The following is a 54,996-nucleotide window of genomic DNA, read 5'->3' on the forward strand; positions in this document are numbered from 1 at the left end:
ACCATGATCCGGGCGAAGACCCCGTTGTCACTCCAGCGCTTCCAACGGTTGTAGAGGGTCTTGGCGGGCCCGTATTCCTTCGGCGCATCACACCACCGCAACCCATTGCGGTTGATGAAGATTATGCTGCTGAGAACGCGGCGATCATCGACGCGGGGCTTGCCATGACTCTTGGGAAAGAACGGCTTCAGGCGTTCCATCTGGGCATCGCTCAGCCAGTAAAGATTGCTCATCGATCAGGTCTCCTTGCGGAGCCTGAATCATGCCAAACGCCTGAAATCAATGGGTCTGGAGCCTAGAAGATAGCGATTAACAGAACCGGGGGAAGTCTCGTGATGTGCGCAGGGCCGTGCTCGTTCGGGCAGGGGCAATTCCCATGCTGTTCACGAGTCCGATGGTGCCAAACCCGAAATCCGACCAGAAACGATCCAGCTCACAAGTCGCGACGACTTCGCCAGGTCGGCCCGGAACCGACGTGCGCCGGTCAGGTTCCCACCATCTTGCGTCAGGCTGCGCAAATGGGACCCGCAATGGGTTTGGCGGTTTGTGCGCAGGTCACCGCGCGACGGCGAAAGGGAGAGGGCGGCCGGGATGGGCGGTCCGGGTGAGGCAGAGTGTGCCGCGCGCCCGGGCGTCCCACACCGGCGCTCAGGAGAATCTCCATGCCCAACCATGTTACCAACCGGGTCACCGTCACTGGCCCATCGCCCGCGATTGCTGCCTTCCGGCGGGCGTTCTTCGTCGAGACCGTCGAGACCGACAAGGACGGCGGCGAAGATCGCGTCGCCGATTTCGACTTCACCCGCGTCATTCCCCGGCCGAAAGTCCTGGAAGAGACCAAAAGCAGCAGTGCCGTCATCACGGGACTGATCGTTCTGGGCCGACCTGAAATCCTGAAGGATGGCTTCGGAGGCGGCTCGCTGGAGCAGGAAGTGGCGCGCTACCTTGCCTGTCCCTGGGTGCAGGAGGCGGGTGTCACGGATTCCGAGGGCCTGAAATCCCTCCTCACCGAACGCGATCCATCCTGCGTCGCAAAGGCCGAGGTCGCGATCCGCGCATATGAGGAATGCGGCCATGCCTCCTGGTATTCCTGGGCGCTCTGCAACTGGGGGACCAAATGGAACTCATACTCCCTCGACTTCATCGAGGAAGGCGCCGAGGTGTTCGATTTCCGGTTCGACACCGCCTGGTCGCCGCCGGAGCCGGTCTTCGCGGCTCTTGCCGAACGCCCGGAATGCGCAGATCTGGAGATTGAGATCCGCAGGTTCGATGAAGGCTGGAACTTCGCCTACCGGGCGCGCATTGCCGATGGCTGTTTCTCCTCGGAAGATGTCGAGCCGACCCCGGAGATCTACGAGGAGGTTTATGGTGAAACCTGTCTCGATGTGGCCGATGAGGACGCGGACGATACGACCGGGCCAGCCATGATCTGAGGCCTGGTGATCCGCGCCGCGAGAGCGAGAGGGGGGTGGGGAGGGGCGAACCGGGAGGGCCGAGAGAGAGCGCCGCCCGGTTCGTCCCTTTCCTCTCTCTGGAGACATCCCCATGACCACGAACGATCCGAATGCCGGTGCGTCCGTCGCGCCGGTCAGCTTCGACTTCGCCGATTACCTGGCGCGACAGGCCGAGCATGAGCGCCGCGAAGCCGAGCTCCTCCCGGTCAACAAGGCGGCTCTGTTCGGCGCTCTTGCCGCAGCAGGCATCACATCAGTGGTCGTCACCTTCGATGGTTCGGGGGATTCCGGCCAGATCGAGGACATCACAGCCCAGCGTGGGGAAGAACTGGCCGACCTGCCGCCGGGCGTAATCACCATCGCCTCGGCGGCGTGGGGCGATCCCGGCATTGCCGCCAACACGATGTCGGTCGAACAGGCCATTGAGCAACTGGCCTATGACCTGCTGTCGATGAAGCATGGCGGCTGGGAGAACAACGACGGCGCCTATGGCGAATTCACCTTCGACGTGGCGACCCGCGTGATCACGCTCGAACACAACGAGCGCTACACGACCACCGAATTCTACAGCCACGAATTCTGAAGGAGGAGAGAATGGCACATCCTTACCACCACGCCCTGTCCTCGGTGAAGAAATGGGGCGGCACGGTCGACGATTTCATCAAGGTTCATGAATTCTTCGACGCCTCGAAACTCATTCTGGCGGACTTCCGGCACCGCGCGCTCAGGCACCATGCTGAAGGAATATTTGCGGCGGAGACAGTTTTCGGTCCGACGCTGACCCTTTCGTCGGGCCGGGTGATCCCGACCCGATGGGTCGGCGAACAGCATGTCCGAGAAGATCTGGGCATGATCCCTTCCTTCGCCGACTGGGCGCGGGCCATCCGGCCGGAGCCGTGGATGGGCCGCACCCAGCGCATCGAGCGCGATGTCGATCCGGCGCTGATCAACGCCGTCTCCCAAAGCGCATTGCCGCAGGGGGAGGATCGGACATGATGCTCTCGTTCATTTGCTGCTGCGGCCAGATCACGCATTCCGTGACGCGGCCCTCGACCTGCCCGGCCTGCGGCGATCTTCGCCCTGAACTCCTGCGGTCGCCTGAGGCCACCGCGACCTTTATCAGCGATCCGGGCCATGGCTGGCTGATCGTCTCGCGCGAGAGGTTCGCGGCCTACGGCCTGAAACCGGCGCAGATCACGCCCTATTCCTACCGCTCCCCCGACGCTTCCGAGGTGGCGCTGGAAGAGGACTGCGACGCCGAGGTGTTCCTCAAGGCTTTCGAGGCCCGGCATGGCATCGCGCCCTATATCGCCGAGCGTTTTGAGGATCCGTGCCCGATCCGCAACTGGCCGCAGTTCGGATCGCGGCGGCGCTGAACCAGCCGCCTGCGCGCCGGTTCGCGGCCCCGATGCCGTGACCTGCATTTCTTTCCCCCAGCAAAGGCCCGGTCTCGCACCGGGCCTTTCTCATTCCGACAGGAGCCACAGATGGCCGATTACTATGAACAGACCGTCGTCCAGCAGACCATCCCCGACGAGGACATGACGCCCCTCGAACGCTTGCTGCTTTCGCACATCTTCTCCTGCGAGCCGGATGGCGACGGCTGGTATTTCTACGCGGAGGAAAGCCCGTCGACGACGATCTTCCTGACGCGCAAGGAATTGGAAGATGCGCTCGCCACCTCCGCCGATCCCGAAAGCGCCGCACACGGCTGGGCGACCGAACAACTGGCCGACCTCGACGCAAACGACTGCGATGCGGAAATCGACTTCGATCTGAGCGACATATCCTGGGAGTTCTTCCTGCAGGATATCGTCAAACGCTCGAAGTCGTTGCGCTACATCAGCGTCGTCGCGGCCTTCACTTGCAGCCGGATGCGCACTGACGGCTTCGGTGGCGCAGCGACGCTCATCACCCGCGATGCGATCCTCGGCAAATCGAACAGCACCCTGATCGACGACTTCCTCGCGGAAGCCGGCCTCGACCGGCCCGACATGCCCGGCGCTGACGCAGCTCTCACCCCTTCGGACGGCGGAGCAGCTCCATGAGCTGGTACACCGTCAAGATCGGCTTCTGGCTGCGCGCCTATGAAACCCTGACCGTCGAAGCTGAGACCGATGCCCAGGCCATCATGGAGGCGAAGGTCGCGGCCCTGATTGCCATGCAATCGACGGCCCACCCCGAGCATATCGACCTGGACGAGAGGCGCGAGGGCATCGTCGCCTGGATCGACCGCATTACACCGGACGGCCGCGAAGCGGTCGCGGACGATGTCGCATTCGACGACGACCGTATTCATCCGCCGCCCTCCGCCTGATCGCGATGCATCTTCTTCCCCAAAGCCCGGCCTCGCGCCGGGCTTTTCCGTTTCCGAAAGGAGCCTGACATGGCCGATTACTTCACCCATTTCTCCTGCCTGCTCGATGTAGGCACCCCGGAAAACGCCGCCCGCGCGCTTGACCTCTACAATACCCTCTCCGAGGAAAACGCTGCCGAAGATCCCCCTTCGGAAGGGTTTCTTCTTTCGATCCAGCCCGAGCATGGCGGCACCCAGCTCTGGATCCGCGATGACGCCACCGGTGACCCCGAGCTTGTCATCCAGTTCGTCAAACGCTGCGCCGCCGCGTTCGGCCTGACCGGGCTATGGGGGGTTACAGTATGCCACGACCTGTTCACAAGCGGGGGTCAACGCCTTCGGCGGCGGCGCGCACGCCCTCGATCTCGCCACCGGCGAGACCGTGGACTGGCTCTACAGCGGCAGTTGGCTGGAGGTCGTTCTGGGCGGAGGCGACCCCTATGCCTGACGTCATCGAAACCACGATCTATCGGTTCGACGAACTCGCTGACGCGGCGAAGGGCTTCGCCCGCGACTGGTATCGCGGGCTGGGCCTTCACTACGATTGGTGGGATTCCGTCTATGAGGATTTCGGGTGCATCTGCGAGATCCTCGGTCTGCAACTCAAAGCCCAGCCGGTCCGCCTCATGGGCGGAGGCATCCGCCATGACCCCTGCATCTGGTTCTCAGGTTTCTGGAGCCAGGGCGATGGCGCGATGTTCGAGGCCTACCTCTCCTATCGCAGGCAGGCCCCGCGCAGGATCCGGGACTATGCGCCGATGGACGCCGAGCTTCACGGGATCGCCGATGCCCTGCAGGCGGTGCAGCGGCGGAACTTCTTCCAGCTTCGCGCCGAGACGACCCACCGCGACCGCTACTATCACGAACACTGCATGGAAATCCGCGTCACGCGGGACAGCCCGGTCTGGCAGGACATGACCTCGGATGCCGAGGACATCGTGATCGAAGCGCTGCGCGATCTCGCCCGCTGGCTCTATCGACAGCTTGAACGCGAGCATGAGTATCTGACCTCGAATGAGGCCGTGGACGAAGCGATCACCGCCAACGACTACACTTTCACCGAAACCGGCCGTCGCTTCGGCTAGATCCTGTCTGCGCGGCGGTTCGCCGGGGATCCTGCGCCGGCCCGTGACCGCGGCACCTTCAGTCGTCCGATCGCCGACGATGGTCGTCCTGGCGATCGCCACAGCCCGGGACCAGCCCAAACCTCCGAACCATCGCGGTGCGCCACGGCGAGCACGATTCCATCCTATCGCGAACAGGGCCGCCTCATGCGTTGCCAGTCTCTGCCGCCATCGCTGCGCGAAACACATCTCCTTTCGGCCGCCCAGCTAAGGGACTCGTTAGCCTTGGCCGTCAACCCACAAGGGGTTCCCCTCGATTCCTCGGTGACGGCGGCCGTCGGTCCCTTGTGCCTGGCGTTGCAGGAGATGGTTCCCGCGCAGGAGTTGGAGGATCGAACAATGACCAACGCAAGGCAGCCCTATCACCCGGATGATATTGTCGTCTGGCCGGACGGCGGATGGGCGACGCTGGGGGAGGTTCAGGCCGGCGAATACGGTTGGCGATCGGACGACTACGAGGTCGTTCGGCTGGAGGACATCGAACGGCTGAAGGTGCTGGGCCTCGCGGAAGACCTCGACCTTCCTTGACCGATCCGCGCGGCCGGCCGGACCCCCTCCCAGGCTTCGCGGGTGCGATCTGGCCGTTTCCCGCGCCGCCGCCCCGCAGAGCTAGAATGACAAGGCCACGATGATTGCGGCGGCGGAGCCCATAAGAGGCAGAGGCGGGCCGGGAGGGGCTTGAGCCGGAGCGGTCGAGAGAGAGAGCGCCGCGCGGTTCGTGCCTTTCCCGCTCTCCCGAGGGTTTTCCCATGTCCATACTTCCTGCATCTGCGGCCGCCGCGGTCGCCGTGGCGCTTCCCCATACCGCCGGTGTCAATGCCGGCACCGCGATCCTCTCGGCCGCCAATCTCCTCCTGCCACAGCTTGAACGCGGCCAGCGCATCGATGCCGCGTTGCTGCGCGGCGCGATGGAGGCTGCCTACGGTGCCTCGGACGCTTCCGGCGCCTGGGACTGGAAGGCGGCCTATGAGGCCTGCGAAGTGGTGACCGTTCTGTTCCTGCGCAAATACGGACCTGCGCTTTTCCGCAAAGCCGGAACTCCGGCTGCCCGGCTTTCCGCATTGTCGAAGATCGCCGGACTCCTACCGACGCAGACCCGGCGATCCGAGGACATGCAGGTGTTCCAGCAGTTCAGCACCCCCATCCCCCTCGGGCTGGCGGTGGTAGCTGCCGCCGGGATCACCGCCGCCGATCGCGTCCTGGAACCCTCGGCCGGCACCGGGCTCATCGCCATCCTGGCGGAAATCGCCGGTGGCTCGCTGGTTCTGAACGAACTCGCCGATCTGCGCGCCGATCTGCTCTCCTCCCTCTTTCCGGTCCTTGCCGTCACCCGGTTCGATGCTGCGCAGATCGACGATTATCTCGATCCGGCGCTCGTGCCGACGGTGGTGCTGATGAACCCGCCGTTCTCGGCGGTGGCGAATGTGCGGGGACGGATGGCAGATGCCACCCTACGCCATATCGCCTCGGCGCTGGCGCGCCTCGCGCCCGGCGGACGGCTGGCGGCGATCACCGGTGCGAATTTCTCACCCGAAAGCCCGGATTGGCGCGAGACGTTCATCCGGCTGCAAGACCGCGGTCGCGTCGTCTTCACGGCGGCCATCGACGGATCGGTCTATGCCCGGCACGGCACCACCTTCCCGACGCGGCTGACCGTCATCGACAAGCTGGCCGCCGAGGATCCGACTGCCTTCCCGGCCTCGCCGGGCATGGCGCCGGACGCGGCCACCCTTCTGGGATGGGTGGCAGAACGGGTTCCCGCGCGCCTGCCGGTCGATCCCGCCGTGGCAATTCCCGCGCTTGGCACCGCTCCGCGATTGGCGCGCGGCTATCTTGCCCGTGCCGCCCTCAGCGCACCCAGGCCCGCGAAGGCCAGGGAAATTACCGGCACCGATCTCGCCTACGAGACCTTCGACTGGCAGCCCGCCGAGGCGGCGCGGCTGACCGACGCCATCTACGAGCCTTACGGATTGCAGACGATCCGTATTCCCGGTGCGCAGGCGCATCCGACGCAACTGGTGCAATCCGCGGCCATGGCCTCGGTTGCACCACCGAAGCCCAGCTACCGGCCGCGCCTGCCGGAGCGCCTTGTCAGCGAAGGGCTTCTCTCCGATGCCCAACTCGAGACCGTGATCTTCGCCGGGGAAGCTCATGCCCAGCATCTCGCCGGGGCCTGGACTATGGATGAGAGTTGCGATCTCGTCACCGCTGCCCCCGACGATGCGAAGGGCGCGGTCCGTTTCCGGCAGGGCTACATGATCGGTGACGGAACCGGGGTCGGCAAGGGCCGGGAATCCGCGGCGATCATCCTCGACAACTGGTTGCAGGGCCAGCGCAAGGCCGTCTGGATCAGCAAATCCGACAAGCTCCTGGAGGACGCGCAGCGCGACTGGTCCGCGCTCGGCATGGAGCGCCTGCTGGTCACGCCGCTCAGCCGATTCGCCCAAGGCAAGCCGATCAGGCTCAGCGAAGGCATTCTTTTTACCACCTACGCTACGCTGCGGACCGACGACCGTGGCGAGCGGGTTTCCCGCGTCAAACAGATCGTCCAATGGTTGGGCAAGGACTTTGACGGGGTGATTGTTTTCGACGAGGCGCATGCGATGCAGAACGCTGGCGGCGGCAAGAGCGAAAGGGGCGATGTAGCGCCTTCGCAGCAGGGGCGCGCGGGCCTGCAGCTCCAGCATGCCCTGCCGAATGCGCGCGTGCTTTATGTCTCAGCGACCGGGGCCACCGTGGTCGAGAACCTGGCCTATGCCCAGCGTCTCGGCCTCTGGGGCGGCGAGAACTTCCCCTTTGCGACCCGCGCGGAATTCATCGAGGCCATCGACTCCGGCGGCGTCGCCGCGATGGAGGTGCTGGCCCGAGATCTGCGCGCGCTCGGCCTCTACACCGCGCGGTCGCTCTCGATGGAGGGTGTCGAATACGAGATGGTCGAGCATGACCTGACGCCCGAGCAGATCCGCATCTACGATGCCTATGCTGGGGCGTTTAGCGTCATCCACAACAATATCGAAGCGGCGATGCAGGCCGCGAACATCACCGGCTCGACCGGCACCCTGAACCGCCAGGCGAAGTCGGCCGCCCGCAGCGCCTTCGAGTCGACGAAGCAAAGGTTCTTCGGCCATCTCCTCACGTCGATGACCTGCCCGTCGCTGATCCGGTCGATCTCGCGCGTTATCGAAGACGGTCATGCGGCGGTGGTGCAGATCGTCTCCACTGGCGAGGCGCTGCTGGAACGGCGGCTGGCCGAGATCCCGACGGAGGAATGGAACGACCTCTCCATCGACCTCTCGCCCCGTGAGTATGTCTTATCCGGAGTTCCGGATAAGACATAATATGCTGCGCCCGCGTTATGCAGAGCGCGGCGCTTCATGTCTTTGATATGATGTTTCATTTCGGGATCTCCACTTGGCATAATCATGATGCCTCTGCTTTCAACCGCAGAAGGACACCCCGGCATGACCTCCCCCTCCAACTCTCACCCCGGCAGCGCGGCAGCCGCTGGGGCCGCAGTCAGCGGCCAAGCACTTGTTTCCGGTTATCTTGCGGATAATCCCAACTTGTCTGCTGGCGCGCTCAGCGCCGCCCGGCATTTCCTGAAGTGGGTCGCCGCCCGGCATATTGCGATCAGGGATCTTGATACTGCGGCGATCAGTCGTTTCGCACGACACCGCTGCCGGTGCGGCCGCTATAGCGCCGCGCAGTTGCGGGACCCCGCTTACATCATCGAGGTCCGGAGGTTTCTTCGCTATCTGGAAGATACCGGCCATGTGGCCATTCCAGACGAGGTTGCCCGGCTTGGCCCGCATTTGGCCGGCTTTTCCGCGTGGCTTGCTGGCCAAGGCTACGGCAAGGTCATCTACAACTCCCGCATGAGTCAGGCGCGGCATTTTGCGGAATGGGCTCTGCAGCGACGTATTCCGGCCAGCCATATCGATAACGATCTGATCGAGCAGTTTGCCCATCATAACTGCCAGTGCGGGATCAAGACCAAACGCGGCAAGCGGGTCGAGGGCACCGGCAATAAGGATCGCCGCCGTGGTGCCCGCGCCTTCGTGTCTTTCCTCAGAGAGGAGGGGGTAATCCCAGTGGCCGTGTCCACGGAACTACCGGCCGATCCACGCGTCGCCGATTTTGCCACTTGGCTGCGCCGGGACCGCGGCGCCACGTCCGAGACGATCAGGCGCTATCAGCAAGAGTTGGGCCGCTGGTTGATGAAGCTTGGATCGGAACCGCAGGGGATCACCGCTGCGGCCGTCCGCTCGATCGTTCTGGATCAAGGCGAGGACCGCTCCCGATCGTCAGTCCGCATGACGATAACAGTCTTGCGCACATTCTTGCGTTTCATGATCGGCGAGGGGTTGTGTGCTCCGTCGCTGCTTCTTGCGGTGCCGTCAGGGGTGCGACGCAGGCTTTCGACCGTCCCAAAGACGATCCCGGCTTCGACCATCGAAGAGATCGTCGCGTCCTGCGGCACAGGCACCGCGGTTGAGGTGCGGGACCGCGCCATCATCCTGCTTCTCGCGCGGATGGCCCTGCGGGCTGGCGATATCTGGCAACTCCATCTCCGCGACATCGACTGGCGCGCGAGCAGGTTGCGATTGCGCGGCAAAAGCCGACGTGGGGTGTTTATGCCTTTGCCGCAAGACGTCGGTGATGCGCTGCTCGCCTATATCGAGGACGCCCGCCCGGTGGTTGCATCCGATCGGGTCTTCTTGCGCGTCCAAGCCCCTTTCACCCCATTTGGCTCATCGGCCGAGATCGCCGGTATCGTCTCTCGAGTTCTTTCCCGCGGCGGCTTCGTCGGCCTGCCGACCGGCGCACATGTGTTTCGGCATTCGCTGGCTTCGACATGGCTGCGCGGTGGGGCGGAACTGGATCAGATTGGGGCCGCGCTGCGCCATGCTTCACGCGACACAACCGCAATCTACGCCAAGGTGGATGTCGATCTGCTGGGGGTCGTGGCCCAGCCTTGGCCGGGGTGCGCAGCATGATGCATCGCCATGTCGACCGCTACATCAACCTGCATCGCGCCCTCGGAAAGGGGTTTGCCAATCATGAGAAGTCCTTGCGCGAGTTCGCCGCCTTTGCCGCTGACCGGTCCGATCACCGCGTCACCGCGTCACTTATCCTCGCTTGGGCGGGCAGCGCTGCCACGCCCAATTCAGCGCAAAACCGATATGATCAGGCCCGCGCCTTTGCGATGTTTCTGCATGCAGAGGACGTGCAACATGAGGTTCCGGTGGCAGGATTGTTCGGCCGGTCAAGGCGCCGCCGACCTGCGCCCTACATCCTTTCGCACGACCAGATCAGTGGCATCCTGGCGGAGGCACTACTGGTTCCGGGCCTGTCCCCGATCAGCCCACAGACCTATCACACGCTGTTCGGGTTGCTGGCCTCTACAGGTCTTCGCATCTCGGAAGCTTTGTCCCTGCGTTGCGACGACCTGACGGAAGATGGCCTGATGATCCGAAAGGGCAAATTTGGCAAGAGCCGCCTCGTCCCGCTTCACGCCTCGACCCGTGCAGCGTTGGAGCGCTATCTTGATCGGCGGCGCATCGTCCGTGATGCCGGTCATGACCTTTTCGTGCTCGGGCACGGTCACGCACCGACGGCGACGAGGGCGCACGTGGTCTTCGTTCGGATCGTGCGCAAACTGGGGTATCGCCGTCCGACTGGCCCCGGCCCTCGGCTCCACGATTTGCGCCACACCTTCGCGGTTCGATCCCTCGAACGCTGCGGGTCTGATCCGCAGTCCGTCTTGCGGCACATGCGGACCCTGAGCACCTATCTCGGCCATGTCGATATCAACAATACCTATTGGTACCTCGAGGCCACGCCTGTCTTGTTGCAAATGATCGCGGCAAGGGCGGAAGAGATGTGGATCGGGGGTGCAGCATGACCCCGCTCGCGCCAGACCTGTCGGCTTTCCTGCAGAAGCATCTGCCTCATGAGCGTGGCGCCAGCCAACATACCATCGCCGCCTATGCCCACGCGTTCACCCTGCTGCTGCGGTTTGCGGCTGCGCACTATAAACGGCAGCCATCAGACCTTGCGATTGAGGATCTCGATGTCAGGCTGATCAGGGCCTTCCTCGAGCATATTGAAGAAGGACGCGCCAATACTGTTCGATCCCGTAATGCGAGACTGGCTGCGATCAAAGCGTTTTTCCGCTTCCTTGAGCCAAGGCGCCCAGCCTGCCTCGAACAAGCGATGATGGTCAGGGCGCTGCCCGTCAAACGCACAGATGTAAAACTGATCGACTACCTGACGAAGGACGAGGTGCGCGCCCTACTTGCAGCCCCAGACAACAGAACTTCTGCTGGGCAGCGCGATCGGGCGATGCTTCACCTGGCCTATGCCGCAGGTTTGCGAGCGTCTGAACTTCTCGCAGTTCGGATGGACGATTTCCCAAGGGGATCGTTCGCCAGCATCCGTGTGCTCGGGAAAGGCCGTCGGGAACGGGTGCTGCCGCTCTGGAAGGAGACGCAAACAGCCATTCGGGCTTGGCTAGCCGTTCGTCCCGACAACATCGGGCCGGAACTATTCCTGAATCGCGATGGCGGTCCGATGTCGCGTGATGGTTTTGCCTACCGGCTCCGTCAACATGTTGCTGCAGCAGAACGCGCTACCCCTTCGATTGCCGACAAGCACGTGACCCCGCATGTGCTGCGGCACAGTTGCGCCATGCACACGCTTCAGGCCACGGGCGATGTCCGCAAGGTCGCTCTTTGGCTGGGTCATGCCAGCCTCCAGACGACCGAGATGTATTTGCGCGCGGACCCGACTGAGAAGTTGGCCCTTCTTGATGCCCACCACGCCCCGCTGATCAAGCCGGGTAAGTTTCGGCCGCCCTCGGACAAACTCATGTCGATCCTCGCTGCCGCAACCGGCGCAAAGCCGCGATAGTGGATACTTCACCGTCCTGCGCTCCGCGCGCCAAATTCAACAGCAGCATCCCGCCCAAAGTGGGGCGCTGCTATTCCATCACATAGCCGAGGGCGCGGTATCCCGTTCGACGCTTTGCGGCCATTCTGGCGAGAACAGGGACGGCGCTGTCGACGTAATCCACGACCAGAACATCCTTCTTGCCGTCATGCTGTCGGTGCAGACGGCCAACATACTGCGCAAGTGTTCCCTTCCACGCGATCGGCATCGTCAGGAACAAGGTATCGAGCCGGGGGTCGTCAAAGCCCTCCCCAATGTAGCGTCCTGTCGCCAGGATCAACCGCTCCTCGTCATCGGGGACATTCAGCGCGGCGGCGGCAGACCTCCGGTCTTTCGCCGACATGCCACCCCGCAGCACGACCAGGTTCTTCGCAAAATTCGAGAACCGCTGCTGCAGGTAATCCAGATGATCTTTGCGTTCAGTCAAGACGATCGGGGAGCGCTTCGCCTCGAGCGATTTCAGCACGTCATCAAAGATCTGATCGTTCCGCCCAGCGTCGTCTGCCAGCGCCGCGTAGATCGCGGGCATCGACGGTCGTTCGGCCATCGCCAGCACTTCAGGCAGTTTGAACCGCGTGTGACGTTCACGCGCCCGATGACGAATGCCGCTCTCAGCAGCCTGTGATCTGGCATGCACCTGATGCCGAACGGGACCGCATTGCATGAAGATGATGGGATGATGCCCATCTTTTCGGGCGATGGTTGCCGACAAACCGGCGATATAGCGCGCCTTCGTTCTGCGCGCGACAAGTTCAAAACTCGCTGCTGACAGATGGTGGCACTCATCAACGATGAGCTGACCGTAATCTGCCACGATGTCGTCGACTTCGCCGTTCCTGACCAGGCTCTGGATCAGCGCCACGTCGACCACACCAGTCGGTTTCCGCTTTCCGCCGCCGATTGCACCAATCTGTTTGGGGTCGATCTGAAGGAACGTCTTCATCCGCTCAACCCACTGGTCGAGAAGTTCCCGACGATGGACCAGAACCAGCGTGTTTCGGGCGCGATGACCAATCAGGGCGGAAGCGACAACGGTTTTGCCAAAGGCTGTGGTCGCCGCGAGCACGCCAGTATCATGGGCTGCAAGCGCGTCGAAGGCGCGCTGTTGCTGCGGCCGAAGCTCGCCAAGGAATCTGACCGTGTCCGGCAGCGGGGCTCCCTCGCTCCGCTGGTCGTCCAGTTCTGCTTTCGCACCGTGTTCGCTCAGGACTTCAACAGCTTCATCAAAGCAGCCTCGAGGTAAGGCAATGTGGCGCGGATGCAGCTCGGCACAGGAGACCACGCGAGGTTTTCCGAATGTGGGCAGTCGCATAGCCTGTGCCCGATAGAACTCCGGGTTCTGGAACGCCGCGACGCGTACCAATTGGGCTATCATCGCAGAGGGCAGCCCTGTCCGGTCGATGTAGATCTGATCGGCGATGGTTACCTTGACGGCGCTCGGGATTACCAGATTCCCAGGTTTCGCCTTCGGGCGGCGCGACGGCGACATTTTCCACGGCTCGTCAGCATTTTCATCATCAACCGGCATCCGGACTGCCAGCACCTGACCAGATGCCTCTGCGGCTGCAACAATACTGGTTACCGCCTCCGCCGACATTCTTGGCAGCGTCGACAGAAATGCCCACTGGTCGTCGTACGGCTGGAGATCCGGATCGAGGAAGACGCTGTTGCCGGCCTTCCGCGCGCTGTGCTGCAGCGGCAGGGCGATCAGGTTTCCGAAGCCGCCGACGGGCATCGTATCTTGGTTCGGAAAGAGGCGGTCATAGGAAGCAAATCCGATCTCTGGCCGTTTCTCCATTGTTTCCGTGATCAGTGTCGATCCAAGCTGGCGAGCCGCCCGAGCCGACACAGGTTCGGCGAAGAATATCCAGACGTGGCCCCCATTGCCCGAGCGGGACCGTTCCAGTGCAGCAGGCACACCCTTCGTCCGGCAAGTTGCAAGCAGGGCACTGGCGTCTTCTGCCCAAGACGCCTTGTCAAAATCTGCTGCCAAGAACCAACAGGTATCATCCCGCAGCAAAGGATAAACGCCGGCCACGAAATCAGCCGAAGGGCCCTCGCCGCCCCGCAGGTGCCGTTCGATGACGCCGGCGTCGGGGGGTATGAACCGCTGATGCTTGCAGTCCCCGCATTTGACGGTCGGCTTTCCGCAGATGCCTTTCACCCATTCATTGAAGCAGGCAGGCGAATAGCCGGCGCGTCCTGTCTTGCGGTTTTCCCATCGCACCGGAAGCACGTCCGGGCGGCCAGCAAACAGGTTGCGGAACAGTTCGACCTTTTCGCCCGACGTCGACATGTTGGTGACGGGGGCATTTTCAAAGGATGGACGTTTGGCTTGCGCGGCTATTTCTGCGGTTTGTTGGGCCTCCAGCGCCGAAAGCTCCTGCAGAAGCTGACGTTGTTCCTTATCCAGCTCGGCCAGCCGTGCCCGAACTCGCGCCAATTGTGCCGCCGTGCTGCCCTTGTCGACCACCTGTGATTTCCGTCATTTTTCCACTCCATCCAACCATAGCGGCCAAAAGGTCACGCTGTAAGCGTGCCTCCGCGACCGTTGGCTGCCGCGCCGCCGGGGTGAGAGTTGGAGGGGGAGGTCATGTCGGGGTGTCCTTCTGCGGTTGAGAGCAGAGGCATCATGATTATGCCAAGCGGAGATCCCAAAATGAAACATCATATCAAAGACATGAAGCGCCGCGCTCTGCATAACGCGGGCGCAGCATATTATGTTCTCGACTATCTCGCCCATTCCTTCCCGGTGCAGCTCTACGAGCCGTTCTCCGACAGTGAGGGCAATCTGTCGTCGCGGCCAGTCTACCGGGACGGCCAGCCGGTTGAGAGCCGGGAAGCCGTCGCCCGCCGCGACGAGATGATCGCCCGTTTGGCCAGCCTGCCGCCGGTTCCCGCCGCGCTGGATCAGCTGATCCAGCATTTTGGCACGGAGCATGTTGCGGAGGTCACGGGACGGTCGCGGCGGATCGTTCGCAAATCCACCCCGGGCGGCATCGACCGGCTCGCCGTCGAGAACCGCCCGGCCTCGGCCAACCTCGGCGAGGCGCAGGCCTTCATGGATGACGGCAAGCGCGTGCTGGTGTTCAGCGACGCCGGCGGGACGGGCAGGTCGTATCACGCCGATCTCGCGGCCAGGAACACCCGGCTGCGTGTCCACTATCTGCTGGAACCCGGTTGGCGGGCGGATGCGGCAATCCAGGGGCTCGGCCGCACCCACCGGACGAACCAGAAGCAACCACCGCTGTTCCGGCCGGTCGCGACGAATGTGAAAGCGCAGAAGCGCTTTCTCAGCACCATCGCGCGCCGCCTGGACACGCTGGGCGCGATCACGCGCGGCCAGCGCCAGACCGGCGGGCAGGGCCTGTTTCGCCCCGAGGACAATCTTGAATCGCCCTATGCGCGTGACGCCCTGCGCCAGCTCTATCTCCTGCTGGTGCGCGGCAAGGTCGAAGGGTGCAGCCTGGAAAGGTTCGAGGCGGCAACCGGCCTGAAGCTGATGGACTCGAACGGCATCAAGGATCAGCTCCCCGGCATCACCACTTTCCTGAATCGGCTGCTGGCGCTCACGATCCAGCTTCAGGATGTGCTGTTCACCGCTTTCGAAGGGCTGCTGGCCGCTCGGGTCGAGGGCGCCATCGCGTCGGGCACATATGACATGGGGCTGGAGACGTTGCGCGCCGAGAGCTTCATCGTCACCGACCGGCAGGTCATCTATACCCATCCCGGCACCGGGGCGGAAACCCGGCTCCTGACCATCACCCGCCGGGAGCGCAACCGGCCGGTCTCTCTGGTCGAGGCCCTGGAGCAACTTGACGATCCGCGCGCGAAGCTGCTGATCAACGAGCGGTCCAACCGTGCCGCAGTGCAGATCCCGACCACCAGCATCATGCTCGACGATGGCGACATGGAACGGCGCGTGCGGCTGATCCGTCCCATGGAGGCATTCAACATGCCCGTCAGGGCGATGGGCGAGACCCATTGGGTTGAGGTCGACCGGGCAACATTCGAAGCCGCCTGGAATACAGAGCTTGCCGAGGTGCCGGAATTTGCCGACAGCACGCTGCATATGGTCACGGGCCTTCTGCTCCCGATCTGGAAGCGGCTGCCGAACGAGTCCACCCGCGTCTATCGGCTGCAAACCGATACGGGCGAGCGGATCATTGGCCGCCGCGTCTCGCCCGCCTGGGCCGCGAGTGCCTCCGCCAGCGGCGTCGCGACCAGCTTGACCCCGGATCAGGCGCATGCGGCGCTGATCGAGGGGAAGACGATCCTCGATCTCACCGAGGGCCTCCAGCTCCGCCGCGTCCGGGTCATGGGCGCATACCGCATCGAACTGTCCGGTTTTACGGACGCGATGCGCGAGCGCCTTACGGCCTGGGGCCTGTTCCACGAGATCATCTCGTGGAAACTCAGGATGTTCGTGCCCATCGATGCAGCGGGCATCGCGGTGCTGGACCGGGTGCTGGGCCGATACCCGGTCCAGCGCATCGGTGAGCGAGAGGCGGCATGATGGCGCGTCTCAATGCCACCGATCTGGCGCAGCGTCTCGGCCGACAGGCCGAGGCGGTGTGCCGCTTCTATCTGTCGAACGGTCGCAAGAATGGCAACTACTGGCAGGTGGGCGATGCCCGCAACACGCAGGGGCGCTCGATGTTCGTCCGCCTCGCCGACAGCCCCAAGGGGCCGGCCGGAAAATGGTCCGACCCGGCGACCGGGGAACATGGCGACCTGCTGGATGTGATCCGGGAATCCCTTGGGTTGATGGACTTCGTCGACATCGCCGAGGAAGCGCGCCGCTTTCTCAGCCTGCCGCAACTCGATCCCGCACCATCGGCGCCCGGTCGGAAGGCACCCCCGTCACCATCGGGCTCGGCCGAGGCGGCACGACGGCTCCTCGCAATGACGCGGCCGATTTCGGGCACAGTCGTGAAAACATATCTGCGCAATCGCGGCATTCAGGATTTGCGCGACACCGGCTGCCTGCGCTTCCACCCGAACTGCTACTATCGGCCCGAAGGCGATGGACCGACCGGGACATGGCCCGCCATGATCGCCGCCGTCACCGACCTCGGCGGCACGGTCACCGGCGCGCACCGCACCTGGCTCGCGCGCGACGGCTCGGACAAGGCGCCTGTCGAACTGCCGCGCAAGGCGATGGGAGACCTCCTCGGTCACGCCGTCCGGTTCGGCACGGCCGACGACATCATGGCAGCGGGGGAGGGCATCGAAACCATCCTCTCGCTGCGGCAGATCCTGCCCGTCATGCCGATGGCATCCGCGCTTTCCGCCGGACATCTCGCAGCCATCATGTTCCCCTACGGCTTGCGCAGGCTCTACATCGTCCGCGACGACGATCCGGCAGGCGACGGCGCGCGGGACAGATTGATCGACCGCGCAACCGAAGCCGGAATCGAGGCAATACCGCTTTCGCCCATGCTGGGGGATTTCAACGAAGATCTCGTCTCGCGCGGGATCGATGCGCTCAGGACGGGCCTCCGGGCGCAACTCGCCCACCGGGACATCACCCGCTTCCTGATCCCGACGCCATAGCCTGAAACGGGACGTGGCCGATGGTTCGCCATCGCCATGCGCGTCCGGATGCACCGGCCATCGCAAAGGACCGCGCCTCGGCCTTCGAGAGGGCGAGCGGCCCACAAACGCCCCGGCCAGGCAATGCCCGCCTCCGGCTAATTTCCGCCGGCGGGGCAGAGGCCCCGCCTTTGCATCGCGAAAGAAAAATTAGCCGGACCCGGCCATCAAGACCCTCGCGCGAGCGCGAGGGCTGCCAGACCGGAGCGCCCGTGGGCTGGTCGTCGCCACGAAGGCCGCGACGGTCGCGGTCCACCCGATGGAGCATCCCATGAACGCGCAAGACGATTTCGTCCCCGACCACAGTTCGTCCCCGACCGACCATATCGTCCGGGATCTGGAACTCTACGGCTATCGTCCCGCCGAGGGCGAAGCCGACCCGAGGCCCGTCCCCGAAGACCGCATCATCCAGGGCGCAGTCGCCGACATCTTCGACGCCCTCATCTCCACCATGGCCGACACCAGCCTCGATTTCGACCTCGACGAGTTGCTCTGGTCGACCGTCAACATGTTCCACCGCGCCGTCGAGCGGATCGAGCGCAAGCTCGACGACAATGAGCAAGCGCAGAAACGCCTCCAGCGGGAACAGGACGGCTCCGAGGTGAAATCCGTCCAGCTCGAAAGCCTCATCGACCTCGGCCAGGCCCTGCTCGATCGCCGCGACAGCATGGAAGTCTTCCGCGAGACCGCCGCCGACATCTTCCTGCGGATCACCGGCACGCACTGGGCGCAGCGCTCGGGATCGCGGGTCAACCATCGCCACCTGACCGCCGCGATGATCGACAGCCGCGATTTCCTCGCCGCCAAGCGGCGCGCGGACAATGAGGTGCTGTTGCCCACAGGGCCGAAGATCGCCTTCTCGGGCGGTGACACCACCGACCACAAGCTGATCTGGGCCAAGCTCGATCAGGTCCATGCCAAGCACCCCGACATGGTGCTGCTGCATGGCGGATCGCCGAAGGGCGCCGAACGCATCGCCGCCACCTGGGCCAACAACCGCAAGGTGCCGCAGGTGGCCTTCAAACCCGACTGGACCCGCCATGCCAAAGCCGCGCCCTTCAAGCGCAACGACCAGATGCTCGACACCCTGCCTATCGGGATCCTGATCTACGCCGGCAGCGGCATCCAGGAGAACCTGGCCGACAAGGCCCGCAAGATGGGCATCCCGGTCTATCGCATCGAGTCGGGCAGCGCGTAAGCGCTGCCTTCCACATCATAACTGCCCGACTGGCAGCGAAAATCCACGCACGGAGCGGAATCGGCAACAATTTCCGCTCCCTCCACTGGCCTGTCCGTGATATGATTCAACTCGCGCCATGGTGGTGGTGGAAGGCGCGACCGTCAGAGCATTTTGAACGGAGACCCCACCATGATCATTCTCGGCACCTTTATGTCGGTCGCAGCCATTGGCGCAATGTGCTGGTTGCTTTTCACCCTTGCTGTATTCGCGCTGCCCTTCGCCACCGGCCTATGGACCGGGCTATGGGCCTATGATGTCGGCGCAGGCTGGTTCGGTTCCATCCTCATCGGTGGCTTTGCCGCCGGTCTGACCCTCGCCGTCGGTCAGGCCCTGCTGGCACTGATCCCCTTTGTCTGGGCGCGGCTTCTGATCGTAGCGGCTTTTGTCGCCCCGGCTGCCATTGCCGGCTATCACGCCATCCTGGGGATTGTTCGGCTGACCATGCCGTCGGAAACCTGGCAGGTCGTCTTCGCGGTGGTCGGTGCGGTCGCGGTCGGTATCACGGCCTTCACGCGCGTCGTTGGAATGGCGGCACCCGGCCCGTCGGACGGAACCCCTGCCCGCAGCTGAGCGGTGCGGGGCCGTTGGAGCGGGACCTGACCAGGCGCGATCCGCACTGTCCTCGTCATCCAGGTGGGCCGGAACGGGCGGCGGGCTCGGATCGGCGTCAGGCCCTCGTCGCGGCAGGTTGGGGCGCGGTGGTCGGCGGTGACCGAGCTCGGCGTCGGACCAGACCCGGATGAGGGCGGATGCCGGTGGGGTGGACGGGATGGGATGCGCGCGCGGCCTGGCAGGGCGGGTGCCAGGCCGGGGAACTTCGATCCGGTTCGACCTGCCGGTTCCTTCCGTTCACCATCCTCTCCATTTTCTTCCTGTCCCGAGACCGCTCCATACGGCCTCTTCAATGGCCTGATCTGCCCGAAGACCGGCTGCGCCTCGACCGTCTAGGCGCAACAGCGTCGTCGCAACTTTCTTCCCCTGCCGGCTGCGCCGTCATTCCTCGCGCGGCAAGAAAGTTCCTCCTTTGCCGTCCTCCGGCCCCTTCGGGGTGCGCCGCCGGTCGTCTTCGGCCGGACGATCGCCATCGAGGCCGCAATGGAGCGGGCTCGAAAACAGCAAACGGAGAAAGACAATGGCGACCATCGGCACCTTCAAGAAAACCGCCTCGAACGACTACACCGGCGATATTGTCACCCTCAGCGTCCAGGTCTCGGGCGTGCGCATCGTCCCCGACACCCGCGCCACCGGCGAAAACGCCCCCAGCCACCGGGTCCTGGTCGGCCGCGCCGAGATCGGCGCCGCCTGGTCCAAGCGCTCCAAGGAGGGCCGCGACTACCTGGGCCTCAAGCTCGACGATCCGAGCTTCACCGCCCCGATCTTCGCCAACCTCTTCGACGACGAGGACGGCGAGGGTTACAGCCTGATCTGGTCCCGCTCCAACGGCCGCCGCGGCGACTGAGTGCGGGACAGGGCCCCGGCCGAAAGGCCGGGGCCAACTCCTTGCTCCGACAGACGCGCCGAGACACTGGCGGCGCCAGAGCCGCCGGTGTCATTCGCGCGTGAGGCTCGGGCGTTCTGCCCGGTCGCTGGTTTACGCCAGCAGAGGATCGACGATGCCTGCAAGGGGCAGAGCCCCTCGCCGCCCTCTTCGAATGAAGGGGCAGGGCGACCCCGCCCCCTCATGCTCCCCCACCCCGAAAGGGTGTCGGGCCATCAACGGACACGACGCCTGGTCGGCGTCGTGGAACTTCTCTCTCTGACTTCCAAGCCTACGCCAGCCCATCCGGCGTCAAGGACGTCGCGGCCCCTCCAATTTTTCCGACATGCCGCTGCCCGGCATGACAGAAAAATCGGTTCCTCCGCTCGCCGCGTTGCGGCCGCTTGCGCGGTCCCTGACCGCGGATGGTCAACAGCGTGGGCTTCCTTCGTCAGAGAGACGAAAGGAGATCATCCATGACACAGTACAACATCATCCGCATCGATGCCGGCAGTGCCGCCTATTGGGCGCAGCTGAAAGACGCATACCGGCTCATCCGGGAGGCCGAGGAGGCGGGTGCACTTACCCTGAAAGCGCCGATGTATCTGCACGGAGGCTATGACGAAGACGGCGATGTGATCGTCATCGAGAACCTCGAACCTTTCGACGCCTTCGACGAGGCCATCCGTCGCCTGGAGGCGAACGACACCGCGGTCAGGATCCTCGCCGCGCAGCGCCGCACCTATCTCTGCGACGCGCGTCTCAATGCGTAGCGGCGTCCTCGCCTCGTCCGAAAGCCTCGCTGCCCGGATCGACCGGGCGGCGAGGCTCGCGAAAGGGGGCACGCCCCCTCTCCCTGCTCTCCCCATGAGGGGGCAGGGAAACCCCGCCCCCTCAAACACCCCCACCCATGGGGAAGGGAACGGTTCCCTCCTCCCTTCCCCAAAACCCCATCCCTCGCCCGGCGGGCGGCCTTGCCGCCGCCAGCGAGGTGCCGGAGCCGGATGCAAGCGAATCAGAGGCGGGCCGGGGTAAGGCAAAGTCTTGCCCGGCACCGATCACAGGTGGATTTTTCCGGTAAATACGACTACTATAGCCGTAGTTGTAGCGAGTGACCCTGTGCCGGTGGGAGGTGATCATGAATGATCACCTCGCATCAAACACGGGCCGCGCGCGCATTACTGGGCTGGACACAGGAGATGCTCGCCGACAGGGCCAAGGTCTCGCTGACGGCGCTCAAACGCATGGAGTCGGCCAATGGCCTTCGCGTCTATGAAAGCACCGCCGATCAGGTGCGTCGGGCATTCGAGGCGGCGGGCGTGTTCTTCATCAACTCCAGCCTGCATATCGGAGTGATGGTCGATGAAACGCGACGGGAAAACAGGCAATAGGGCGTCTCTTGGAAAATTTCTGTGGTTGCCGAAGCCATGCGCGGAATATTGCCGTTTACCGATCACAGCTTTGCGATACTCTATCTCTCGTTCAATCACCCAGCGTCATGGACAGGGGAAGGTCTGATGACGTCGATCTCTTTTCTTGACGAGGCTCCGACCGGGGATCTGCTTACCGACTACGACCGGCGCAATGTGAAACTCTACCTGCGGCTGCTCGATGCGGAAGCCGATGGTGCGCAGTGGGAAGATGCCGTCGAGGTCATCTTCGGCATCGATCCCGTCATGCAGCCCGAGCGGGCGCGCAAGGTCCATGACAGTCATCTGGCTCGTGCCCACTGGATGACCGAGCATGGCTACAAGATTCTGCGGCGTGGTCGGCCGAACTGAACCTGGCGTGTTGTCGGCGGCGCAAGGCGGTTTGCGCGGGGCACATCTTCCCATTGTGGAGAATTGTCGGGATCATACTCCCCTTAAACGTGTGTTCGTTGTGCGGGAGTAATACCATGAGACCCGACACGTCGCGCTGGCGCGCATCGTCGTTTTACGACTTCATAGACCGGGCCGGAGTTGATGATCTCGCCTGGGAATGCCTGCGGCGAAACCGCGACTACCAGAATGACTATGCCCGGTTGCGCCGCAACAAGGCTTTGGACTTGCCGGTGCCCGAAGAGATGGAGACCCGCTGGGGTTTGCGATTTCGCGGCCCGGCCGCGCCTGTCCGCCTCTGAGCAACCCATCTTCTGGAGCGAGGAGGCAAACACCAGCGTCCTCCGCCTGGTGACCAGCCTCCCGGTTCCTCCGGATGACCAGATCACCCTGCGCGCCTTTCTGGATGGCGAGGTGAAGGCTGCGCCCGATGCGCTTCATATCCTGTTGCGGAGTCTCGATCCTGGCCTCGTCGTCATTCTCGATGCCCGCAGCGATCCAGAGGATCCTCTTGCAGCCCTCATCCCACTTGGCCGCGATGGGCTCGACCGGCTGGCGGCGCTGGATCGGCTGCTCCGCCACCTGCATGGCTACAAGGTGCCGCCAGACCGGCGATTGACCACACAACAACGCCGGCGCCTCAAGGCCATGCTGCGGGCGGTCGATGGTCAGCAACACCATGCCCGCCAGCGCGAGATCGCCGAGGCGATCTTCGGCGCCGATCGGATCGTGGAGGAGCCTTGGCAGACCTCCCCGCTCCGTGACGTCGTCCGCGATCTTCTGAAGGATGGCGCCGCGATGATCGCGGGCGGTTATCGCAGGCTTCTGCGCTATCGCCGCCGATAGCGCGCCCGCCCACGATCAGGGGTGGGGGAAACAGACCCCCCCTGAATTCCCCCTCCCTCCTCGCCCGCGTTCTTCGCCACCTTGGCCCTTGTTCGCCGCACCACACCTGCGGCGCCAATCCCGGCTACGGAGGCATCCATGAACGTCAACCCCCATCATCCGCCGCCGCGCTTCCTGCGCACCAAGGAGGCGGCCGATTTCCTGGGCCTCTCGCCCCGCACGCTGGAAAAGCACCGGACCTATGGCACCGGACCGATCTTCCACAAGCTTGGCGGGCGCGTGGTCTACGCCATCGACGAGCTTGAATCCTGGGCCGCCAAGGGCAAGGTCACCTCGACCTCGGATCCGCGCGGCGCCGTGCTGCCCGCCAAGCGCCACAACATGGTGCCGCAGCCCCATGCCGGCCGATACGCGCGCTGAGGTCTTCATCCATGTCACGGCGCAACCTTCCGTCTTCCGAGCGCACCAGGCTCGATCCTTTCGTGGTGGCCTCCGGCGATGCCAGCCCGCGCGATCAACGCGACCTCATGGAACGTCCCTTTTTCTCGCTCGCCAAATCGCGGCGCACGGTGCCGATCCTCTATGAAGCCGGTGGCGTCCGCGTCGAGGTCTTTGCGGTGCCCGAACATGGCATGGCGACGATCTGGGATGCCGATGTGCTGATCTGGGCCGCCGGGCAGATCGTCGAAGCCGAGAACCTCGGGCTGAAGACCTCGCGTTTCCTGCGCTTCACGCCCTATCATCTGCTGACCGCTGTGGGCCGGGAAACCGGGGCCAGCGACTACAAACTGCTGAAGGGCGCGCTGGCCCGGCTGCAATCGACGGTTATCCGCACCACGATCCGGCAGGGCGAGCATTGGCGACGCCATCAGTTTTCCTGGATCAATGAATGGGAAGAACTGACGCGCCGCGACGGCCGCGTCGAGGGCATGGAATTCGTCCTACCCGACTGGTTTTATCGCGGGGTCATTGATCGATCGTTGGTCCTCGCTATCGACCCGGCATATTTCCGGCTCAAGGGCGGGATCGAGCGCTGGCTCTACCGTGTCGCACGCAAGCACGCCGGCCGGCAGGCGGATGGCTGGCTGTTCGATATTCCCCATCTTCACGAGAAATCCGGCTCTCTCGCGCGCGTCTCCGACTTCGCGCTCCAGATCCGCCGTCTCGCGGCGCGGCAATCCCTGCCCGGATACAGCCTGCGCATAGAACATGACGGGTGCCGAGAACTGTTGCGCATCCTTCCCGCGAAGTTATCCACAGCTTCTGTGGATAACTCTGTGAAAGCCATCGGGAGATCGCACGCAACCCGCATCGGGAGATCACACGCAGGGCCTTCGGGAGATCACACGCACAAACACCAGCTAAGTCTCTGGCCTGAAACAACGATTCCGGGCCTTAACTTAGAGTCTAACAGAGAGACTAACTTGATGTTGGGCCGGGAGGTCGGGGACAACGCCAGATCGGCCCCCCCCGAACCGCCCTCATCCAAGGCGATCATCGACACGTCTTTCCGCAAAGACGCGGATACGGCGGAACCCGTCGCAGCTGAAGCAGGACCCCGGAACGGGGGGCGGCAATGATCGTCGCGCTCCTGAACCAGAAGGGTGGGGTCGGCAAAACGACCCTCGCTTTGCACCTCGCCGGGGCCTGGGCCGCGAAGGGGCTGCGCGTCACGCTGATCGACGCCGACCCGCAAGGCTCGGCCCTCGACTGGTCGGAGCGACGCGGGCACGAAGGATTGCCGCGTCTCTTCGGTGTGATCGGCCTTGCGCGCGATACCTTGCACCGCGAAGTGCCGGAATTGGCGCGTAGCGCCGATCGTATCGTGATCGACGGGCCGCCGCGCGTCGCCGGCCTCATGCGCTCTGCGCTGCTCGCCGCCGACATGGTGCTGATCCCGGTCCAGCCTTCGCCGTTCGACGGCTGGGCCTCGGCCGAGATGCTGGCGCTTCTCGGCGAGGCGCGCGTCTATCGCCCGGACCTGGCGGCGCGCTTCGTCCTCAATCGCTGCGCCGCGCGCACCGTCATCGCCCGCGAAACCGCCGAAGGCCTGGCCGATCACGACCCGCCGCTGCTCGCCACCTCCATCGGCCAGCGCGTGGTCTTCGCGCAGGCCGCGCAGACCGGGCGGCTCGCCTCCGAGGTGGATGGCGACAGCACCGCCGCCCGCGAGGTCGCGGCGCTGGCCGAGGAGATCGACCGGCTCGGGATCGGGAGGATCACGCCATGACGATCCTGACCGGAGATTGCCGGGACCACATGCCCTGGCATGGTCCATACGACCTGATCCTGGCCGATCCGCCCTATGGCGATACCTCGCTGGACTGGGACCGGCGTGTCGAGGGCTGGCTGCCGCTCGCCCGCGCCGCGTTGCGGCGCACGGGCTCGATCTGGGTGTTCGGCTCGCTGCGCAGCTTCATGGCGACGGCGGATCACTTCGCGGCCGCTGGCCTGAAGCTCGCGCAGGAGATCGTCTGGGAGAAGCAGAACGGCTCCGGCTTCCACGCCGACCGTTTCAAACGCGTCCATGAACTGGCCGTCCAGTTCTATCCCGCCGAGACGCCTTGGCGCGACATCTACAACATGGTGCAGACTACGCCGGACGCGACCGGGCGGACGGTGCGGCGCAAGCGCCGCCCGCCGCATACCGGCCAGATCGCGGCCGGACACTATGTGAGTGAAGACGGCGGACCGCGGCTGATGCGCTCGGTACTCTACCTGCGCAACGCCCATGGCCGCGCCATTCATCCGACCGAAAAGCCGGTTTCGCTGCTGGAGATCCTGATCCGCACCAGTTGCCCGGAGGGCGGGCTGGTCGGCGACTGGTTCGCCGGATCGGGCGCTGCCGGTGAAGCCTGCCGGCTCACCGGCCGTCGCTACCTTGGCTGCGAAATCGACCCGGCGATGGCGGGACGCGCACGCGACCGCCTCGCATCCTTGCTGCCGTTCCATGACGGAGGCCCGACATGACTCGTCACCGAAAACCGCACGGCTTCGCCACGCGTCCCGGCGATCCGGAAGGCTGGATCAGAACGGCAGATGCGCCGTCGAGGCCCGCTCGGGACGCCGCCGGGTTCACCGCGCGGCTGACCGTGGACATCACACCGTCGCTGCGCGGCCGGATCAAGATCGCGGCCTTCCAGCGCGGCGAGACCGTCGCCGACATGCTGCGCGATCTGCTCGCGCGCGAGTTTCCTCCCGATGACGGAGAGACGCCATGAACGGTTTTCCTGACCGCCGCATGGGTGGCCACCCACTGCCGAACGACGCGCCGCCCTTCACCACGCTGGTCCATCTGACCTGGGTCGAGGGCCGGATCGAACATTGGATCCGTTTCGGCAAGAAGAGCTTCGAGCGCGTCCTCGACCGTCACAGTCGCCTGGTCGGCTTCGCGCCCGGCAACATCTTCGCCCTCGTCCGCTGGGCGTCGAACGACTATGGCACGGTCATCTCGCGCATCGACATCCTGCGCGCGATCGACCGGGCCGAGCCGTTCCAGAAGCTGCCATTCGTGCGCCCCGGCGGGGAGTTGCTCCTGAAGCTCGAGGGCTGGCCAAAAGTCGAGCGCGTGCTCCAGCTCATCGACGCGATCGAGGCGCTCCGTATCGACCCGGTCCAGGCCGCGCCCGACTACTGGCGCCATGTCCACAACCGGCTGACCGTCGGTGCCGAGCCGCGCGTCTATACGCGCGACCAGCACCGCGCCTGGCTGGCGCGCCGGAGCATCCTGTCATGACGCGGCGCGGTTTGATCGCCGCTGCGATGCTTGCCGGCTGCGCGCTGATCGCGGTTCCCCTTGTGACCGGCCACGCTCCCCGGCTGATCTGGAATGCGTCGGCCAGCGTACCGCTTGGCCTCTATTCTGTTGCTCCGCCAGGAAGCATCGCGATCGGCGATCTGGTCGCCGTCGCGCTGCCCGAGGATCTTGCCGCCTTCTTCGACGCGCGCGGCTATCTGCCGCGCGGTGTGCCGCTGATCAAGCGGGTGCTGGCACTGCCAGGCACCGAAGTCTGCCGCAGCGGCAGGACGATCTTTGCCCATGGCCGCGCCTGGGGAGAGGTGCAGGCACATGATAGCGCCGGCCGCGATCTACCGGACTGGCAGGGCTGCCGCGTGATCGCCGAGGGCGAGGCATTCCTCATGAACTGGGACGCGCCGGACAGCCTCGACGGGCGCTACTTCGGCCCGCTTCCGCTTGCCTCCATCACCGCCCGTCTGACGCCGATCTGGACCGATCGAGACGGCGACGGGCGCTTCGAATGGCGGGCGCCGATGCGGTGAGCGCCCGACCTCCGGTCGGCGCGTCCCACGCGCCGGTCGCCACCATCACCGCCCATGAAAGGACCAGACCCATGCCCCAGATCGGTGAATTCACCCGCGACAAATCCGGCTTCTCGGGCCGCATCACGACGCTTACCCTCGACGCCGAGATCGCGATCCTGCCGGCTGATCCCTCGGACGCCGAAAACGCGCCCGATCATCGCGTCCATCTCGGACCCGATGACACGGCGCCCGAGATTGGCGCCGCCTGGACGCGCACCGGCGAGCGGGCCGGCGAGTATCTCTCGGTGCTGATCGACGATCCGGCACTGCCGCATCCGATCCGCGCCAACCTGTTTCAGAACGGCGGCGATGCGACGTCGTGGTCGCTGAACTGGAACCGTCCGCCGAAACGCGACGCGAAGGATTGAGCGATGCCGCTGATCCGCATCCGGCTTCACCAAGCGCTTGCGTCCGGGCGGTCTCGCGCCGCCCGGCGCATCGCCTTCTTCCTCCTTTCCGGCCTCACCCTTTCCGTCGCGCCAGCCGTCTCCGTGCTGGCGCAGGATGCACCGCCCCCCGGACATTCGGTGAGCGATCCCCATGCAGCCCATATCGCCGAGGCCGCGCAGCGGTTCGGCGTTCCCGAGCTGTGGATCCGGGCAGTCCTGCGCGTGGAAAGCGCCGGCAATGTGCATGCGATCTCCGCGGCCGGGGCGATGGGGCTGATGCAGGTCATGCCCGAGACCTGGGCCGGTCTGCGCGCGCGGTATGGGCTCGGAGACGACCCCTATCTGCCGCGCGACAACATCCTCGCCGGCACCGCCTATCTGCGCGAAATGTGGGACCGCTACGGCAACGCAGGCGCGATGCTCGCGGCCTACAATGCCGGCCCTGGACGCTATGACGAGTTCCTTGCATCGGGGCGCGTGCTGCCTGCCGAAACCCGCGCATATGTCGCCGCACTCGCGCCGCTTCTCGGTGGCCATCTGCTGCCCGAAGGTGTCGTCGCTGTTGCTCCACTGCCGTCCGACTGGCGCGAGGCATCGCTCTTTGCCGCGCCTTCGAGCGGCCCGGATGCTGGGCCGGGTTTGCACGGCGAGCGCCTCCCTAACCGCGCGGCATCCGAACCGTCCACGCCCGAGAACCCGCACGCTCTTGCCCCTTCCGGCGAGCTGTTCGTGACGCGATCCGTGCCGGGAGCTGCGCCATGACCGGGATCGCGGGATTTTGCGGTGCAGCGGGATGCAGGGGAGGATCGGCGGAAGGACGGGGAGGGCCGAGAAGCGCGACAGAATTATGGCTAGATAAAAGCCCCGGCCCGCCAACGACCAAACCATTGACATGGCATGTCTTTTGGCGTGCCGGCCGGTCGGCGGCGGTGCCGCTGTTTTCTGATTTTCCCGTGATTTCAAGGGTGTTTTCGGCACTGGCCAGTGTTTTCCGGCGAATGGAGGACCGAGATGGGCAATGATGAGCACGAGTTTCGGATCCGTCCCGGCCGTCCGCGCTCGACCCCTGCACCGCGCGCAAAGAGCTTCATCAATCAGGTGCTGCGCGCCGCCCGCAAGGCGGGCCCGGTCAGCGCAATCGCGAAATCGGGACGCCCGTCCCGCGCCGGCAAATCGACCTTCGGTCGCGGCCGGACCAGCTTCGGGCGTTCGCGGCTGTTTGGCTCGACCCGGCGGGTCGTGGTGAAGGCCAAGATCGCCCGGCATCGGGGACGCGCCTTCTGCTCGGCGCCCATGTCTGCGCATCTCTCCTATCTCCAGCGCGACGGCGTCACCCGAGATGGCGAGGATGGTGCCATGTTCGATGGCGAGATCGACCGCGCCGATGACATCGCCTTCGCCGAACGGTGTCAGGACGATCGCCACCATTTCCGGTTCATCATCTCGCCCGAGGATGCGGGCGACATGACGGATCTGCGGGGGTTCACCCGCGACCTGGTTCAGCAGATGGAAGCCGATCTCGGAACGAAGCTCGACTGGGTGGCCGTCGATCACTGGAACACCGACAATCCGCATGTGCATCTGCTGGTGCGCGGCGTCGATGAGGCCGGGGCCGACCTGGTGATTTCCCGCGACTATATCAGCCACGGCCTGCGCTCTCGCGCCGAAGATCTGGTTTCGCTCGAACTCGGGCCGAAGCCCGAGCACGAAATCCGCTCCGCTCTCGAACGGGAAGTCACCGCCGAACGCTGGACCCGGCTAGACGTCGAAATCCGGTTCAACGCCGATGAACTGGGCTTTGTCGATCTGCGCACGGCACCGCAGACGACGGGCGATCCTCGCACCGGCGATCCCGAGATCCGGCGGCTGATGATCGGCCGGCTTCAGCACCTCGAAAAGCTGGGCCTCGCCACGCCGGCCGGTCCGAGCGAATGGATGTTGGAACTGGGGGCCGAGCGCACCCTGCGCGATCTCGGGATGCGCGGCGATATCATCAAGACCATGCACCGCGCCTTTGCCGAGCGGGGCGAGGACCGCGGCATCGCGGATTTCGTTCCGAACAGTGCGCTATCGGGTCCGCCCGTCATCGGAAAGCTGATCGAGAAGGGGCTGCACGATGAGCTGACCGGCGAAGCCTATGCGGTGATCGACGGCACCGACGGGCGCGCGCATCACGTCAGCCTCCGTGGGGTCGAAGCCTTCGACAACGCTCCGCCGATCGGTGGCATCGTCGAGGTGCGTCGTTTCGGCGGCGCAGAGGACGCGCGGCCGACACTGGTGCTCGCCAACCGATCCGATCTCGATCTTGAAAGGCAGATCACCGCTCCCGGCGCGACCTGGCTTGACCACCGGCTCGTGGAACGCGAACCCATCCCGCTTGCCATGGGCGGCTTCGGGCGCGAGGTCCGCGAGGCTATGGACGCACGCGCCGAGCATCTCGTCGAGGAGGGTCTCGCCCGCCGTGAGGGGCAGCGGATCGTCCTGGGGCGCAACCTGCTGGCGACGCTGCGGCGCCGGGAACTCGATGCCGTGGGTGAGCAACTCTCGGCCGAGACCGGGTTGACGCATGTGAAGACGAAGGCAGGCGACTACGTGGCCGGCGCCTATCGTCGTCAACTCACCCTCACCTCTGGCCGCTTCGCCATGATCGATGACGGACTCGGTTTCCAATTGGTGCCGTGGTCGCGCGAGATCGAGGACAAGCTCGGCCAGCACATCGCCGGCACCGCCAAATCCGGCGGCGGCATCGAATGGTCGCTGGGGCGCAAGCGCGATCTCGGCCTCTGACAGAAGGAACCCGCCCATGTCTGGCACGAAAATCCTCTGGGGCCAGATCAGCCTCGTCTTCCTGATCGTCCTGGTCTTCATCTGGGCCGGCACGCAATGGGTGGCCTGGCGGCTCGGTTTCCAGCCGCAGCTCGGCCCTCCCTGGTTCGACCTCGGCGGCTGGCCGGTCTACTACCCGCCGGCGATCTTCTGGTGGTGGTATTTCTACGACGCCTATGCGCCGCATATCTTTGTTGAAGGCGGGCTGATCGCCGCGGCAGGCGGCTTTCTCGCCATCGCGATCGCGATCACCATGTCGGTGATGCGGGCGCGTGAGGCCAGCGACATCGACACTTATGGGTCCGCACGTTGGGCGGGGAAGAAGGAGGTGCAGGCTGCCGGTCTGCTTGGCCCCGATGGCGTTGTACTTGGCCGATACGAGCGGGACTATTTGCGCCATGACGGGCCCGAGCATATCCTCTGTTTCGCGCCGACGCGATCCGGCAAGGGCGTCGGCCTCGTCGTGCCGACGCTGCTTACCTGGCCGGGCTCGGCCATCGTCCATGACATCAAGGGCGAGAACTGGCACCTGACCGCGGGCTTTCGCGGTCGGCATGGAAGGGTGCTGCTCTTCGACCCGACCAATGCGGCCTCCGCTGCCTACAATCCGCTGCTCGAAGTCCGGCGAGGCGAATGGGAGGTGCGCGACGTCCAGAACGTCGCCGATGTGCTGGTCGATCCCGAGGGATCGCTCGACAAGCGCAATCACTGGGAGAAGACCTCGCATTCGCTGCTGGTGGGCGCGATCCTGCATGTCCTCTACGCCGGGAAGGACAAGACCCTGGCAGGGGTCGCGGCCTTCCTCTCCGATCCTCGCCATCCGATCGAGACGACGCTGAAGGCGATGATGACCACCCCGCATCTGGGCGAGGCCGGGCCACATCCGGTGATCGCCTCGACCGCGCGCGAACTGCTGAACAAGAGCGACAACGAACGGTCAGGGGTGCTGTCGACGGCGATGTCGTTTCTCGGCCTCTACCGCGACCCGGTGGTTGCGACCGTCACAGCGCGTTGCGACTGGCGCATCGCCGATCTGATCGCCGACGACAGGCCGTCCACGCTCTACCTCGTGGTGCCGCCCTCGGACATCTCGCGCACCAAGCCACTGATCCGCCTGGTCCTGAACCAGATCGGCCGCCGCCTGACCGAGGATCTGCACGCAAAGGATCGCAAGCATCGGGTGCTGATGCTGCTCGACGAGTTCCCGGCGCTCGGGCGGCTGGATTTCTTCGAGAGCGCGCTCGCCTTCATGGCGGGGTATGGGATCAAGTCCTTCCTGATCGCGCAGAGCCTCAACCAGATCGAGAAGGCCTATGGGGCAAACAACTCGATCCTCGACAACTGCCATGTCCGGGTTAGCTTTGCCACCAACGACGAGCGCACCGCCAAACGGGTGTCGGATTCGCTTGGCACCGCGACCGAGATGAAGGCGATGCAGAACTATGCCGGCAGCCGCCTTGCCCCCTGGCTTGGCCATATCATGGTCTCGCGCTCGGAAACCGCCCGCCAGCTGATGACGCCGGGCGAGATCATGCAACTGCCGCCGGACGAGGAGATCGTCATGGTCGCGGGCACGCCGCCGATCCGGGCGATGAAGGCGCGCTACTATGCCGACCCGCGCTTTACCGAGCGGGTTCTGCCGCCGCCCGATCCGCGCAAGGTCGTGCCTTCGAAGCGCCCCGACGGCTGGTCGGACCGGGCGCCGCAACAACCGGATGCCGTCCTCCTGGCCGCTGTCGAGGAGGCCGAGAACAAAAGGCAGGATCGGGCCAACTCCAGTCTGCGGCGCGAGCCCGAGCTGCCCCAGCATGTCGAGATCGTTCACGAAACGAAAGCGCCGGAAAAGGAACCGGAACTCTCCATCCTCGAGGACACCGCCGACGAGCGCATCCGCCAGGCCCAGGTCCTGCGGGGCCGGATGCGTGGCCTTGCCCGCCAGGTGTCGATGGACCCCGGCGACGATATTCCCATGTGAGGAGGCTTGCGATGCGGATCAGAATGAATGTCTATTTCCCGCCCGCCATGATGCGCGACATCACCGACCTTGCCGACAAGAAGAAGGTCTCGCGATCCTCGGTGATCGAGGCGGCCGTGGCCTCCTTCCTCTCGCCCGACGATGCCGACCGGCGCGAGGCGGCCTTCACCCGGAGGCTTGACCGCATGTCGCGCCAGCTGATGCGGCTGGAGCGCGATGTCGGACTCAGCGCCGAGACACTCGCGCTCTTCGTCCGCTATTGGCTGACCATAACCCCGCCGCTGCCGCCCGAAAGTCAAGCCACCGCCCAGGCCAAGGGCCGGGAACGGTTCGAGGGCTTCATCGAGATGCTCGGCCGCCGGCTTCAGTCCGGCGAGAGCTTCCTCAAGGAGATCCCCGAGGACATCGCGCCATCCGCTGGAACCGGGCATGACGAGTAACAAGCCTTGTGCGGAGCAGGCCAAGAGAGTATATACGTTCATGTAGATACAGGAGGCGACCATGGCCCATATCGCGAAAGTCTTCCAGTCCGGCAACTCGCAGGCCGTCCGGCTTCCGAAGGACTTCCGCTTCGATGTCGACGAGGTTGAGGTTTCGCGCGAAGGCGATGCCCTGATCCTGCGGCCGAAGCCCGCCGCCACCAGGCGTTGGGCCTCGTTGCACGCGGCCGTGGACCGCGGGTTCAGCGCGGACTTCCTGACCGAGGGGAGGGAGCAGCCCGAAGATCAGAAGCGTCCCGATCTCGATCAGGCGTTCCAATGACCACAACGCTGCTCGACACCAACGCGGTTATCGCGTTGGTGACGCGACGATCGGAGAGGCTGTTGCACAGGGTCAACTCCAAGGAACCCGGCTCGCTCGCCGTCTCTTCCATCGTCGCCCATGAACTCTGGTATGGTGCCTACAAAAGCCAGAAGGTGGCCTTCAACCTCGAAACCCTCCGGCTGCTCTTCGCCGACCTGCCCATCCTCGATTTTGACCGGGAGGACGCGCGGGTCGCGGGCGAAATCAGGGCCGAACTCAAGAGGCAAGGCACGCCGATCGGTCCGTATGATGTGCTGATCGCCGGCCAGGCGAAGGCGCGCGACATGACTCTCGTTACCAACAACACGGGCGAGTTTGCCCGCATCGCGGGGTTGCGGCTGGAAGACTGGACCCAGGGCTGATCGGGCAGCGACACAGCGGTGGCTTGCAGGGTCCTTTCGGTCATTCGCTGCGCGCGGGAGATTGGCGGCTTGGGCGCACTACATTCGAGGCACTGGTGCTGAGCGATCTATCGTGACAGCTGAACTGGCGCCATTGCCTGTATACGGTGGTATGTCTAGGATTTGGTTATGAAAAAGAAAATTTCCCTTTCTCCAGATGTCCCATGTGGCTGCAACAGCGGTCTGCCGTACGGTGAATGTCACCAGCCGATCTTTGATGCGCCAAAAGAAGAAATGCTTGTTGTCTCATGGCGAATATATGCAGAATCTTGGGCCACCAATGCTGATCATTACAGGGTCCAGGGGGTCTATGCGAATTTGGCTGGGCAGATCGCCAATGCCGGCGACATCCGTCGAGTTCTTGATATTGGAACTGGTCGTGGTCATGGCCTCGCGGCACTTCGGGACGTTTTGCCGCCCGATATCCGGATCGTTGGTGTCGATGAGAATCCCGAATGCCTTGCCGCCGCTGCACAATTGCTCGGCATTGACGCTTTGCCGACAAACATTCGACGCGCCGAAAACAGCGTCTTGCCGAATGGCTATCTAATATCGACCTATCCTGCGGGAAACCTGATCGATCAAGGATCGATCACCCTCATCCAATCAGACGTGATCGTGCGGGATAGCGCGCTTGAGCGGCTACTCAATGCGGCTGGTTCTTTCGATGCCGTATGCCTTTGGTTTAACGGAGTTCACAAGGCGCGAAGTGCGACCGAAATCGCGCGGCATTTTGAGGTCAAAAGCGATGCCGACAATCGCACGCTGGTCGAGGACCGTGTGCTATCCATCGCTGCTGAGAGGCTACGCCCCGGTGGAATTCTACACTTGGTGAACCGCATAGCTACTATTGACATCGAGGCCACTGGCCGTGCGATCGCGCAAACCTACAGAGATTGGCTTGAAGACATGCCGTTCCAGCTCGAAGCTATTGGCGCGTTTCGCTACGAAGAACCAACGGGCGGCGTGCTCGTCCGCTCAGCCGATTTAGGGGTCAATGAGATGCCGAACTATGCTCTCTCTATGCTGTTCCGGCGGCGCTGATGATTTCGGCGAGAAGGTAGACGTGCTGGAAGATGCCGCGTGCTGATCAGTCGAAGTGGAACGCGCCCCTCGCTGCGTTTGCGCTTGCGCGCAAGAGCGTAGAGGCTCCCTCGCGCCTGAGTGACAATGAAGGGGCCATCGCGTCGAAAGAACGCGGGCACGCACATTGGTGATCTGAAGATCGAAGGGCAACCTCTCTTTGAACGGAGCTGTTCGACCCACTACCGGCGTACGTGTTCCACGAGCGTAGTCATGACCTTGGTGATTCGGCTTCTGGCGCTGCTCAGGTGCCTTGCGAGACCGGATCGATTCCGCCGTTTTCCTGTCTTTGCGCGCCACGCTACTACTACGACCGAAACTTGTTGAAACAGCCCGATTCATGGCTCTCTTGATCATCCCCATCCGGGGATCGCCATTCGACTCCCCGGTGGAACGGGGACGACATGGCCGCCATCGAGCAAAAACGAGAAGCCATCGGGCGCGGTGCGCGCATGCTGCGCACCGCGCTTGGGCCTGCCATCGCGCGTTACCTGCTGGACCCCGCCGTCATCGAAGTGATGCTGAACCCGGACGGTCGAATCTGGATCGACCGCCTCTCCGAGGGACTGGCCGATACGGGAGAGAGGCTGACGCCTGAGGACGGCGAGCGTATCATCCGGCTGGTCGCCCACCATGTCGGCGTCGAGGTTCACGCCCGCAGCCCCCGCGTCTCGGCGGAGCTTCCCGAGACCGGGGAGCGCTTCGAGGGCCTGCTGCCGCCTGTGGTCGAGGCCGCTTCCTTCGCCATCCGCAAGCCAGCCGTCGCTGTATTCAGCCTCGACGACTATGTCGCGGCCGGCATCATGTCCGCAGACCAGGCCGAGGCGTTGCGCCAGGCTGTCGTGTCCCGTGCCAATATCCTCGTCGCTGGCGGCACCAGCACCGGCAAGACGACCCTGACCAACGCGCTGCTAGCCGAGGTGGCGAAGACCTCGGATCGCGTCGTCATCATCGAGGACACCCGAGAGCTGCAATGCGCCGCACCGAACCTCGTCGCCATGCGGACGAAGGACGGCGTGGCGACGCTGTCCGATCTCGTGCGCTCGTCGTTGCGCTTGCGCCCTGACCGCATTCCGGTCGGCGAGGTGCGGGGCGCCGAAGCACTGGACCTTCTCAAGGCCTGGGGCACCGGCCATCCGGGCGGGATCGGCACCATCCATGCCGGATCCGGAATCGGCGCTCTGCGCCGTCTCGAACAACTCATCCAGGAAGCCGTCATCACCGTTCCACGGGCCCTGATTGCCGAGACGATCAACCTCGTCGCGGTCCTCGCCGGGCGCGGCGCGTCGCGCCGTCTGGTCGAACTCGCCCGCGTCGAGGGCCTCGGAGCGGACGGCGACTATCGGATTTCTCCCGCGATTTTCAACCCCACCACCACTCACGCCACAGGAGACCACCCATGATCCGTCACGCCTTGCGCATCCGTCACCACGTCGCGACGGCCGCCACCTTCACCTATGTCAGCCTGTTCCTCGCGCCAGCCGCCCATGCGTCGGGCTCCTCCATGCCTTGGGAGGCACCCCTGCAATCGATCCTCGATTCCGTCGAGGGGCCGGTCGCCAAGATCGTCGCGGTGATCATCATCATCGTCACGGGCCTGACGCTGGCGTTCGGCGATACCGGCGGTGGCTTCCGGCGGCTGATCCAGATCGTGTTCGGAATCTCGATCGCCTTCGCCGCGTCCAGCTTCTTCCTGAGCTTCTTCAGCTTTGGCGGCGGGGCTTTGATCTGATGGCTGGTGCCTTCGAACAACTCGACGCGGTGCCGGGATTCAGCATCCCGGTTCACCGCGCGCTGACCGAGCCGATCCTGCTCGGCGGCGCACCGAGGTCGATCGCGATCCTCAACGGTACGCTGGCCGGGGCTGTCGGCCTCGGTCTGCAGCTCTGGCTCGGCGGGATCGTGATCTGGGCCATGGGCCATGTCGCAGCCGTCTGGGCCGCGAAACGGGATCCGCTCTTTGTCGAGGTCGGGCGCAGGCATCTGCGCCTGCCCGGACATCTCTCAGTCTGACGCGAGGCAGCACCATGATGAATCTCTCGGAATACCGTCGCACCGCCTCGCGCCTGGCCGATTTTCTGCCCTGGGCCGCGCTGGTCGGCGCGGGCATCGTGCTGAACAAGGATGGCAGCTTCCAGCGCACCGCCCGGTTCCGAGGCCCGGATCTCGACAGCGCCGTCGCCGCCGAACTGGTCGGGGTCGCCGGCCGGCTGAACAACGCCTTCCGCCGCCTCGGCTCCGGTTGGGCGATCTTTGTCGAGGCGCAGCGCCAGGAGGCCGCGACCTATCCCGACAGCCGCTTTCCCGATCCGGCCTCGGCGCTGGTCGATGCCGAGCGCAAGGCGGATTTCGAGGAGGAGGGTAGCCATTTCATCTCGGACTACTATCTGACCTTCCTCTGGTTGCCTCCCGCCGAAGATACCGCGCGCGCTGAGAGCTGGCTCTACGAGGGTCGGGAAACGCAGGGTGTGAACCCGTGGGACATGCTGCGTGCCTTCGACGATCGCACCGACCGGGTGCTGGCGCTGCTCGACGGTTTCATGCCGGAATGCCGCTGGCTGGACGATGCGGAGACGCTGACCTACCTGCATTCCACGGTCTCGACCAACCGCCAGCGCGTCCGGGTTCCCGAAACCCCGGTCTATCTCGACGCGCTCCTCGCCGATCAGCCCCTGACCGGCGGACTGGAGCCGCGGCTCGGCGAAAAGCATCTGCGTGTGCTGACCATCACCGGGTTTCCGACCGAGACCTCGCCGGGCATCCTCGACGATCTGAATCGCCTGGCCTTTCCCTACCGCTGGTCCACCCGCGCCATCCTCATGGACAAGGTGGATGCGGCAAAACTTCTGACGAAGATCAGGCGGCAATGGTTCGCCAAGCGCAAGAGCATCGCGGCGATCCTGAAGGAAGTCATGACCAACGAGCAATCGGCGCTCGTGGACACCGACGCGGCGAACAAGGCGCTCGACGCCGACATGGCGTTGCAGGAACTCGGCGCGGATGTCGCCGGCATGGCCTATGTCACCGCGACGATCATCGTCTGGGATGCGGATGCGCGGCGGGCGGACGAGAAACAGCGCCTGGTCGAGAAGGTGATCCAGGGCCGCGACTTCACCGCGATGATCGAGACCGTCAATGCGGTCGATGCCTGGCTTGGCTCGCTGCCGGGGCACGCCTATGCCAATGTGCGTCAGCCGCCGGTCTCAACCCTCAACCTTGCCCATATGGTTCCCTCCAGTGCCGTATGGGCGGGGCCGGAACGGGACGAACATCTCAACGCGCCGCCGCTGCTCCACGGCAGGACCGAGGGTTCGACCCCGTTCCGGTTTTCCCTTCACGTCGGCGATGTCGGCCATACCCTCGTCGTCGGCCCGACCGGGGCAGGCAAGTCCGTGCTGCTGGCGCTCATGGCGCTTCAGTTCCGGCGCTATGAGCAGTCCCAGGTCTTCGCCTTCGACTTCGGCGGCTCGATCCGGGCGGCCGCGCTCGCCATGGGCGGCGACTGGCATGATCTCGGCGGCAGTTTGACCGAAGGCTCCGAGGTCTCGGTATCGCTGCAACCGCTCGCCCGCATCCACGACACCTCCGAACGGGCATGGGCAGCGGACTGGATCGTGGCGATCCTGATGCGGGAAGGCATCCAGATCACGCCCGAGGTGAAGGAATATCTCTGGACCGCGCTGACCTCGCTCGCTTCCGCGCCGATTGGCGAACGCACGATCACCGGCCTGGCGGTTCTGTCGCAATCCAACGACCTGAAGCAGGCGCTTCGGCCATATTGTGTCGGCGGTGCCTCAGGCCGCCTCCTCGATGCCGAGGCCGAACATATCGGCTCGGCTTCGGTGCAGGCCTTCGAGATCGAGGGCCTGGTCGGCACCGGCGCCGCGCCCGCCGTGCTGTCCTACCTGTTTCACCGGATCGGCGACAGGCTGGACGGGCGACCGACGCTGCTCATCATCGACGAGGGATGGCTGGCGCTGGACGACGAAGGGTTTGCTGGCCAACTCAGGGAGTGGTTGAAGACGCTCAGGAAAAAGAATGCCAGCGTGATCTTCGCCACCCAATCTCTGTCCGACATCGACAATTCCGCCATTGCGCCCGCGATCATCGAGAGCTGCCCAACGCGGCTGCTGCTGCCGAACGAGCGGGCGATCGAGCCGCAGATCACCGCGATCTATCGCCGCTTCGGGTTGAACGACAGGCAGATCGAGATCCTCGCCCGGGCCATGCCGAAGCGCGACTATTATTGCCAAAGCCGCAAAGGCAACCGGCTCTTCGATCTGGGCTTGTCGGAAGTGGGCCTGGCACTTTGCGCGGCCTCGTCGAAATCCGATCAGGCGCTGATCTCGTCGATCCTCGCGGAACACGGCCGCGAAGGCTTCCTCCCCGCCTGGCTGCGCGCCCGCGGCGTGGATTGGGCTGCCGATCTCATTCCCGACCTCGGCAATCTTCTCCCGCAGGCGGAGATCCAGCCCTCGGCGCCACCTCTCGACCCTGAACTCAACGACACCCCCACAGAAGAGGAGATCATCCTGTGACCCGTCATCACTTCCCCCTGTCGCGTTTCGCGGCCATGTCCGCCATGGCAATGGCGCTCGCCGCTCCAGTGGCCCTTTCGCCCATTGCGTCGACGCCGGCCCATGCCTTCTTCGGCGGTTTCGGACGGATCGTCTACGATCCGACCAATCATGCCGAGAACCTGCTGACCGCTGCCAGGACGCTGGAGCAGATCAATAACCAGATCACCTCGCTCCAGAACGAGGCGCAGATGCTGATCAACCAGGCGCGCAATCTTGCGAACCTGCCCTATTCCTCGCTCCAGCAGTTGCAGGCAAACGTCCAGCGGACCCAAGCCCTTCTGGCGCAGGCGCAGAACATCGCCTTCGACGTGCAGGCCATCGACCGGATGTTCCAGCAGGACTACGGCAACGTCTCCCTGTCCGCGACCGATGCCCAGCTGATTGCCGATGCGCGGTCCCGCTGGGAGAATACCGTCGGCGGCTTGCAGGACGCCATGCGGGTGCAGGCCGGTGCCGTCGGCAATATCGACACCAACCGCGCCGAGATGGCCGCACTTGTCGGCGAAAGCCAGAATGCTGTCGGCGCGTTGCAGGCGGCGCAGGCCGGCAATCAGCTTCTTGCCCTGCAATCGCAGCAGATCTCCGACCTGATCGCCGTTGTTTCGGCCAACGGACGGGCCGAAGCCCTGACGGCTGCCGAGGCCGCGGCGGCCGCCGAACAGGGCCGCGAGCAGCGTCGCCGCTTCCTCGCACCGGGCGTGGGCTATCAGCCCGGCAGGGTGCAGATGTTCAACAACTGAGCACCGGAACGGGGGATACCATGGAAGGCAAGGTGCTGGCCCGCATCGCGGCGATCGTCTTTTTCGCCATCGCCATCACTGTCGCAGCGGTGGAAATGGCCCGGAAGGAGGACGCGCCGGTTGCCCCCGCGCCCGCGCTCCTCCAGCCTCCGACCGATCCGTTGCGTGAGGGCCAGCGCCGCTGCCAGCAGATGGGCGAGGCGGCGGCTGACAATCCCGAATGCCTGGCGATCTGGGCCGAGACACGTGACCGCTTCCTCGGCCGCACGCCCGCGCCTTCCGCCCAAAGCCTTGAACGGGAGGCGCGCTGACCATGGGCGGCACCGGCGTCATCGATACCTTCCTCGGGGTCTTCACCAGCTACATCGACAGCGGCTTTGGGTTGCTGGGCGGTGAGGTGGCCTTCATCGCCACCACATTGATCGTCATCGATGTGACCTTGGCCGCACTGTTCTGGGCGTGGGGCGCCGATGACGACATCACCGCGAGGTTGGTCAAGAAAGTCATCTTTGTCGGTGTCTTCGCCTATCTGATCGGCAACTGGTCGAGCCTGGCGCAGATCGTGTTTGACAGCTTCGCAGGGCTGGGCCTGCTCGGATCCGGCACCGGGTTTTCGGCCGCCGATCTCCTGCGGCCCGGCCGGGTGGCCCAGACCGGGCTCGATGCCGGAAGGCCGCTGCTGGACTCCATCTCCGACCTGATGGGCTTCGTGTCCTTCTTCGAGAATTTCATCCAGATCATCTGCCTGCTGTTCGCATGGGCCCTGGTGCTTCTGGCGTTCTTCATCCTGGCGATCCAGCTGTTCGTGACCCTGATCGAGTTCAAGCTGACCACCCTGGCAGGGTTTGTCCTCGTGCCGTTCGGATTGTTCAACAAGACCGCGTTCATGGCGGAAAGGGTGCTGGGGAACGTCATCTCGTCCGGCATCAAGGTCCTGGTGCTGGCGGTGATCATCGGTATCGGCTCCTCGCTCTTCGGGCATTTCACTGCCGGATTTGGCGGGGTTGCCCCGACGATCGACGAGGCCATGGCGATCGTGCTCGCGGCGCTGTCCTTGCTCGGCCTCGGAATCTTCGGCCCCGGGATCGCAACCGGGCTTGTCTCGGGCGGGCCGCAACTCGGTGCGGGCGCCGCGGTCGGAACCGGATTGGCGGTGGCTGGCGCAGGCGCCGTCGCGGGAGGCGCGACCATGCTGGCGGCAAAAGGAGGCGCGGGTGCAATCCGCGGTGGAGCCGCGACGACGGGCGCGGCTTCCGCCGCCTACACGCTCAATTCCGCGGGTCAATCCGGCGCCGCCGGTATCGTCGCCGGAGCGGCCGGTGTCGGCAAGGCCATGGGTGCGGCAACCACCTCGCCGCTGCGCCGTGCCGCCGCCGGTATCGCCGCCAGCCATTCCTCCGGCATGAAAGCCGCCTTTGCGGGAACCGGCGGCACCACCACGCAGGGCACCATCGGCGGCGCGCCCCCTGCTTCCGGATCCTCCCCCGGCTCTGGGACCCCGCCGACCTGGGCGCAGGGCATGCGCCGGACCCAAGCGTTGAAACACGGTGCCACTGCCGCCGCCCATGCCGTCCGATCCGGCGACAGCCGCAGCGGCGGCGCTTCTATCAGCCTACAGACAGGTGATCGCTCATGAATTTCTTCAAAAGACCCGCAACCCATTACGGCAAGACGCCGGAACCCGTGACGCCCTACCAGAAGGCCGCGCAAATCTGGGATGAGCGTATCGGTTCAGCCCGCGTTCAGGCCCGGAACTGGCGGTACATGGCTTTCGGTTGCCTGATCCTTTCGGCCGGCTTCGCGGGTGCTCTGGTCTGGCAATCCGCGCGCGGCACCATCGTTCCCTGGGTGGTCGAGGTGGACCGGCATGGTGAATCCCGCGCGGTCGAACCGGCCACCGCCGGCTATCAGCCGACCGATCCGCAGATCGCCTTCCATCTGGCGCGCTTCATCGAGCAGGTGCGGGGGCTGCCCACCGATCCGATCATCGTGCGTCAGAACTGGCTGCGCGCCTATGAATTCACCACCGATCGCGGTGCCATCGCGCTGAACGACTATGCTCGCGCCAATGATCCGTTCACCCGTGTCGGCCGCCAGCAGATCTCGATCGAAGTGTCGTCGGTGATCCGCGCCTCGCCCGACAGTTTCCGGATCGCCTGGACCGAGCAGCGCTACGAGAACGGCCAGCTCGCTGGCACCGAGCGTTGGACCGCCATCTTCACCGTTGTCCTGCAACAGCCGCGCGACGCCGAGCGTCTGCGCGCCAATCCCCTCGGAATCTACATACATGCGATCAACTGGTCGCGGGAGATGAGCCAATGACGTTCACGATCCGCACTTCCGGATATGCGGGCTTCCGCAAATCCGGCTCCGCGCTTGTCCTGCTCTCCGCCATTGCCCTCGCTGGCTGCGCCAGTCGCGTTCCCGAGATCGAGTATGATGCCGATGTGCCGCCATTGCCGGTGGTGCATGCTTCCGTCTCCGACGATCGGCCGCGCCCGTTGCATGTGCCGCCGGTCTGGACGCCCAGCCGGGGTGGGGAAGCCACTGGGACAGCCACTGGCCGGGTCGAGAACGCCAATGCCGCCGCCCGTGTCGAACCGCGGCGCGAAGGCTACTACAATGCCATCCAGATCTATCCCTGGTCCGAAGGCGCGCTCTATCAGGTCTATGCCGCCGTCGGGCAGATCACCACGATCGCTCTGGAACCTGGCGAGAGCCTGACCGGCGCGGGCCCGATCGCGGCGGGCGACACCGCCCGCTGGATCATCGGCGATACCGAAAGCGGCTCGGGGCTGACCCGGCGCGTTCATGTCCTGGTGAAACCGACCCGGCCGGACATCACCACCAACCTTGTCATCACCACCGACCGCCGGACCTACATGATAGAGCTGCGCGCGAGCGAAGGCACCTGGATGCCTGCCGTTGCCTGGGCCTATCCGGCACCACCCGCGGGTCAGCGCGTGACCGCGCCCGCAGCCCCGATTTTCCCGGCCGAGGCCGCACGCAATTACCGCTACGGTCTTCAGGGCGACAATCCGCCCTGGCGGCCGATCTCCGTCTTTGACGACGGTCGCCGCGTCTATGTCGTCTTCCCGCGCGGCATCGTCCAAGGTGAGATGCCGCCGATCTTCGTCCTCGGCGCCGATGGCGAGCCCGAGATCGTCAACAGCAGGATCCACCAGAACGTCCTGATCGTCGACCGACTCTTCGGCGCGGCAGAACTGCGCCTCGGCAGTGGCGACCGCCAGCAGACGGTCAGGATCTTGCGCATGGATGGCACCCGGCAGACTGCGGGCGCCGCCAGCGGGGAGCAACCGACATGAACACGAGCGAGGAACGGAACGCGAAGGGAATGGTACAGACCGGAGGGGAGGACGAAAACGCTCCTGCCATGCGGCTGCGCGCCGACGCTCCGCGTGTCACGCGTATCTCGCGCAAGGTTCTGGCCGGGCTCGGACTGTTCGTCGGCGTCGGCATCGGTGGCGCGCTGATCTATGCGCTTCAGGTAGTCGACCGAAGCGCGGGTCAGCAGGAACTCATCTCGACAGATCGCCGCCAGACCGCCGACGGCTTGCAGGGTCTGCCTGGCAGCTATGGCGATGTGCCGGTTCTCGGCCCGCCGCTGCCGGGCGATCTGGGAAGGCCGATCCTGCGGGCGCAGCAGGAGGGGCAGCCGATCCCGGCCTCGCCGATGCCCATGCCTGGTCCCGATCCCGAGGAACAACGTCGGCTGGCCGAACTGGAGGCGGCTCGCACGAGCCAGATCTTCTTCCAGATCAGACCCGGTAGCGACGTGACCATACCGTCCTTCCAGCCGGTGCCCGGCGCGGGCGTGATGGTGCAGGGAGGGGGAGTTGGCCAGGACAGGCATCTGGCCTTCCTCAATGCCGAGGTGGACCGGCGCACCGTTGCGGCCGATCGGGTCATGCCGCCTGCCTCACCTTATATATTGCAAGCTGGCTCCGTTATCCCCGCCGCCCTCATCACAGGAATCCGTTCCGATCTACCCGGCCAGATCACCGCTCAAGTCACTCAGAATGTCTATGACAGCCCGACCGGCGCGCTGCTCCTGATCCCGCAGGGCACCCGCATCATCGGCGAGTACGACAACGGCGTGACCTTCGGCCAGCGCCGCGTTCTCCTGGTCTGGAACAGGCTGATCTTTCCCAATGGCCGTTCCATCGTGCTGGAACGCCAGCCGGGCGCAGACGCAAGCGGCTATGCGGGCCTAGAGGATGGCGTCGACTATCATTGGTGGGATCTGATGAAAGCGGCAGGCCTGTCGACCTTGCTCGCAGTCGGCGCCGAACTGGCAGCAAGCGAAGAGGATCGCCTGGTCGCCGCCATCCGTGACGGAGCGCAGGACACGATCAATCAGGCCGGACAGATGATCGTCCAGCGCCAGCTTCAGGTCGCGCCGACGCTGACGATCCGTCCGGGTTTCCCGGTTCGCATTATTGTTAGCCGCGACCTCGTACTCGAGCCCTACGGAGCCGTTCAATGACCAATCTCAAGCTCGGCCGACTGCCCAAGGTCGGTATGACCCGCATCACCTTCGCCATTCCGGAGCCATTGAAGGAAGAGTTGGATTCTTACGCGGTCGAACACAGCCGCCTCTATGAGCCGGTTGATGCAGCGGCTCTGATCCCGCATATGCTGGAAGCGTTTTTGCGATCTGATCGTGGCTGGCGCGGTCGGAGGGCTACTAGGAAGGTGCCGTCATCGGGTTCGCCGGAACCAGCGAAGCAGGGTAAGGCGGGCGAAGCCACCTGATGCCAGGCGCCTGGCACCGTCAGGGCGCTGTGCCCTGTCCCAATTTTGGTGCCATTGTTCTCGCGAAGCTGATGAAGCGCCGAAGTGCGGGGTTGTCATTCAGGGGCGACCATACCGCGCTGAAGGGCATGATATCTTCCGGGGCGGTCAACGGGCGGAACGTGAGCTCAGGCAGGGTCATCTTTGTCCAACCCTCTGAGACCAGTGTGATTCCTGTTCCCATCGCGACCATGTGCATCAGTGTTTCTTGAATCACAGGGCATTGGGTTACATCGGGATAGGTGCTGTAGTCGGCGATGCGCCGGACGACATAGTCATGCACTTCCGGTCCCGGCTCGTGGGTCGCGACGATGAACCTCTCCTCCCGCAACATCGGCCAGTCGAGAGCGACACTGTCGACCAGAGGATGACCCGCCCCCAACGCCACATGGACCCGTTCGCGCCAGAGTTCGAAAACCTCGCAGTCCGCGAGCGGTGTATTGCCGGTGAAAAAGGCGATGTCGATCTCTCTGGAGCGGACCGCGCGTAGGTGGTCGCGCCGACCGCCGTCCCGAATATCGAGGCGGACATCCTTGTACATGCCCTGGAACGACGAGATCAGCTCGCGCAGCATCCCGCCTGCCAGCGTAGTGATGATACCGATCCGGACAGTGCCTTCCTCGACGCGCCCCGCCGCGCCCGCATGATGGAGGGCAGCCTCGACCTTGCGCAACGCTGGCGCGATCTCGCCGAGAAAGCGCGTACCGGCGTCGGTCAGGCGCACACCCGCTGGTGTGCGTTCAAACAGGGCAACACCGATCTCGTCCTCGAAATCGCGTACGCGTCGGCTGACGCTGGACGCGCGCGTGCCAAGCGCCTGCGCCGCCCCGGAGAAGCTCATCTGTTCGGCGGCGGCCAGCACGAAGCGCAACGGCCGCAAGTCGAACGGCAGGCCTTCGTCGGTCCACCTGACGGAACGTTCCCAAAGGGGTTTACCCCGATGGGACTCAGCGGTGCCGTTGCTTGGACGTCTTGGCTTCCGGCTAGATTCAGGAGGCTCCGACACACACTAACCCACTACCAAATTTCGATTCAGTGCCGTCTGCCGACCAGTATCGAAATCGGACACAGTTTCTTGGCTTGCTCCTCAGAACCGGGGAAAAACCCATGTCCGACGGTGCAGGCCGACTGGCCCGTCCAGGCCAGCCGCGATGTTCCATCGCGATCAGGCGACGAGATAAGTGCGCACGTGCTCGAGGTCGCGCTCGAGCGCGGGGCCGTCGCCCTCCCACACGATGACGCCCTTCTCCATGACATAATGCCTGTCGGCGAAGCGCGAGAGCGCGGCGATGTTCTTGTCGATGACAAGGATCGCCTGCCCGAGATCCTTCAACTGGCGCAGGGTGGTCCAGATGACGTCGCGGATGACCGGCGCCAGACCCTCGGTCGCCTCGTCGAGGATCAGCAGGTGCGGGTTGGTCATCAATGCCCGGCCGATGGCCAGCATCTGCTGCTCACCACCCGACAGGAGGTTTCCCATCGAATGCCGGCGCTCTTCGAGCTTCGGGAACAGCGTGAACAACCTGTCAACCGTCCAAGGGTTCGCCGAGCCCGAGCGGTTGCCCGAGGACGCGATCAGGTTTTCCTCCACGGTGAGGTTCGGAAATATCATCCGGCCCTCGGGCACCAGCCCGATGCCGAGCCTGGCGATCTTCGGCATCGGAACCCCACGGATGGGGGTTCCACGAAAGCTCGTCTCGCCGGCGTCATGCCGGAGTTGGCCCATGATGGTTCGGACAGTCGTCGTCTTCCCCATCCCGTTGCGGCCCATTAGAGTGATCACCTCGCCCTCGGAGACAGTCAGCGACAGGCCGTGCAGCACCTTGGCCGCGCCGTAGCCGCTTTCTACGTTGCGCAGTTCGAGCATCAGCCTTCCTCCCCCAGATAGACTTCATGCACGCGGCGGTCGGACCGCACCTCGTCCGGCGCGCCGGTGATCAGGACGGTGCCGCTGACGAGCACTGTCACGCGATCGGCGAGCTCGAAGACGGCGTGCATGTCATGTTCGACCAGCAAGATGGTGACGCTGCCGCGCAGCTTCTTGAGCATGGCCGTCATCGCGATGGTTTCCTCGCGCCCGAGCCCCGCCATCGGTTCGTCCAGCAGCACCACCGCCGGTTTGGCCGCCAGCGCCAGCGCCAGTTCGAGCGCCCGCTGCTCGCCATGCGACAGGTCGGCCACATGATCCTCGGCCCGATTGGAAAGGCCGAAGCGGTCGAGCCAGTCATGGGCCTCGTCCGTCATCGCCGTTTCCCGGCTCAACGGCTTGAAGAAGGTGAAGGCGCTGCCGTCGCGGCCGATCAGCGCCAGCCGCATGTTGTCGAGAACGCTGCGTTTCCGGATCAGGTTGGTCACCTGATAGGACCGCGCGATACCGGCATGTACGCGGGCGTGCGCTGGCAGCCCGTCGATCGGCTTGCCGCGCAGCGAGATCGACCCGGAATTGGGCTTCATGTCGCCCATCAGCAGCGAGATCAGCGTCGTCTTGCCGGCGCCGTTCGGACCGATGAGCGCGTGGCATTCGCCCTCTTCGATGCTGAGTGACACGTCGTTGGTAGCAACAAGGCCGCCGAAGGTCTTGCGCAGGGACTGGATAGCCAGAATGCTCATTTCGGCGTCCTCCTCAAGGCGGTGAACACGAGGCTCATGAACCGTTTGCCGCCGAACATCACGGCAACGATCAGGAAGAGGCCGAACCAGAAGTGCCAGTAGACCGTCATCGACGACAGGATCTCTTCAAGGAAGATAAAGAGCGCCGAGCCGGTTAGCGGCGCCAGCGCCGTTCCCATGCCGCCCAGGGTGACGACAAAGAGCAGCTCGCCCGATCGCATCCAGTCCATGATCTGGGGGGTGATGAAGCCGGTAAGATTGGCTGACAGCACGCCCGCCAAAGAGGTCAGCATGCCCGAGAGGACATAGGCCACCAGCCGGTATTTGCGGACGTGCAGGCCCGAGGAAATCACCCGCCGCTCGCTGCCCTTCGCGGCTGACAGCACGAGGCCGAAGCGCGACCTGTTGAGCGCCACGAAGAAGAAAATCTGTGCGAACAATACGGCGATTGCCACCCAATAGAGCGTCAGCCGGTCGCCAAGATCCAGCAGCGGGAAAGCGCTCGGATCGTAGATGATCAGCCCGTCATCGCCGCCGTATTCCTCGAGGCCCAACATGATGTAGTAGACGATCTGGCTGAAGGCCAACGTGATCATGAGGAAGTGGACCCCCTTGGTGCGTAGCACGACCAGGCCGGTCAGCAGTGCATAGAGGCCTGAAACCGTGATGGCCGCGGCCAGATGGAAGAAGCCGTTGGAGATGCCGTAGTGGTCGCTGATGCCGACGGCATAGGCACCGATCCCAAAGAACACCGCATGGCCGAAGCTGACGAGTCCCGCCGTGAAGACCAGGAAGTTCAGGCTGACCGCGGCGATCGCGAGGATGATCATCCGCACCAGCGCATCCAGAAGGAACGGATGCCCGGCCGCGGTGAAGACATAGGGCAGGAACGCAAGCCCTGCGATCCCGGCGGCAATGGCCAGCCAGCGCAGCACCGTGCCCGTGGTGGGGCGGTTCCGGACGGTTCGGGGTTGGGTCTGGGTCATGTCGGTCATGTTCTAGCGGCTCGCAGGCGGGAACAGGCCTTCGGGCTTGAAGGCGAGAACGGCGCACATGATGAGATAGATGAGGATCGAGGCGAGCGCCGGACCGGCGGTCGAGGCGACCTTCTGGGTGAAGACAGTGGCAAGGACGCTGCCGATATAGGCGCGCCCGAGCGTGTCGATGATGCCGACCAGCATCGCGGCGATGAAGGCACCGCGGATCGAGCCGAGCCCGCCGATGATGATGATGACGAAGGCAAGAATGATGACCGGGCCGCCCATACCGATCGACGCGCCCGAGATCGGCGCCACGAGGCTGCCGGCGATGCCGGCGACCACCGCTCCGACGCCGAAGATCCCGGCGAAGACCAGTTTGGTCTCGATACCCAGCGCCTCGGCCATAGCCCGGTTGGACGCCGAGGCGCGCACCACCATGCCGATGCGGGTCCGCGCGATGACGAACCAGAGCGCAGCCGCCAGCAACAGCCCGCAGACGACGATGAAGATTCGGTAGGCGGGCAGGGTGATGCCGCCGAAGCGCACGAATCCGTCGAGCCAGGTGGGCAAGGGCACTGACAGCCCGGCCGGCCCCCAGATGTAGTGAACGGCGGTGTCGACGACGAGAAGCAACCCAAAGGTGGCAAGCACCTGTTCAAGGTGGTCGCGGTGATAAAGCGTTCGGGCCAGACCGTATTCGACAGCGATGCCGATGATACCGACAATGACGGCGGCAGCGACAAGCCCCAGCAGGAACGAGCCGCTCCACATGCTCACCGTCGCCACCAGGAACGCGCCGAGCATGTAGAACGCCCCATGGGCGAGATTGATGAAATCGAGGATGCCAAAAATCAGCGTCAAGCCGGCCGCGAGCAGAAACAGGATCAGTCCGAGCTGAATGCCGTTCAGTACCTGCGATACCAGAAGAGTCATGTCCATCGTGGGTGAGCTTTCATGTAATGTGGGGCTGCAGCTGTCCTGCCGCTAAGGGTGGTCGCGGCCGGATTTTCATCCGACCACGACCTGCGTCCGCATCGCGATCATTCAAGCGGGCAGTCGGCCGCGTAGGGATCGGCTTCGCCTTCCAGAACGAGTTCCTGAATCTGCGTCGTCCAGATGTCGCCCTCGACAGTGACCAGCGAATAGAAGCGGTCAATCGGGTAGCCGTTGTTGCCGACCTCATAAGAGCCGCGCACGCTGTCGTAATTGGCCTCGCGAAGGGCTGCGCGAACCGCCGCGATATCGGAAATGTCCCCGCCGGATTGTTCGACGGCGGCCTTGAGATACGGCAGCAGGTCGTATGCCGCGGCGGCATAGTTGGAGGGCAGCCGACCATACCGCTCCTGGAAGTCTGCAACGAAACGCGCGTTGGCTTCGTTGTCGAGATCGGGCGACCAATAGTCCGCAAGCTGGGTGCCGAGGACTGCGTTGATCCCGGCGTTCTGGAAGACCGGCAGGCTGATCTGGTCGATGGTATAGACCGAGTAGAGCCTCACTTCCTCCGCCAGACCGGACTGGGCGAACTGGCGTGCAAACGCGCCGGCGGCCGAGGCGGGATAAAAGACGAAGAGAGAATCAGCCCCGGAAGCGCGAACCTTGTCCAACTCCGCCGAGAAGTCGAGCTGCGGATCGGCGCCCCAGCGTGTGAAGTCGGTTACGACAGTCTCGCCCTCGAAGGTGGCGGTAAGGCCGTTCACCATCTCTTGGCCGGCGGCGTAGTTCGGGGCCATGATGTACAGCCTCTCGACACCTTGGCGGTTCAGCGCGACGCCAAGCGCGCGCGGCACCATGTCGTTCTGGGCGCGGGTCGAAAAGAAGTTCGCATGGCAGCGCGCACCGGCCAGATCCGACGGCCCGGCATTGGTCGAGATCAGCAGTCTGTCGGCAGCGAATACAGGGCGTTGCGCCGCCTGGAGCACATTGGTCCAGATGAAGCCGGCCACGACGTCGACGTTGTCCTGCTGGATCAGTTTTTCGGCCTTTTGGCGGCCGAGGTCCGGCCTTACGCCGTCATCCTCAAAGATGATCTCGACCGGCCGCCCGGCAATCTCGCCGCCGATATGCTCCAGCGCAAGATTGATGGCGTCGACCTGGTCACGCCCGAGAGCGCTGGCGGGTGTCGTCAGCGTGGTGATGAAGCCGATCCTGATCGGCCCCTCCTGGGCTTGCGCAGCGGCAAGCCCTGCCGATGTCAGGGCCGTTGCGACAGCAAGGCACTTGATGAACTTCATGGTTTCCCTCCCTGGGTGTTGATCGTTCACGCGAACCTCGGGACCGCATCAAGGCAGCCCGTGTCTGCACCTCTCACAAACGCGACGCGCCGGCGCCTCTCCGCCGAAACGCCACCACTTATTGTTCAGTCTGAAACTAACCTTAGCCTGCATATCATGTCATCTGGAACTATGGCAACGCCAAATTCTAGCAAAATTTCGCTACGATACGCAAGAATACCCAGCATTGTGGGGCGCTCCGATCGATTCTGCACAAAGGTCATGCATCTTTTTTGTTTCCTGTGGAACTAAAATAAACTATGCAACCCTCGGCTTTGGTCGGCGCCAGGAGAGGCGGGCACCGGCGAACAGCTGCCCTAAGCTCAATACGGGAGGAGAGACGCCATGCATGGAACGCTTGGACAGGCCGGTCACTTTATCGGTGGGGAGTGGATCGAGGAGGGTGTGCGGGCCGAGAGCGTAGACCCTTCCAGCGGCCAGGTTCTGGGCCATTATCTGGCGGGCTCGGCAGCGCTGGCCGACCAGGCGGTGAGCGCGGCGAGAAGCGCGTTCTTCGGCACCACCTGGCAAAGCACGCCGCGTCTGCGCGCCGCGGTCCTTCTGGAATTCGCCGACCGGCTGGAGGCTGATTCGGCGGCGCTCATCGACCTGATCATCGCGGAGAACGGCAAGCTGCGTATCGAGGCGACGGGCGAGGTCGCGCTCTCGGTCTCCGAACTGCGCTACTATGCGGGCCTGGCGCGCAACCTGTTCGGGCGTACGCTTGAGAGCGACACCGGCAAGCTGTCGCTGTTGAACCGCGAGCCGATCGGGGTCGCGGCCGTCATCGTGCCCTGGAATGCGCCCGTCGCGCTGCTGATCCGCTCGCTCGCGCCGGCGCTGGCCGTGGGGTGCACCTGCGTGGTCAAGCCTGCGCCGCAGACGCCGCTGATCAACGATTTCGTGCTGCGCCGCCTGCTGGCTTGCGCCGGGCTGCCGGCCGGGGTGGTCAACACGGTCAATGAGAGCGGTTACGAAGTCGGCGAAGCGCTGGCGCTTTCGAACGATGTCGATGTGATCAGTTTCACCGGCTCCAGCCGGACCGGCGCGCGCATCATGGCCACCGCCGCACCGACGCTCAAGCGGCTGTCGCTGGAACTGGGCGGCAAGGCCCCGGCGATTGTCTTTGACGATGCCGACCTCGACCTCGCGGTGCGTGAGCTCACGCGCGGCTCTCTGGTGATGGCGGGCCAGATGTGCGTCGCCGCCGCGCGCTTCCTTGTTCATGACCGCGTCTACGACGCGTTCCGCGACCGCATCGCGGGGGTGTTCTCGTCGCTCAAGGTCGGGCCGGGCGCGGCGGCCGACAGCCAGATGGGGCCGATCATCGACCATGGCAATCGGGATCGCATCCTCGCCCTGGTCGAGCAGGCGGCCGAGGAGGGCCGGCTGGTGGTGCGCGGCAAGATCCCCGATGGGTCGCTCTCGCAAGGCGCCTTCGTCACGCCCAGCCTGTTCGAGATCGACGATGTGGCCTCGCCACTGGTGCAGGAGGAAATCTTCGGGCCGCTGATCTCGCTCGAACGCTTCTCCGATGAGGCCGGGGCGGTCTCGCGGGCCAATGCCACGCGCTATGGCCTGGCCGCCAGCATCTTCACCGCCGACATCCATCGCGCCATGCGGGTCTCGCGCGCGCTGCGCACCGGCACGGTCTGGCTGAACTGCCACAACCGCCTGATCCCCGAGGCCGAGACGGGCGGCTATGGCCACAGCGGGCTGGGGCGGCTCCACGGTGTCGAGGGCCTCAACGACTTTCTCGAAACCAAGCACGTCTATCTGGAATCGGGCGCGATCTGAGCGCCGGGAACACGGGAGGAATGACAATGGAAATCGCCATCATCGGCGGCGGCATCGCCGGTCTCGCCACCGCCATCAATCTCAAGAAGCGCGGCTTCTCGCCGACGGTCTACGAGCGCGCGCCCGAGATCCTCGAACTCGGCGTCGGTATCACCATCCTGCCGCACGCCATGCGTGAACACGAAGCCCTCGGCATCCAGGCGGAACTGGTGGCCGCCGGGATCGAGAATGTCGAGAGCTGCTTCTTCAACAGGTTCGGCCAGAAGATCTACGGCGAGCCGCGCGGCCTGTCGGCCGGAAACGCCAACCCGGAGGTCGGCATCCATCGCGGGCGGCTGCATCTTGTCCTGCTGCGCAAGGCGCAGGACGTGCTGGGCACCGACCGCATCGTTACCGGGCGCACCTTCACGGGCCTTGAGCAGGATGCGGAGGGCGTGACCATCCATCTGACCGACACCGTGTCCGGCGAGGCGCTCGCGCCGCTGCGTGCCGATGTGGTGCTGGGCTGCGACGGGGTGAACTCTGCGGTGCGCCGCCAGTTCTATCCGGACGAGGGCTTCGCCTTCGCCGGCATCAACACCTGGCGCGGCGTGACGCGGATGAAGCCGATCCTGACCGGCGGCACCTATATCCGCATCGGCTCGATCCGCACCGGCAAGATGGTGGTCTATCCGATCGCCCGCTTCGACGATGGCTCCGGCGATCACCTGATCAACTGGGTGGCCGAGATCCAGTCGCCCGACGCGGTGATGAACGACTGGAACCGCAAGGTCGAACCTGCGGATCTGCCCGACGTCTTCAGCTCCTGGCACTTCGACTGGCTCGACGTGCCGGCGATGATCGCCGGTGCCTCGGAGATTTTTGAGTACCCGATGGTGGACCGCGATCCGGTCGATCGCTGGTCCTTCGGGCGGGTGACGCTGGTGGGCGATTCCGCCCATCCGATGTATCCGCGCGGCTCCAACGGCTCGGCGCAGGCCGTCATCGACGCGCGGGTGGTGGCCGATCGGCTCGCGACCCTGCCGCCCGAAGAGGCGCTCAAGGCCTATGAGGCGGAGCGGCTTCCGGCCTGCAACAAGATCGTCGTGACGAACCGGACGGCGCCGCCCGATCTGATCAACATCCGGGTCGAGGAACTCGTGGGCGACCGCCCCTTCGACAATCTCGATGACTTCATCACCCAGGACGAACTCCGCGCGCTGTCCGACGGCTACAAAACCGCCGCATACGCAAAAGCCGAAACGTAAGCTCAGCCAAAATACGCCGGACGTTCCGGCCAGTCCCAGGTGCCAAACCTATCCCAGGAGAAGAACATGAAACTGAAGGTCGAACTTGTGTGGGAGGCGGAAGAGGGCGTGAGTTCACCCTCGATCTACCTGACTTCGGATGGACAGATTCTGCTGGAGGGCAAGCCGGTGAGCGAGACCGAGCGCCGGACCCTCTCGCTGCCCGAAGATGTGGCCCTGATCAGCGTTGACCGCCGGTTCATCGATGCGGTCAAGACGCTGCTGTGAAGGAGGCGGCGGGACGTTCAGTCCCGCGCCTCGTCATCGGGGACCCAAGGGGAGAGGTTGTCGCAGATGCGCTGCAGGAGCCGCAGGAAAAAGCGCGCCTCGTCCTCCGTCATACCCTGTGTGGCGATCTGCTCGACGCGCAGGGCATGGGGCAGGACGCGCTGCACCTGCTTCACCGCCTCGGCGGTCGGTTCGATGATGATGCCGCGGGCGTCCTTGTCCGACTTGGCCTTGACGACCAGCCCGCGCTTCGAAAGCGCCGCGATGACGCGCGACAGGGTCGGTGGCTCGAGTGCGGAAAGGCTCGCCAGCGCGCCGAATCGGGTGGGGCCGCGCTGGGTCAGAATCGCCAGGACCCGCCACTCGATCCGGGCCAGCTCGTAGTCCTGAAGCCCGGACTGGAACTGTTCCACCAGCACGATCGCAGCGCGGTTGATCAGGTAGGGGATGTAGTCGTGGATATCGAATTCACCGCTCTCGGACATCGCCAACGACCTGATTTTCATTCCATCTTGAACTTTAGTATCACACTTTTCCATCAGAAACCCTCAAAATAGTGCATGATACGAGGTTTATCCTTCATGACGCTTGCATTATTTACTTCCGTATGGAATAAAATGCGAGGAGCGGTTGGGTGGCGCTGGCTGCCGAACCCAACAATGCAGGAGCATCCGCTGGAGGTCCAGTGCGGGTGCGGGCTCAAGCCACAATCTCCAGGCGCCAACGGCGTCACATCGATTTCGGGAGGATGAAGCGATGTTTCTCTACAATCACTGGTATGTCGCCGCGTGGTCGACCGAGATCAGCAGGACGCCCCTTGCGCGGACGCTGCTGAACGAACCTGTTGCGCTCTATCGCACCGAGGCGGGTGCCGTGGTTGCCATGGAGGATCGCTGTCCGCACCGGCGCGTGCCGTTGTCCGGCGGCAAGGTGATCGGTGATCGGCTGCAATGCTCGTACCATGGACTCCAGTTCGATACCGAGGGTGCGTGCGTTCGCATCCCGGGACAGGACATGATTCCGCCG

At 64.5% G+C, this 54,996-nt stretch carries 59 protein-coding genes and 3 pseudogenes (1 of these 62 only partly in view); 53 read left to right on the forward strand and 9 right to left on the reverse strand.

The window, feature by feature from the left end:
* On the reverse strand, window positions 1-233 hold a 233-nt coding region (locus ACFSGJ_RS06230), incomplete at its 3' end, for a transposase (protein WP_390260135.1).
* 429 nt (window positions 234-662) lie between these two features.
* On the opposite strand from ACFSGJ_RS06230, the gene ACFSGJ_RS06235 reads away from it, so the two are divergent.
* The 13 genes and pseudogenes from ACFSGJ_RS06235 (at window position 663) to ACFSGJ_RS06295 (ending at window position 11,846) form a co-directional block, all read left to right on the forward strand.
* Window positions 663-1,433, forward strand: coding sequence for a hypothetical protein (locus ACFSGJ_RS06235; protein ID WP_390260136.1), 771 nt, complete (start codon window positions 663-665; stop codon window positions 1,431-1,433).
* 112 nt (window positions 1,434-1,545) lie between these two features.
* Window positions 1,546-2,037, forward strand: a complete 492-nt coding sequence (locus ACFSGJ_RS06240; protein WP_390260137.1) for a DUF6878 family protein — start codon at window positions 1,546-1,548, stop codon at window positions 2,035-2,037.
* 11 nt (window positions 2,038-2,048) lie between these two features.
* Window positions 2,049-2,450: a DUF6915 family protein gene (locus ACFSGJ_RS06245; RefSeq protein WP_390260138.1), complete on the forward strand. Its 402-nt coding sequence runs from the start codon at window positions 2,049-2,051 to the stop codon at window positions 2,448-2,450.
* Window positions 2,447-2,830 (forward strand): hypothetical protein, encoded by a 384-nt coding sequence (locus tag ACFSGJ_RS06250; RefSeq protein ID WP_390260139.1) that lies wholly within the window; start codon window positions 2,447-2,449, stop codon window positions 2,828-2,830. Before ACFSGJ_RS06245 ends, ACFSGJ_RS06250 begins: the two co-directional genes overlap by 4 nt.
* Before the next feature lie 111 nt (window positions 2,831-2,941).
* Complete coding sequence (locus tag ACFSGJ_RS06255) at window positions 2,942-3,502, forward strand: hypothetical protein (protein ID WP_390260140.1); 561 nt, start codon at window positions 2,942-2,944, stop codon at window positions 3,500-3,502.
* Window positions 3,499-3,771, forward strand: coding sequence for a hypothetical protein (locus ACFSGJ_RS06260; protein WP_390260141.1), 273 nt, complete (start codon window positions 3,499-3,501; stop codon window positions 3,769-3,771). Before ACFSGJ_RS06255 ends, ACFSGJ_RS06260 begins: the two co-directional genes overlap by 4 nt.
* Window positions 3,772-3,840: 69 nt before the next feature.
* Window positions 3,841-4,258, forward strand: a pseudogene (locus ACFSGJ_RS06265) (hypothetical protein).
* Window positions 4,251-4,895: an antitoxin of toxin-antitoxin stability system gene (locus tag ACFSGJ_RS06270; protein WP_390260142.1), complete on the forward strand. Its 645-nt coding sequence runs from the start codon at window positions 4,251-4,253 to the stop codon at window positions 4,893-4,895. Before ACFSGJ_RS06265 ends, ACFSGJ_RS06270 begins: the two are co-directional and overlap by 8 nt.
* 378 nt (window positions 4,896-5,273) lie before the next feature.
* Window positions 5,274-5,462: a hypothetical protein gene (locus ACFSGJ_RS06275; protein WP_390260143.1), complete on the forward strand. Its 189-nt coding sequence runs from the start codon at window positions 5,274-5,276 to the stop codon at window positions 5,460-5,462.
* A gap of 221 nt (window positions 5,463-5,683) precedes the next feature.
* Window positions 5,684-8,245, forward strand: a pseudogene (locus ACFSGJ_RS06280) (strawberry notch-like NTP hydrolase domain-containing protein); the annotation flags it as partial.
* Window positions 8,246-8,395: 150 nt separating this feature from the next.
* Window positions 8,396-9,931, forward strand: a complete 1,536-nt coding sequence (locus tag ACFSGJ_RS06285; protein ID WP_390260144.1) for a tyrosine-type recombinase/integrase — start codon at window positions 8,396-8,398, stop codon at window positions 9,929-9,931.
* Window positions 9,928-10,839, forward strand: a complete 912-nt coding sequence (locus ACFSGJ_RS06290) for a tyrosine-type recombinase/integrase (RefSeq protein WP_390260145.1) — start codon at window positions 9,928-9,930, stop codon at window positions 10,837-10,839. Before ACFSGJ_RS06285 ends, ACFSGJ_RS06290 begins: the two co-directional genes overlap by 4 nt.
* Window positions 10,836-11,846 carry a tyrosine-type recombinase/integrase gene (locus ACFSGJ_RS06295; RefSeq protein WP_196108341.1) on the forward strand — a complete coding sequence of 337 codons (1,011 nt, stop codon included), beginning with the start codon at window positions 10,836-10,838 and terminating at the stop codon, window positions 11,844-11,846. The genes ACFSGJ_RS06290 and ACFSGJ_RS06295 overlap by 4 nt, the downstream gene beginning before the upstream one ends.
* Before the next feature lie 70 nt (window positions 11,847-11,916).
* Here ACFSGJ_RS06295 and ACFSGJ_RS06300 read toward each other — a convergent pair whose 3' ends face one another.
* A complete protein-coding gene (locus tag ACFSGJ_RS06300) occupies window positions 11,917-14,358 on the reverse strand; it encodes a TOTE conflict system archaeo-eukaryotic primase domain-containing protein (protein ID WP_390260146.1) in 2,442 nt (813 codons plus the stop codon).
* 246 nt (window positions 14,359-14,604) lie between these two features.
* Here ACFSGJ_RS06300 and ACFSGJ_RS06305 point away from each other — a divergent pair.
* From ACFSGJ_RS06305 to ACFSGJ_RS06480, 36 genes and pseudogenes are all read left to right on the forward strand, one after another.
* Window positions 14,605-16,401: pseudogene (locus ACFSGJ_RS06305) on the forward strand (strawberry notch C-terminal domain-containing protein); the annotation flags it as partial.
* The gene (locus ACFSGJ_RS06310; RefSeq protein ID WP_390260195.1) at window positions 16,401-17,441 is read left to right on the forward strand and encodes a DUF7146 domain-containing protein; all 1,041 of its coding nucleotides are present in this window, start codon (window positions 16,401-16,403) and stop codon (window positions 17,439-17,441) included. The pseudogene ACFSGJ_RS06305 and the gene ACFSGJ_RS06310, both read left to right, overlap by 1 nt.
* A gap of 310 nt (window positions 17,442-17,751) precedes the next feature.
* The gene (locus ACFSGJ_RS06315; protein WP_390260147.1) at window positions 17,752-18,678 is read left to right on the forward strand and encodes a DUF2493 domain-containing protein; all 927 of its coding nucleotides are present in this window, start codon (window positions 17,752-17,754) and stop codon (window positions 18,676-18,678) included.
* Window positions 18,679-18,849: 171 nt separating this feature from the next.
* Window positions 18,850-19,290: a hypothetical protein gene (locus tag ACFSGJ_RS06320; protein WP_390260148.1), complete on the forward strand. Its 441-nt coding sequence runs from the start codon at window positions 18,850-18,852 to the stop codon at window positions 19,288-19,290.
* 562 nt (window positions 19,291-19,852) lie between these two features.
* On the forward strand, window positions 19,853-20,179 hold the full coding sequence (locus ACFSGJ_RS06325; protein WP_390260149.1) for a DUF736 domain-containing protein: 327 nt from the start codon (window positions 19,853-19,855) through the stop codon (window positions 20,177-20,179).
* A gap of 494 nt (window positions 20,180-20,673) precedes the next feature.
* Window positions 20,674-20,970 carry a hypothetical protein gene (locus ACFSGJ_RS06330; protein ID WP_390260150.1) on the forward strand — a complete coding sequence of 99 codons (297 nt, stop codon included), beginning with the start codon at window positions 20,674-20,676 and terminating at the stop codon, window positions 20,968-20,970.
* Between the two features lie 369 nt (window positions 20,971-21,339).
* A complete protein-coding gene (locus ACFSGJ_RS06335) occupies window positions 21,340-21,588 on the forward strand; it encodes a helix-turn-helix domain-containing protein (protein WP_390260151.1) in 249 nt (82 codons plus the stop codon).
* A 126-nt stretch (window positions 21,589-21,714) separates the two neighbouring features.
* Window positions 21,715-21,978 carry a DUF2285 domain-containing protein gene (locus ACFSGJ_RS06340; RefSeq protein ID WP_390260152.1) on the forward strand — a complete coding sequence of 88 codons (264 nt, stop codon included), beginning with the start codon at window positions 21,715-21,717 and terminating at the stop codon, window positions 21,976-21,978.
* Window positions 21,979-22,094: 116 nt separating this feature from the next.
* On the forward strand, window positions 22,095-22,319 hold the full coding sequence (locus ACFSGJ_RS06345; RefSeq protein WP_390260153.1) for a transcriptional regulator domain-containing protein: 225 nt from the start codon (window positions 22,095-22,097) through the stop codon (window positions 22,317-22,319).
* Window positions 22,320-22,431: 112 nt separating this feature from the next.
* Complete coding sequence (locus ACFSGJ_RS06350; protein WP_390260154.1) at window positions 22,432-22,863, forward strand: DUF2285 domain-containing protein; 432 nt, start codon at window positions 22,432-22,434, stop codon at window positions 22,861-22,863.
* Window positions 22,864-23,001: 138 nt separating this feature from the next.
* Window positions 23,002-23,283, forward strand: a complete 282-nt coding sequence (locus tag ACFSGJ_RS06355; RefSeq protein ID WP_390260155.1) for a helix-turn-helix transcriptional regulator — start codon at window positions 23,002-23,004, stop codon at window positions 23,281-23,283.
* 11 nt (window positions 23,284-23,294) lie between these two features.
* A complete protein-coding gene (locus tag ACFSGJ_RS06360) occupies window positions 23,295-24,443 on the forward strand; it encodes a replication initiator protein A (protein WP_390260156.1) in 1,149 nt (382 codons plus the stop codon).
* A complete protein-coding gene (parA, locus tag ACFSGJ_RS06365; protein WP_390260157.1) occupies window positions 24,440-25,093 on the forward strand; it encodes a ParA family partition ATPase in 654 nt (217 codons plus the stop codon). The genes ACFSGJ_RS06360 and parA overlap by 4 nt, the downstream gene beginning before the upstream one ends.
* Window positions 25,090-25,833: a DNA-methyltransferase gene (locus tag ACFSGJ_RS06370; RefSeq protein WP_390260158.1), complete on the forward strand. Its 744-nt coding sequence runs from the start codon at window positions 25,090-25,092 to the stop codon at window positions 25,831-25,833. The genes parA and ACFSGJ_RS06370 overlap by 4 nt, the downstream gene beginning before the upstream one ends.
* A complete protein-coding gene (locus ACFSGJ_RS06375) occupies window positions 25,830-26,084 on the forward strand; it encodes a hypothetical protein (protein WP_390260159.1) in 255 nt (84 codons plus the stop codon). Before ACFSGJ_RS06370 ends, ACFSGJ_RS06375 begins: the two co-directional genes overlap by 4 nt.
* Window positions 26,081-26,599 carry a DUF2840 domain-containing protein gene (locus ACFSGJ_RS06380; protein WP_390260160.1) on the forward strand — a complete coding sequence of 173 codons (519 nt, stop codon included), beginning with the start codon at window positions 26,081-26,083 and terminating at the stop codon, window positions 26,597-26,599. The genes ACFSGJ_RS06375 and ACFSGJ_RS06380 overlap by 4 nt, the downstream gene beginning before the upstream one ends.
* Window positions 26,596-27,144 (forward strand): S26 family signal peptidase, encoded by a 549-nt coding sequence (locus ACFSGJ_RS06385; RefSeq protein ID WP_390260161.1) that lies wholly within the window; start codon window positions 26,596-26,598, stop codon window positions 27,142-27,144. Before ACFSGJ_RS06380 ends, ACFSGJ_RS06385 begins: the two co-directional genes overlap by 4 nt.
* Window positions 27,145-27,215: 71 nt before the next feature.
* On the forward strand, window positions 27,216-27,554 hold the full coding sequence (locus tag ACFSGJ_RS06390) for a DUF736 domain-containing protein (protein ID WP_390260162.1): 339 nt from the start codon (window positions 27,216-27,218) through the stop codon (window positions 27,552-27,554).
* Between the two features lie 3 nt (window positions 27,555-27,557).
* On the forward strand, window positions 27,558-28,337 hold the full coding sequence (locus ACFSGJ_RS06395; RefSeq protein ID WP_390260163.1) for a lytic transglycosylase domain-containing protein: 780 nt from the start codon (window positions 27,558-27,560) through the stop codon (window positions 28,335-28,337).
* 249 nt (window positions 28,338-28,586) lie between these two features.
* Window positions 28,587-30,362 (forward strand): relaxase/mobilization nuclease domain-containing protein, encoded by a 1,776-nt coding sequence (locus ACFSGJ_RS06400; protein WP_390260164.1) that lies wholly within the window; start codon window positions 28,587-28,589, stop codon window positions 30,360-30,362.
* A 16-nt stretch (window positions 30,363-30,378) separates the two neighbouring features.
* On the forward strand, window positions 30,379-32,376 hold the full coding sequence (locus ACFSGJ_RS06405; protein WP_390260165.1) for a conjugal transfer protein TraG: 1,998 nt from the start codon (window positions 30,379-30,381) through the stop codon (window positions 32,374-32,376).
* An 11-nt stretch (window positions 32,377-32,387) separates the two neighbouring features.
* Window positions 32,388-32,816, forward strand: coding sequence for a CopG family transcriptional regulator (locus ACFSGJ_RS06410; protein WP_390260166.1), 429 nt, complete (start codon window positions 32,388-32,390; stop codon window positions 32,814-32,816).
* Window positions 32,817-32,877: 61 nt separating this feature from the next.
* Window positions 32,878-33,138 carry an antitoxin gene (locus tag ACFSGJ_RS06415; RefSeq protein ID WP_390260167.1) on the forward strand — a complete coding sequence of 87 codons (261 nt, stop codon included), beginning with the start codon at window positions 32,878-32,880 and terminating at the stop codon, window positions 33,136-33,138.
* Window positions 33,135-33,542: a type II toxin-antitoxin system tRNA(fMet)-specific endonuclease VapC gene (gene vapC / locus ACFSGJ_RS06420; protein WP_390260168.1), complete on the forward strand. Its 408-nt coding sequence runs from the start codon at window positions 33,135-33,137 to the stop codon at window positions 33,540-33,542. The genes ACFSGJ_RS06415 and vapC overlap by 4 nt, the downstream gene beginning before the upstream one ends.
* Before the next feature lie 168 nt (window positions 33,543-33,710).
* Window positions 33,711-34,625 carry a hypothetical protein gene (locus ACFSGJ_RS06425; RefSeq protein WP_390260169.1) on the forward strand — a complete coding sequence of 305 codons (915 nt, stop codon included), beginning with the start codon at window positions 33,711-33,713 and terminating at the stop codon, window positions 34,623-34,625.
* Window positions 34,626-35,116: 491 nt separating this feature from the next.
* Complete coding sequence (trbB, locus tag ACFSGJ_RS06430) at window positions 35,117-36,067, forward strand: P-type conjugative transfer ATPase TrbB (protein WP_465262126.1); 951 nt, start codon at window positions 35,117-35,119, stop codon at window positions 36,065-36,067.
* Window positions 36,064-36,396 (forward strand): TrbC/VirB2 family type IV secretion system protein, encoded by a 333-nt coding sequence (locus ACFSGJ_RS06435; RefSeq protein ID WP_390260171.1) that lies wholly within the window; start codon window positions 36,064-36,066, stop codon window positions 36,394-36,396. The genes trbB and ACFSGJ_RS06435 overlap by 4 nt, the downstream gene beginning before the upstream one ends.
* Window positions 36,396-36,677 carry a VirB3 family type IV secretion system protein gene (locus ACFSGJ_RS06440; RefSeq protein ID WP_390260172.1) on the forward strand — a complete coding sequence of 94 codons (282 nt, stop codon included), beginning with the start codon at window positions 36,396-36,398 and terminating at the stop codon, window positions 36,675-36,677. Before ACFSGJ_RS06435 ends, ACFSGJ_RS06440 begins: the two co-directional genes overlap by 1 nt.
* A gap of 14 nt (window positions 36,678-36,691) precedes the next feature.
* Entirely contained in the window at window positions 36,692-39,202 is a 2,511-nt protein-coding gene (gene trbE, locus ACFSGJ_RS06445; protein WP_390260173.1) for a conjugal transfer protein TrbE, read from the forward strand.
* Window positions 39,203-39,237: 35 nt separating this feature from the next.
* Complete coding sequence (trbJ, locus tag ACFSGJ_RS06450; RefSeq protein ID WP_390260196.1) at window positions 39,238-39,984, forward strand: P-type conjugative transfer protein TrbJ; 747 nt, start codon at window positions 39,238-39,240, stop codon at window positions 39,982-39,984.
* Window positions 39,985-40,004: 20 nt separating this feature from the next.
* On the forward strand, window positions 40,005-40,295 hold the full coding sequence (gene trbK-alt / locus ACFSGJ_RS06455) for a putative entry exclusion protein TrbK-alt (RefSeq protein WP_390260174.1): 291 nt from the start codon (window positions 40,005-40,007) through the stop codon (window positions 40,293-40,295).
* A 2-nt stretch (window positions 40,296-40,297) separates the two neighbouring features.
* Window positions 40,298-41,620, forward strand: a complete 1,323-nt coding sequence (gene trbL, locus ACFSGJ_RS06460; protein WP_390260175.1) for a P-type conjugative transfer protein TrbL — start codon at window positions 40,298-40,300, stop codon at window positions 41,618-41,620.
* A complete protein-coding gene (trbF, locus tag ACFSGJ_RS06465) occupies window positions 41,617-42,306 on the forward strand; it encodes a conjugal transfer protein TrbF (protein ID WP_390260176.1) in 690 nt (229 codons plus the stop codon). Before trbL ends, trbF begins: the two co-directional genes overlap by 4 nt.
* Window positions 42,303-43,310: a P-type conjugative transfer protein TrbG gene (gene trbG, locus ACFSGJ_RS06470; protein ID WP_390260177.1), complete on the forward strand. Its 1,008-nt coding sequence runs from the start codon at window positions 42,303-42,305 to the stop codon at window positions 43,308-43,310. Before trbF ends, trbG begins: the two co-directional genes overlap by 4 nt.
* Window positions 43,307-44,491 carry a TraB/TrbI/VirB10 family type IV secretion system protein gene (locus ACFSGJ_RS06475; RefSeq protein ID WP_465262125.1) on the forward strand — a complete coding sequence of 395 codons (1,185 nt, stop codon included), beginning with the start codon at window positions 43,307-43,309 and terminating at the stop codon, window positions 44,489-44,491. Before trbG ends, ACFSGJ_RS06475 begins: the two co-directional genes overlap by 4 nt.
* Entirely contained in the window at window positions 44,488-44,760 is a 273-nt protein-coding gene (locus tag ACFSGJ_RS06480) for a DUF2274 domain-containing protein (RefSeq protein WP_390260178.1), read from the forward strand. The genes ACFSGJ_RS06475 and ACFSGJ_RS06480 overlap by 4 nt, the downstream gene beginning before the upstream one ends.
* A 19-nt stretch (window positions 44,761-44,779) precedes the next feature.
* Here ACFSGJ_RS06480 and ACFSGJ_RS06485 read toward each other — a convergent pair whose 3' ends face one another.
* The 6 genes from ACFSGJ_RS06485 to ACFSGJ_RS06510 all read right to left on the reverse strand — a co-directional run bounded on the left by ACFSGJ_RS06485 (window position 44,780) and on the right by ACFSGJ_RS06510 (window position 50,620).
* Complete coding sequence (locus ACFSGJ_RS06485; protein WP_390260179.1) at window positions 44,780-45,670, reverse strand: LysR family transcriptional regulator; 891 nt, start codon at window positions 45,668-45,670, stop codon at window positions 44,780-44,782.
* Between the two features lie 294 nt (window positions 45,671-45,964).
* Complete coding sequence (locus ACFSGJ_RS06490) at window positions 45,965-46,666, reverse strand: ABC transporter ATP-binding protein (RefSeq protein ID WP_390260180.1); 702 nt, start codon at window positions 46,664-46,666, stop codon at window positions 45,965-45,967.
* Window positions 46,666-47,409, reverse strand: a complete 744-nt coding sequence (locus ACFSGJ_RS06495; protein WP_390260181.1) for an ABC transporter ATP-binding protein — start codon at window positions 47,407-47,409, stop codon at window positions 46,666-46,668. The genes ACFSGJ_RS06490 and ACFSGJ_RS06495 overlap by 1 nt, the downstream gene beginning before the upstream one ends.
* The gene (locus tag ACFSGJ_RS06500; RefSeq protein WP_390260182.1) at window positions 47,406-48,404 is read right to left on the reverse strand and encodes a branched-chain amino acid ABC transporter permease; all 999 of its coding nucleotides are present in this window, start codon (window positions 48,402-48,404) and stop codon (window positions 47,406-47,408) included. The genes ACFSGJ_RS06495 and ACFSGJ_RS06500 overlap by 4 nt, the downstream gene beginning before the upstream one ends.
* Before the next feature lie 3 nt (window positions 48,405-48,407).
* Window positions 48,408-49,322 (reverse strand): branched-chain amino acid ABC transporter permease, encoded by a 915-nt coding sequence (locus ACFSGJ_RS06505; RefSeq protein WP_390260183.1) that lies wholly within the window; start codon window positions 49,320-49,322, stop codon window positions 48,408-48,410.
* A 107-nt stretch (window positions 49,323-49,429) separates the two neighbouring features.
* Complete coding sequence (locus ACFSGJ_RS06510) at window positions 49,430-50,620, reverse strand: ABC transporter substrate-binding protein (protein ID WP_390260184.1); 1,191 nt, start codon at window positions 50,618-50,620, stop codon at window positions 49,430-49,432.
* 384 nt (window positions 50,621-51,004) lie between these two features.
* On the opposite strand from ACFSGJ_RS06510, the gene ACFSGJ_RS06515 reads away from it, so the two are divergent.
* The 3 genes from ACFSGJ_RS06515 to ACFSGJ_RS06525 all read left to right on the forward strand — a co-directional run bounded on the left by ACFSGJ_RS06515 (window position 51,005) and on the right by ACFSGJ_RS06525 (window position 53,970).
* Window positions 51,005-52,456 (forward strand): aldehyde dehydrogenase family protein, encoded by a 1,452-nt coding sequence (locus tag ACFSGJ_RS06515; RefSeq protein WP_390260185.1) that lies wholly within the window; start codon window positions 51,005-51,007, stop codon window positions 52,454-52,456.
* 26 nt (window positions 52,457-52,482) lie between these two features.
* Window positions 52,483-53,703: a flavin-dependent oxidoreductase gene (locus ACFSGJ_RS06520; RefSeq protein ID WP_390260186.1), complete on the forward strand. Its 1,221-nt coding sequence runs from the start codon at window positions 52,483-52,485 to the stop codon at window positions 53,701-53,703.
* Window positions 53,704-53,769: 66 nt separating this feature from the next.
* Complete coding sequence (locus ACFSGJ_RS06525; protein WP_390260187.1) at window positions 53,770-53,970, forward strand: hypothetical protein; 201 nt, start codon at window positions 53,770-53,772, stop codon at window positions 53,968-53,970.
* 17 nt (window positions 53,971-53,987) lie between these two features.
* Here the strand turns inward: ACFSGJ_RS06525 and ACFSGJ_RS06530 are convergent, their stop codons facing one another.
* Entirely contained in the window at window positions 53,988-54,476 is a 489-nt protein-coding gene (locus ACFSGJ_RS06530; RefSeq protein ID WP_390260188.1) for a MarR family winged helix-turn-helix transcriptional regulator, read from the reverse strand.
* 250 nt (window positions 54,477-54,726) lie between these two features.
* Between ACFSGJ_RS06530 and ACFSGJ_RS06535 the strand changes: the two genes are divergently transcribed.
* Window positions 54,727-54,996: the 5' portion of an aromatic ring-hydroxylating dioxygenase subunit alpha gene (locus ACFSGJ_RS06535; RefSeq protein WP_390260189.1), read on the forward strand. It continues 789 nt past the right edge of the window; only the first 270 of its 1,059 coding nucleotides appear in the window; it begins with the start codon at window positions 54,727-54,729; its stop codon lies off the right edge, out of view.

This window comes from Halodurantibacterium flavum (assembly GCF_042681825.1).
GTDB classification, from domain to species: Bacteria; Pseudomonadota; Alphaproteobacteria; order Rhodobacterales; family Rhodobacteraceae; genus Halodurantibacterium; species Halodurantibacterium flavum.

Coding starts and splice junctions, on each gene's coding strand:
- trbF (WP_390260176.1), top strand. CDS start 41,617: ATGAATTTCTTCAAAAGACCCGCAACCCATTACGGCAAGACGCCGGAA.
- ACFSGJ_RS06255 (WP_390260140.1), top strand. CDS start 2,942: ATGGCCGATTACTATGAACAGACCGTCGTCCAGCAGACCATCCCCGAC.
- trbJ (WP_390260196.1), top strand. CDS start 39,238: ATGTCCGCCATGGCAATGGCGCTCGCCGCTCCAGTGGCCCTTTCGCCC.
- ACFSGJ_RS06285 (WP_390260144.1), top strand. CDS start 8,396: ATGACCTCCCCCTCCAACTCTCACCCCGGCAGCGCGGCAGCCGCTGGG.
- ACFSGJ_RS06390 (WP_390260162.1), top strand. CDS start 27,216: ATGCCCCAGATCGGTGAATTCACCCGCGACAAATCCGGCTTCTCGGGC.
- ACFSGJ_RS06490 (WP_390260180.1), bottom strand. CDS start 46,666: ATGCTCGAACTGCGCAACGTAGAAAGCGGCTACGGCGCGGCCAAGGTG.
- ACFSGJ_RS06515 (WP_390260185.1), top strand. CDS start 51,005: ATGCATGGAACGCTTGGACAGGCCGGTCACTTTATCGGTGGGGAGTGG.
- trbE (WP_390260173.1), top strand. CDS start 36,692: ATGATGAATCTCTCGGAATACCGTCGCACCGCCTCGCGCCTGGCCGAT.
- ACFSGJ_RS06520 (WP_390260186.1), top strand. CDS start 52,483: ATGGAAATCGCCATCATCGGCGGCGGCATCGCCGGTCTCGCCACCGCC.
- ACFSGJ_RS06505 (WP_390260183.1), bottom strand. CDS start 49,322: ATGACTCTTCTGGTATCGCAGGTACTGAACGGCATTCAGCTCGGACTG.
- ACFSGJ_RS06425 (WP_390260169.1), top strand. CDS start 33,711: ATGAAAAAGAAAATTTCCCTTTCTCCAGATGTCCCATGTGGCTGCAAC.
- ACFSGJ_RS06360 (WP_390260156.1), top strand. CDS start 23,295: ATGTCACGGCGCAACCTTCCGTCTTCCGAGCGCACCAGGCTCGATCCT.
- ACFSGJ_RS06400 (WP_390260164.1), top strand. CDS start 28,587: ATGGGCAATGATGAGCACGAGTTTCGGATCCGTCCCGGCCGTCCGCGC.
- ACFSGJ_RS06405 (WP_390260165.1), top strand. CDS start 30,379: ATGTCTGGCACGAAAATCCTCTGGGGCCAGATCAGCCTCGTCTTCCTG.
- vapC (WP_390260168.1), top strand. CDS start 33,135: ATGACCACAACGCTGCTCGACACCAACGCGGTTATCGCGTTGGTGACG.
- ACFSGJ_RS06295 (WP_196108341.1), top strand. CDS start 10,836: ATGACCCCGCTCGCGCCAGACCTGTCGGCTTTCCTGCAGAAGCATCTG.
- ACFSGJ_RS06290 (WP_390260145.1), top strand. CDS start 9,928: ATGATGCATCGCCATGTCGACCGCTACATCAACCTGCATCGCGCCCTC.
- ACFSGJ_RS06260 (WP_390260141.1), top strand. CDS start 3,499: ATGAGCTGGTACACCGTCAAGATCGGCTTCTGGCTGCGCGCCTATGAA.
- trbK-alt (WP_390260174.1), top strand. CDS start 40,005: ATGGAAGGCAAGGTGCTGGCCCGCATCGCGGCGATCGTCTTTTTCGCC.
- ACFSGJ_RS06510 (WP_390260184.1), bottom strand. CDS start 50,620: ATGAAGTTCATCAAGTGCCTTGCTGTCGCAACGGCCCTGACATCGGCA.
- ACFSGJ_RS06340 (WP_390260152.1), top strand. CDS start 21,715: ATGACGTCGATCTCTTTTCTTGACGAGGCTCCGACCGGGGATCTGCTT.
- ACFSGJ_RS06250 (WP_390260139.1), top strand. CDS start 2,447: ATGATGCTCTCGTTCATTTGCTGCTGCGGCCAGATCACGCATTCCGTG.
- ACFSGJ_RS06310 (WP_390260195.1), top strand. CDS start 16,401: ATGGCGCGTCTCAATGCCACCGATCTGGCGCAGCGTCTCGGCCGACAG.
- ACFSGJ_RS06370 (WP_390260158.1), top strand. CDS start 25,090: ATGACGATCCTGACCGGAGATTGCCGGGACCACATGCCCTGGCATGGT.
- ACFSGJ_RS06320 (WP_390260148.1), top strand. CDS start 18,850: ATGATCATTCTCGGCACCTTTATGTCGGTCGCAGCCATTGGCGCAATG.
- ACFSGJ_RS06480 (WP_390260178.1), top strand. CDS start 44,488: ATGACCAATCTCAAGCTCGGCCGACTGCCCAAGGTCGGTATGACCCGC.
- ACFSGJ_RS06530 (WP_390260188.1), bottom strand. CDS start 54,476: ATGAAAATCAGGTCGTTGGCGATGTCCGAGAGCGGTGAATTCGATATC.
- ACFSGJ_RS06355 (WP_390260155.1), top strand. CDS start 23,002: ATGAACGTCAACCCCCATCATCCGCCGCCGCGCTTCCTGCGCACCAAG.
- ACFSGJ_RS06475 (WP_465262125.1), top strand. CDS start 43,307: ATGAACACGAGCGAGGAACGGAACGCGAAGGGAATGGTACAGACCGGA.
- parA (WP_390260157.1), top strand. CDS start 24,440: ATGATCGTCGCGCTCCTGAACCAGAAGGGTGGGGTCGGCAAAACGACC.
- ACFSGJ_RS06335 (WP_390260151.1), top strand. CDS start 21,340: ATGATCACCTCGCATCAAACACGGGCCGCGCGCGCATTACTGGGCTGG.
- ACFSGJ_RS06435 (WP_390260171.1), top strand. CDS start 36,064: ATGATCCGTCACGCCTTGCGCATCCGTCACCACGTCGCGACGGCCGCC.
- trbL (WP_390260175.1), top strand. CDS start 40,298: ATGGGCGGCACCGGCGTCATCGATACCTTCCTCGGGGTCTTCACCAGC.
- ACFSGJ_RS06385 (WP_390260161.1), top strand. CDS start 26,596: ATGACGCGGCGCGGTTTGATCGCCGCTGCGATGCTTGCCGGCTGCGCG.
- ACFSGJ_RS06415 (WP_390260167.1), top strand. CDS start 32,878: ATGGCCCATATCGCGAAAGTCTTCCAGTCCGGCAACTCGCAGGCCGTC.
- ACFSGJ_RS06325 (WP_390260149.1), top strand. CDS start 19,853: ATGGCGACCATCGGCACCTTCAAGAAAACCGCCTCGAACGACTACACC.
- ACFSGJ_RS06275 (WP_390260143.1), top strand. CDS start 5,274: ATGACCAACGCAAGGCAGCCCTATCACCCGGATGATATTGTCGTCTGG.
- trbB (WP_465262126.1), top strand. CDS start 35,117: ATGCTGCGCACCGCGCTTGGGCCTGCCATCGCGCGTTACCTGCTGGAC.
- ACFSGJ_RS06240 (WP_390260137.1), top strand. CDS start 1,546: ATGACCACGAACGATCCGAATGCCGGTGCGTCCGTCGCGCCGGTCAGC.
- ACFSGJ_RS06380 (WP_390260160.1), top strand. CDS start 26,081: ATGAACGGTTTTCCTGACCGCCGCATGGGTGGCCACCCACTGCCGAAC.
- ACFSGJ_RS06245 (WP_390260138.1), top strand. CDS start 2,049: ATGGCACATCCTTACCACCACGCCCTGTCCTCGGTGAAGAAATGGGGC.
- ACFSGJ_RS06375 (WP_390260159.1), top strand. CDS start 25,830: ATGACTCGTCACCGAAAACCGCACGGCTTCGCCACGCGTCCCGGCGAT.
- ACFSGJ_RS06315 (WP_390260147.1), top strand. CDS start 17,752: ATGAACGCGCAAGACGATTTCGTCCCCGACCACAGTTCGTCCCCGACC.
- ACFSGJ_RS06410 (WP_390260166.1), top strand. CDS start 32,388: ATGCGGATCAGAATGAATGTCTATTTCCCGCCCGCCATGATGCGCGAC.
- ACFSGJ_RS06330 (WP_390260150.1), top strand. CDS start 20,674: ATGACACAGTACAACATCATCCGCATCGATGCCGGCAGTGCCGCCTAT.
- ACFSGJ_RS06440 (WP_390260172.1), top strand. CDS start 36,396: ATGGCTGGTGCCTTCGAACAACTCGACGCGGTGCCGGGATTCAGCATC.
- trbG (WP_390260177.1), top strand. CDS start 42,303: ATGACGTTCACGATCCGCACTTCCGGATATGCGGGCTTCCGCAAATCC.
- ACFSGJ_RS06525 (WP_390260187.1), top strand. CDS start 53,770: ATGAAACTGAAGGTCGAACTTGTGTGGGAGGCGGAAGAGGGCGTGAGT.
- ACFSGJ_RS06345 (WP_390260153.1), top strand. CDS start 22,095: ATGAGACCCGACACGTCGCGCTGGCGCGCATCGTCGTTTTACGACTTC.
- ACFSGJ_RS06495 (WP_390260181.1), bottom strand. CDS start 47,409: ATGAGCATTCTGGCTATCCAGTCCCTGCGCAAGACCTTCGGCGGCCTT.
- ACFSGJ_RS06270 (WP_390260142.1), top strand. CDS start 4,251: ATGCCTGACGTCATCGAAACCACGATCTATCGGTTCGACGAACTCGCT.
- ACFSGJ_RS06500 (WP_390260182.1), bottom strand. CDS start 48,404: ATGACCGACATGACCCAGACCCAACCCCGAACCGTCCGGAACCGCCCC.
- ACFSGJ_RS06395 (WP_390260163.1), top strand. CDS start 27,558: ATGCCGCTGATCCGCATCCGGCTTCACCAAGCGCTTGCGTCCGGGCGG.
- ACFSGJ_RS06235 (WP_390260136.1), top strand. CDS start 663: ATGCCCAACCATGTTACCAACCGGGTCACCGTCACTGGCCCATCGCCC.